Source organism: Bradyrhizobium sp. CCBAU 45389 (assembly GCF_028128625.1).
GTDB lineage: Bacteria > Pseudomonadota > Alphaproteobacteria > Rhizobiales > Xanthobacteraceae > Bradyrhizobium > Bradyrhizobium liaoningense_B.
Genome location: NZ_LBIY01000099.1, coordinates 227,553 through 284,062, shown reverse-complemented (window position 1 = coordinate 284,062; position 56,510 = coordinate 227,553). Strand labels below are relative to the sequence as shown.

Here is a 56,510-nt window from a genome sequence, read left to right as displayed (position 1 = left end):
AATCATTAATTACGTATTTGGTGGTTCACTAAAACCGCCGGCATCGGCCCAAAACCTCGGCGCAATTTGGTTAAGCCTTGGCGCGAATACGGCAGGTTTGGGGTAACAATCGGTAAAAAACCGTGAGTTGGCGCTGTTTGAGGCAGCAACTATGGTTTGCCGTGACTTGGGGATACGGATTCGCACGACGGTCTAGGCCGATCGGTCGGGTCGAGTATAAGTCGCAATGGGTCGTAGTGGGGCGGTTCCTGATGAAATTTAGCCGGCAAACAACGCTTCGTGCGCAAGCCACCGTGGCAGGCGTCGGCGTTCATTCCGGTCTTCCCGTCACCCTTACGCTTGGGCCTGCGCCTATCGACGCGGGTTTTATTTTTGTCCGGACCGGCCTCGAGGGAAGTGACCGCGAAGTTCAGGCGACCGCCGACCAGGTGATCGCGACCGACCTTGCCACCGTCCTCGGCGACCGTAACGGTCCGCTGGTCTCCACCGCCGAGCATGTGCTTGCTGCGCTGCGGGGCATGGGCGTGGACAATGCCACGATCGAGCTCGACGGGCCGGAAGTCCCGATCATGGACGGCAGCGCCGCGGCGTTCATTGCCGCCATCGACCAGGCCGGCATCGTCACCCAGTCTGCGCAGCGCCGCTTCATCCAGGTTTTGAAGCCGATCTCGGTCAAGATCGGCGACTCCTTCGGCGAGATCCGGCCCTATGCCAACGGGTTCCGCGCCGAGGTCGAGATCGACTTCACCAATCCCGTCATCGGCCAGCAGAGCTACGCGCTCGAGCTCAACCCGGAACGTTTCCGCCGCGAAGTCGGCCGCGCCCGGACCTTCGGTCTGATGTGCGACGTCGCCCGGCTCTGGAGCGCGGGTTATGCCCTCGGCGCCTCTTTCGACAACACCGTCGTGTTCGACGAGGAGCGGCTGCTCAACACCGAGGGCCTGCGCTACGCCGACGAATGTGCCCGCCACAAGGTGCTGGACGTGATCGGCGACCTCGCGCTGGCCGGCCTGCCGCTGCTTGGCGCCTACCGTTCGGTCCGCGGCGGCCACAAGCTCAACCACGCCGTCCTGACCGCTCTGCTTGCCGACCGTACCGCCTGGCGCGTGGTCGAGGGCGAGGCGGTGCGTCGCACCACCCGTCCGGTGGGCGAAGTCGGTCGCGGCATTGTCGGCGGCCGGATCGCCGCGGCCTACGGGCCCGACGTCTCCTGAAGGGATCTGCCGCCGCGGGCAGGGCAACCTGCCCCGGGAAACTCCTGGTAACCATGATCGGCTAGCATTGCGGCAGGTTCGCCTTAATCCGGGCGAAATGCCTGCCTATCCGGTTGTTAACGATCGTTTTTGGATACATCGGCGTGGGCGCATGGCAGGCACCACGGCACCATTTCGCGCCCATGACGGGATTCATGGGCTGGCGGGTACTGCATCACAGGGCGTCAGGGCAAAACTCATGTCGGCACAGCGTATGACGCGCGGATCTCTTTCGATTTCGCCAAAGGCCCCGGTTGCGGCCCGTGGGCTGCTCCAGGCTGCCACCCTCTTCTTGCTCGCGCTGCCGCTGGCCGGCTGCGGCACCGGCGATCTCTGGGACAAGTTCACCGCCAAGGACGACACCTTCGTCGAGGAGCCCGCCGACAAGATCTACAATGAGGGCCTGTACCTCATGAACGAGAAGAAGGACATGAAGGCGGCGAACAAGAAGTTCGAGGAAGTCGACCGCCAGCATCCTTATTCCGACTGGGCCCGTAAATCGCTGCTGATGTCGGCCTACGCCTCCTACCAGGGCGGCGACTATGACGGCTGCATCGGCGCTGCCACGCGCTACGTCACGCTGCACCCCGGCAGCCCGGATGCGGCCTATGCGCAGTACCTGATCGCCGCCTCGCATTACGACCAGATCCCGGACATCAGCCGCGACCAGAGCCGCACCGAGAAGGCGATCGCCTCGCTGGAAGAGGTGGTGCGCAAATATCCGACGTCCGAATATGCGACCTCCGCCAAGGCCAAGATCGAGGGCGCCCGCGACCAGCTCGCCGGCAAGGAAATGAACGTCGGCCGCTACTACGCGCAGAAGCGCGACTACACCGCCGCGATCAACCGCTACAAGGCCGTCGTCACCCAGTACCAGACCACGCGCCATGTCGAGGAGGCGCTCTACCGGCTGACCGAAGCCTATATGGCGATCGGCATCGTCGGGGAGGCACAGACCGCGGCCGCCGTGCTCGGGCACAATTTTCCTGACAGCCGCTGGTACAAGGACGCCTATAATCTTGTAAAATCGGGTGGTCTCGAGCCGAGCGAGAATCAGGGGTCCTGGATCAGCAAGACCTTCAAGAAGATGGGCCTCGGCTAGGAAATTTTGGGGTTCCATGCTGGCGCGTCTGTCGATCCGTGACATCGTCCTGATCGAACGGCTCGATATCGAATTCGCCACCGGCCTTGCGGTTTTGACCGGCGAGACCGGGGCGGGCAAATCCATCCTGCTCGATGCCTTTGCGCTGGCGCTCGGCGGCCGCGGCGATGCCGGCCTCGTGCGCCACGGTGCGGAGCAGGGGCAGGTCACCGCCGTCTTCGATGTCCCGAAGAATCACCCCGCGACGAGGATCCTCGCCGAGAACGGGCTGGACGACGCGAGCGTTGCAGATTCTTGCGAGATGATTCTGCGCCGGGTGCAGCTCGCCGATGGCCGCACCCGCGCATTCATCAACGACCAGTCGATCAGCGTGCAGACGCTGAAGGCGGTCGGCGCCGCGCTGGTCGAGATCCATGGCCAGCATGACGAGCGCGCGCTGGTCGATGCCGCCACGCACCGCCGTCTGCTCGACGCCTTCGCCGGTCTGGAGAAGGACGTCGCGGCCGTCGAAGAGCTGTGGGATGCCCGCCGCACCGCCAATACCGCTCTGGAAGAGCATCGCGCCGGCATGGAGCGCGCCGCGCGCGAGGCCGACTATTTGCGCCACGCCTCCGACGAGCTGAAGCGGCTCGCGCCGAAGGAGGGCGAGGAGACGTCGCTGGCCCATCGCCGGACCACGATGATGCAGGGCGAAAAGATCGCCTCCGATCTGCGCGAGGCGCAGGAGGCGGTCGGCGGCAATCATTCGCCGGTTGCGGCACTGTCGGCGGCGGTGCGCCGGCTGGAGCGCCGCGGCGTCAACTCGCCGGCGCTGGTCGAGCCCGCGGTCAAGGCGATCGACGCCGCAATCAATGCGCTGGAGGAAGCCGACCAACATCTGCAGGCCGCGCTGGCCGCAACCGATTTCGATCCGGCTGAGCTCGAACGCATCGAGGAACGCCTGTTCGCCCTGCGCGCCGCCTCGCGCAAATATTCGACCCCGGTCGACCTGCTGGCGGCGCTGGCCGCCCAATACGCCGCCGACGTCGTGCTGATCGATGCCGGCGCCTCGCGCTTGAAGAAGCTGGAGCAGGCCGCGATCGAGGCCGACGCGCTCTATGCCGCTGCCGCCAAGAAGCTGTCGCTGGCGCGACAAAAGTCGGCGGAAAAGCTCAACAAGGCCGTCAATGCCGAACTCGCCCCGCTCAAGCTCGAACGCGCCAAGTTCATGACCCAGGTCGCGACCGACGAGGCCGCGCCGGGTCCGCAAGGGTTCGACCGCGTCGAGTTCTGGGTGCAGACCAATCCGGGCACCAAGCCGGGGCCGATGATGAAGGTCGCCTCCGGCGGCGAGCTGTCGCGCTTCCTGCTGGCGCTCAAGGTCGTGTTGTCCGACCGCGGCTCGGCGCCGACGCTGGTGTTCGACGAGATCGACACCGGTGTTGGCGGCGCGGTTGCGGATGCCATCGGCGGGCGCCTGGCGCGGCTCGCCGGCAAGGTGCAGGTGATGGCCGTGACCCACGCCCCGCAGGTCGCCGCGCGGGCCGATCAGCATCTGCTCATCTCCAAGGACGCCCTCGACAAGGGCAAACGCGTCGCCACCCGCGTCAATGCGCTCGCCGCCGACCACCGCCGCGAGGAGATCGCCCGCATGCTCGCCGGCGCCGAGATCACCGCCGAGGCGAGGGCGGCGGCGGAGCGGCTGCTCAAGGCGGCGACGGCCTAGACTTCCGTGTCCCGGACGCGCGCAGCGCGAGCCGGGACCCAGAATGCCTCGTCACATGGGCCCCGGCTCTGCAGAGCACCACTTCGCGCTGCGCTGCGTCCGGGGCACGAGATTTCCACACGCCTTTACCGTGCTACCCGCTCCGTCGTATCCAAGCACCATGGCAAGAGCAGCAAAATCGAAACCGCTTCGCGACGTCGCCGATCTCACCAAGGCACAGGCCAAGGTCGAGCACATGCGGCTGTCACTCGAGATCGAGGGGCACAACGAGCGCTACTATCAGGAGGACGCGCCCACCGTCACCGACGCCGAGTACGACGCTCTGCGTCAGCGCTTCGACGCGATCGAAAAGCGCTTTCCGGAATTCGTCAGCGCAGAGTCGCCCTCGCAGAAGGTCGGCGCGGCACCGTCAGGGCGATTCAAGAAGGTACGCCACTCCGTGCCCATGCTGTCGCTCGACAACGCCTTCGCCGAAGAAGATGTGCGCGACTTCGTCGGCCGCATCGTGCGTTTCCTGAAGCTCGACGACGACAAGGTCAATTTTTCCGCCGAGCCCAAGATCGACGGCCTCTCGATGTCGCTGCGCTACGAGGGCGGCGAGCTCGTCACCGCGGCGACGCGCGGCGACGGTGCGGAAGGCGAGGACGTCACCGCCAATATCCGCACCCTCGAAGATGTGCCGCAGAAGTTGAAGGGCCGCAACGTCCCCGACATCTGCGAGGTGCGCGGCGAGGTCTATATGACCAAGAAGGCCTTCCTCGCGCTCAACGAGCGGCAGAAGGCTGCCGGCGACACCATCTTCGCAAATCCGCGCAATTCGGCCGCGGGCTCTCTGCGGCAGAAAGATCCGACCATCACCGCCTCGCGCCCGCTCGGCTTCTTCGCCTATGCCTGGGGCCAGATGAGCGCGATGCCGGAAGCAACGCAGAGCGGCATGATCGGCTGGTTCGAGCGCTGCGGCTTCAAGACCAATCCGCTGACCAAGCTGTGCCACTCGGTCGAGGAGCTGATCACATTCCATCAGCGGATCGAGGAAGAACGCGCCGAGCTCGACTACGACATCGACGGCGTCGTCTACAAGGTCGACCGCATCGACTGGCAGGAGCGGCTCGGCTTCGTCTCGCGTACGCCGCGCTGGGGCATCGCGCACAAATTCCCCGCCGAGCGCGCCATGACGGTGCTGCGCGACATCGAGATCCAGGTCGGCCGCACCGGCTCGTTCACGCCGGTCGGCAAGCTCGAGCCGGTCGGTGTCGGCGGCGTGATCGTGCAGAACGTCACGCTGCACAACGAGGACTACATCAAGGGCATCGGCAACAAGGGCGAGGTGCTGCGCGAGGGCCGCGATATCAGAATCGGCGACACCGTCGTGATCCAGCGCGCCGGCGACGTCATCCCGCAGGTGGTCGACGTGGTCCTCGACAAGCGGCCGAAGAGCGCCAAGGAATTCCAGTTTCCGAAGAAGTGCCCGTGCCCGCTGCATACCGACGTCACGCGCGAGGAGACCGCGGCGGGCGAAGAGGGCTCGCGCGCGCGCTGCACCGGCGAGTTCGCCTGCCCCTATCAGAAGATCGAGCATCTCAAGCTGTTCGTCTCGCGCCGCGCCTTCGACATCGACGGTCTTGGCGAGAAGCAGCTCCAGTATTTCTTCGACGAAGAATGGGTCAGGGAGCCCGCCGACATCTTCACGCTGGAGAAGCGCAATTCGAAGCTCAAGCTCGAGGAGATCGAGGGCTACGGCGCGACCTCGGTGCGCAATCTGTTTGGCGCGATCGAGAGCCGGCGCAAGATCGCGCTGGAGCGTTTCGTCTATGCGCTCGGCATGCGCCATGTCGGCGAGACCACGGCGCTGGCGCTGGCACGCGGCTATGGCTCCTGGGACGCCTTCCATGACGCCTGCCTCAAGGTCGCCAAGGGCGATGAGGAGGCGATGGCGGATATGGACGCGCTCGACCAGATCGGCGACACCGTGATCAAGAGCATCGCCGATTATTTCGGCGAGAGCCACAACCGCGGCATTGTCGAGCGCCTGACCAGGGAGGTCGAGATCGTCGACGCCGAGAAGCCAAAGAGCAACTCGCCCGTCGCCGGCAAGACCGTGGTCTTCACGGGCTCGCTGGAGAAGATGACGCGGGATGAAGCCAAGGCGACCGCGGAGCGTTTAGGTGCAAAGGTCTCGGGCTCGGTGTCGAAGAAGACTGATCTCGTCGTCGCCGGCCCCGGCGCGGGCTCGAAGCTCGCGGAAGCCAACAAGCACGGCGTCAAGGTGCTGACCGAGGACGAGTGGCTGAAGCTGATCGGGGAGTGAGAGGGCGCGCTCTACGCCATTTACTCCGCTGTCATCGCCCGGCTTGACCGGGCGATCCAGTATTCCAGAGGCCCGCGTTGGAGATCTCGCTGTTACGACTGACGCCGCGGCGTACTGGATGCCCCGGTCAAGCCGGGGCATGACAGCGAGGTTGGGGACGCGCTGTGCCGCGCCCCTCACATCATCCCCGTCTCTTCCTCTTCCGCCTGCTCGATCAGCGCCTCGCTCACCACGATCTCGCGGCGGGGGACGACGAAGATCATCATGCAGGCGCAGAGCAGGGAGATCGCCAGCACCGCGGAGGTCAGCGGCAGCGTCGTTGTGGAATGGCCGCCGAGATAGGCGCCGAATTGCGACATCAGCGCACCGATGCCCTGCTGGAGGAAGCCCATCGCGCCCGACGCGGTGCCGGCCGCTTCAGGGCGGATGCTGATGGCGCCGGCGGCGGAGTTCGCCATCACGAAGGCATTGCCGACCATCACGATCATCTGCGTGCCGAACAGCCAGCTTGGAGCCTCGTTCCAGCCGGTAAAGCTCCAGAGCAGGTTCAAAAGGCTGCCGCAGAGCTGCAAGGCCAGCCCGAACCAGATCAGTTTCTCCAGCGAGTGCCGCGGGGCGAAGCGCACGCAGAGCAGGTTGCCGACCAGATACGCAAAACCGGTCGTAGCGAACCACGCGCCGTATTCGGCGCTGGTCCGGCCCATCTGCGTCACCACGATATAGGGGCCGCCGCCGGCGAAGGTGAAGATGATCTGCGATGCCAGCACCTGGCACATCACATAGCCGATGAAAGCGCGGCTCTTGATCAGGGTGCCGACGTCGCTGCGAAAGCCGCCGCTGCCGACTGCGCGGTCGCGGCGCGTCTCGGGCAATGCGATCGCGATGCCGACCGCGACCGCGATCGCGCCGATCGTGACCGCGTAGAAGATGGCGCGCCAGCCGAACGCGGTCTCGATCAGACCGCCAGTGAGCGGCGAGACCATCTGGCCGATCATCAGGGCGGCAACCACGAGGCTGATCATGGAGGCGACGCGGTCGCGCTCGTAGATGTCGCGGATGATGGCGCGGCTGATCACCATGCCGGAGGCGCCGCCCAGCGCCTGGAAGAAGCGCGCTGCGATCAGTTGCGGCAGGGTCTCGGCGAAGATGCAGGCGATGCTCGCTGCGACCATCAGCGCGAGGCCTCCAAGCAGCACCGGACGCCGGCCGAACTTGTCCGACAGCGGGCCCATGATGAGCTGGGACATCGCGATGCCGACCATGTAGAGCGACACCGTCATCTGCGCGATCGAGATGTCGCGGCCGAACGTCGTCGCCAGCACGGGCAGTGCCGGGACCAGGATGTAGAGCGAGATCGGCGCGATCCCGGTCATGACGACCAGCAGCAGCAACACCACGCGCGAGGTCGCGATGTTCTTCGTCGCCGCGTGCGGCGGCCTGCTGATCATGCCGTGCATAGATGTCCGTCTTTCGAAATCCGAATCGACTGTAGCGTGCTCACGCAAGACGGATATCGGCGTTTCGGAATGCGGCTATTCGGATTTCGGGACTGTTATAATAACAGTGCGCGGGAAGCCGTCGTTTTACGGAGAAGCTGCACAAGGAGTGTGCCAAGGCCGCCGGGATTGCGGACGAAGTGGCCAAGCGTTGCGCTGGTCGCGTAGCGCCATGCGCGCTACGCCTTCAGCTCCGCCGTCGCCTGATCGAGCCAGGCACCGGTCGCCTCGTCCAGCGCCGGCCGCACCTCGGCCCTCACGCGCTCATGGTAGGCATTGAGCCAGTCGAGCTCGTCCTTGTTCAGCATCGCCACGTCGATCAGCCGGCGGTCGATCGGCGCGAGCGTCAGCGTCTCGAAGGCGTTCATCGGCTTCTCGGCGCCCTTGATGCTGGCTTCGACCACCAGCTCGAGATTCTCGATGCGGATGCCGAAACCGTCGGTCTTGTAATAGCCGGGCTCGTTGGAGAGGATCATGCCGCGCTTCAGCGGCGTGGTGCCGAGCTTCGAGATCCGGGCCGGCCCCTCATGCACCGAGAGATAGCTGCCGACGCCGTGGCCGGTGCCGTGCTCGAAATCCACGCCGGCGGCCCAGAGATATTGCCGCGCCAGCGTATCCAGTTGTGCGCCATTGGTGCCGTCGGGGAAGACCGCGCGCGCGATCGCGATGTGGCCGCGCAGCACGCGGGTAAAGCGGTCGCGCATTTCAGCGGTCGACTCGCCGACCGCCATGGTGCGCGTGACGTCGGTGGTGCCGTCCTCATATTGCGCGCCGGAATCGATCAGCAGGAGATCGCCGGGCGCGATCCGCCGGTTGCTCTTGCGGGTGACGCGGTAGTGCACGATGGCGCCGTTCGGCCCCGTTCCCGAGATGGTCGGGAACGAGACATCCTTCAGCGCGCCGGTGTCGCGCCGGAACGTCTCCAGCGCCTCGACCGCGTCGATCTCGGTGAGCTTGCCGCTTGGTGCCTCGCGATCGATCCACGCCAGGAAGCGCGCCAGCGCCACGGCGTCGCGCACATGGGCCGTCTTCGTGCCCTTGATCTCGGTCGCGTTCTTGACCGCCTTCAGCAATGCAATCGGATCGCTGCCGCGCACCGGCTTGCCGCCGGCGCCCGCGATCAGCCGGCTCAGCGCCTCGGCCGCGGTCGCATTGTCGAGCGCGATCGCCGCGCCGCTTTTGGCGAGCGCCATCAGGGTCGGCGCCATCGCATCGGGCTCGCGCACGTCGGCGGACTGTTCGAGGTGGTCGCGCGAGAGGTTGGAGAGCTTGCGGTGGTCGATGAAGATGGTGGGGCGGCCGTCCTTCGGCACCAGCGCGTAGGACAGCGGCAGCGGCGTGTGCGCGACGTCGGCGCCGCGGATGTTGAAGGTCCAGGCCACCGCGTGGCTGTCCGACAGCACCAGTGCATCGGTGCCGAGCTTGGCGATCTCGGCCCTGATCTGCGTCAGCTTCTCGGCCTCGGTGACGCCGGCATGCTGGAGGCTGTGCACGGCCACGGGGGCAAGCGGCGGCTGCGGCCGGTCCTGCCAGATCGCATCGACCGGATTGCCGTCGACCGCGACGAGCTCGGCGCCGGCCTTGGCGCAGGCGGCGGACAGGCGCTCGGCTGCCGAAAAAGTGTGCAGCCATGGATCAAATCCGAGGCGATCGCCTGCCTTCAGATGTGCCGTCACCCAGCTTTCCGGCGGCGGATCGATCAGCGATTCCACCGCCCAGGCCTTGGCATCGACCTGCTTGGCCGCCTGGAGCGTGTAGCGTCCATCGACGAACAAGGCGGCCTCGCGGGTCAGCACCACCGCGAAGCCCGCCGATCCGGTGAAGCCGGTCAGCCAGGCCAGCCGTTCTTCCGATGGAGGCACATATTCGTTCTGCTGCTGGTCGGCGCGCGGAATGACGAAGCCGGTCAGCTTGCGGCGGGCGAGTTCTTCGCGGAGTGCAGCAAGGCGCGCGGTCAGCGCGACGCCGGCCTCGGGCTCCTCGAATGTCTGGAAGTGCGCTTCGAACATGTGGATCACTCTAGGATCATGGGCATCGGTCCGCAATCTAGACGCATTTTCATCGCATCTGGCATGGACTGTGCTTGAAAATGTTCCATTCGAATTGAGTGGAGTAAAGGATGCGGCAGCTGCGCTTCGTCCGGATAACAGGGAAATTCGAGCAAGTGGTTCATCTCAACGGCGAGGGGACACACGATGCCAGCGTTCACTTTTGAGAAGATCTCGCCGCCGGCGCGCCGCGCCCCGGCCGCAACGGGGCCGAAGAAGCCGCGCGGGCTCATCAGCCAGATGATCGACCGTTTCGCCGAGCGCCGCGCAAGGCGCGTCTTGAAGGGCAAGCGCGTCGTGCACCGGGACGACAAGCCGGCGGAATAGCGCGGCATCGATCATGCCGTAGGGTGGGCAAAGGCGCTCTTGCGCCGTGCCCACCATCGTCCACGATTATCGATCGTTATGGTGGGCACGCTTGCGCTTTGCCCACCCTACGGCACCTCGTTTACCCCACCTTCCTCAACAGCAAACTGCTCCACCCCTCGATCCGCAGATGCCGCAATGGCACGAGACCGCGCGCGCGATAGGCGGCGATCACGGCGGGCGCCTGATGCGTCAACAGGCCGGAGAGGATGACGCGGGCGCCGGGCGCAAGGTGCCGCGCCATCGGGCTCGCCAGCTGCCGCAGCGGGTTGGCGAGGATGTTGGCCAGCACCAGGTCGAACGGCCCGGCCCTGGCAAAATCCGGTGCGGCGAAGCCGGTGGCGCGGATGACCCGCACATGCTGACCGGCTTCATTCAGCGTCGCGTTCTCCGCTGCCACCCGCACCGAGGGCGGATCGATGTCGGAGGCCAGCACCGCGCGATGCAGCGCCTTGGCCGCCGCGATGGCCAGCACGCCGGTTCCGGTGCCGAGGTCGAGCACGTTGCGCGGATGGGAACTCTTCAGGACATGGTCAAGCAGGAGTAAACAGCCGCGCGTGGTGCCGTGATGGCCGGTGCCGAAGGCGAGCGCCGCCTCGATCTCGATTTTGAGCTTGTTCGGCGCCACGCGGTCGCGGTCATGGCTGCCGTGCACGACGAAGCGCCCGGCCGGCACCGGGACCAGATCCTCCAGGCTCGCCTTGACCCAGTCCTTGGCCTCGACGGTGTCGAAGACAAGCGTGTTGGCAATGTCATTTCCTGCTGAAGTTACAATGAATTCGCGCAGCCACGCCTGGTCCGGTGCCTCGGCAAAATGCAGCGTGACGTCCCATTGGCCGTCCGGCCGCTCGAAGGCGGCGACTGCTGCGTCGCCCTCGAAAAACACCTCGGTGAGCACATCGACGACGCGCCTTGCGGCGGTCTCGGTGCCGATCGAGAAGCTGGCGCGATGGGTGGGGGAAGGCTGCATCTTCAGGGTTCCATCCGGTCAATTTTGGAAACTTTTGCGCGCAATTTTCCGCATAAGTTGAATCTCGAGATTAACTGGACCGAAGGTCGCACCCCGTAGATTTGCGGCTGTTGGGGCTGACCAACACAGCTTGTGATTGAAACGGAGGCACGTCTTGAAGCGCATGGTTTTGAAGTTCTGGTCCGACGAATCCGGTGCGACCGCAATCGAATACGGCCTGATCGCGGCCGGTATCGCTCTGGCGATCATCACCGTGGTGAACAGCCTGGGTACCACGATGAACGAGAAGTTCGGTTCGATTAGCAGCTCCTTGAAGTAATTTCCGCCTCCGATTTCCAGCGGGGGCCACTTTCTTCATAGAAGTCCAGACGAGCGCCCGCGCGAGGAATTGCCCTCGGCGGGCGATGTCGTTTAGGGACTGGTTTGATGCCCACCGGCTGTCCGGTAGCGTTCCAAGGGAAGGGCGATGGGGCGCCGGTCTAAAGCACCTAATACATCCGTAGACGTCGATGGACGGCCGTTGTCTTGGTTCAACGCTGAGATAGAGCGTTGTTTGTACGGCTATGAAAGGGGCGGAACCAGCCAAGGCCGCAAAGCCTTTTTCAAGCGCTTGATCTGGACCGAGGCGGAGCGCGAGCGCGTTCACGGCATCCCGGCTCCTAGTCGCCGATTTGGATCATAATTCAAACTGGGACACTTGCCTCCGGCCGACATAGTTGCGTCCACAGTCTGTCCGAGCGTTTCTTCCAACGCTATTCACTGATTTTTCCCAAGGCTGTCCGGTTGTTTTCCACAGCATCTCGATAGGAGAGATGGGAGGATATCAATCCTGCCTACCGAGTAGGTCTCGCCCAGCAGCCGTCCATCTTGCTCTTATGCGCCGCCCTGCCTGAGTATCGGCCTCCATAAGCCCATATCGGACAAGGAGATACATCGCGGCTGCGTTCACTCCGATGGCGCCGCTATCCACTAAGACCTCGCCGGTGTTTTTGGTGTCCCTTCCGCAATAGGCGACAACCAGATCGGCGATGACCTTCAGTTCCTCCTTTGTCATGCCGTTCTCCATGCTTTGCCAACAGGCCTGTCCACAGCCCATCCACAGACCTATCCACGGCTTCCGAACAGCGCGCGATGGTCCCGCAAGATCACGCGGGCGGCGTTGTGGCCGGGGGCGCCGGTAACGCCGCCGCCGGGGTGGGCGCCGGAGCCGCAGTGATAGAGGCCCCTCAGGGGTCCGCGATAATCGGCATGGCCCAGCATCGGCCGCGCCGAGAACAGCTGGTTCAGCGTCAGCGCGCCGTGGAAGATGTCGCCCCCTAACAGGCCGAACTGCCGTTCGAGATCGAGCGGGGAGAGGATCTGGCGGCCGAGCACGCTCGACGCAAAACCCGGCGCGTAAGCATTCACCGTCGCGATCATGAGATCGGCGACCTCGTCGCGGTGGTCGTCCCAGGATTTTCCATCGGGCAGCTCGGGCGCGACGTGCTGGCAGAACAGGCTCGCCACGTGTTTTCCCGCGGGGGCCAGCGTGTCGTCGAGCGTCGAGGGGATCAGCATCTCGACGACAGGCTGTCGGCTCCAGCCCTGCGCCCGCGCATCGAGATAAGCGCGGTCCATATAGGGAAGGCTGGGCGCGAGGATGATGCCGGAGGTGAGGTGATTTCCCTCGCCCGATAGCGCCGTGAAGGAGGGCAGGCGGTCCAGCGCCACGTTCATGCGGAAGGTGCCCGAGCCGTTCTTCCAGTGCCTGATGCGGGCGAGGAACTCCTGCGGCAGCGCGTCGGCCGCGATCAGCCGCGTATACAGCAGCTTTGGATTGACGTTGGCCGCGACATATTTCGCGCGGATCGTCTCGCCGTTCTCCAGCACCACGCCGACCGTGCGGTCGCGCTCGACGATCACCTCGCGGACGCCGGCATCGGTGTCGATCGCAACGCCGCGATCCCTGGCGGCGCGCGCCATCGCCTGCGTGATCGCGCCCATGCCGCCGATGGCATGGCCCCAGACGCCCTTCTTGCCGTTCACCTCGCCGAAGGCGTGATGCAGCATCACATAGGCCGAGCCGGCGGCGTAGGGACTGGCGTAATTGCCGACGATAGCATCGAAGCCGAACAGCGCCTTGACCAGATCATGCTCGAACCGCTCGTCCAGCATCTCGCCGGCCGAGCGGGTGAAGAGATCGAGCAGGCTGCGGCTTTGCTCCAGCGTCAGGCCGCGCAGGATGTTGGCGCTCTGCAATGCGTTCACGGCCTCGCGGATCGCATTCGTGCCGAAACCGTCGAGCAGATTCGGCGGCGCGCGCAGCACGAATTGCCTGAGCACGTCGGCGATGTCTTCCAGTTCGCGCGAGAAGCCGTCGAGCGCCTCCGCATCACGCGCGCTGAGCCGTGCGACTGACGCTTTGGTCCGCCCCTCGCCGGTGAGGAGATAGCTGCCGTCGGGCGCCGGCAAGAAATTCTGTGCACGGCGTTCGACCACGCGCAGGCCGTGCTCGGCAAGCTTGAGGTCACCGATCACCTGAGGATTGAGCAGGCTCACCGTGTAGGCCGCGACCGAATTGCGAAAGCCTGGATGAAACTCCTCCGTCACGGCGGCCCCGCCGACCACCTTGCGCCGCTCGACCACACGCACGCGCAGGCCCGCCATCGCGAGATAGGCCGCGCAGGTGAGGCCGTTATGGCCAGCGCCGATGATGACGACGTCGGTTTCCGTCATGAGAGATTCGAGTTGTTCGGCCCACCGTCATTCCGGGGCGCGCATAGCGCGAACCCGGAATCTCGAGGTTCCGGGTTCGATGCTTCGCATCGCCCCGGAACGACCTCTAATATCAAGCAATCCTCGCTGCAACATCACGACACGCTTTATTGCCCGTTCAGGCGCTGTGTGCTCCATTGCACCCCGTCCGGCGCCCGCCGGGGTTTTGCCGGAGCTTTCATGGATTCGATCGTGCAACCCGCCGCCACGGAGCAGCCTTCGTCGTCGCGCAACCGGCTGCTGCTGACGGTCTACACCGCTGCGATCTTCGTCAGCGCGCTGCTGCTGTTCTCGGTGCAGCCGCTGTTCACGAAGATGGTGCTGCCGCGGCTCGGCGGCTCGCCGGCGGTGTGGTCGGTGGCCATGGTGTTCTTCCAGTCGTTGCTGCTGGCGGGCTATGCCTATGCGCACTTGTTGATGCAGGCGAGGAACCGGATCGTTCCGGTGGCGGTGCATCTGGTGCTGCTGGTCGCGGCCTTCGCCACGCTGCCGCTCGGCATCGCGTCGGCCTATGGCGAGCCGCCGGCCTCGGGCTACGCGTTCTGGCTGCTCGGCCTGTTCGTGGTCTCGATCGGGCTGCCGTTCTTCGCACTGGCCGCCAACAATCCGCTGCTGCAGGCCTGGTTCGTCCGCACCGGCCATCCTGCCGGCCATGATCCCTATTTCCTCTATGCCTCCTCCAACATCGGCAGCTTCCTCGCGCTGCTGTCCTATCCGTTCCTGCTGGAGCCGATGTTCACGCTGCACACGCAGAACCGGTTCTGGACCGGCGGCTATGGCCTGCTGATCTTGCTGATTGCCGCCTGCGGCGTGCTGTTGTTGCGCTCGCCGAAGCTGGCGGTCGCGGATGCGCGAAGCGAGGACGTCAACGCGCCGGCGCCCGGCCTCGTGACACGGCTGCGCTGGATATTCCTCGCCGCGGTGCCGTCCGGCCTGCTCATCGCGGTGACCGCGCACATCTCGACCGACGTCGCGGCGGCGCCGCTGCTCTGGGTGCTGCCGCTGTCGCTGTACCTGCTCACCTGGGTGGTCGTGTTCCAGTCGCGGCCGCTGCTGCCGCACAAATGGATGCTGATGCTCCAGCCGGTCGCAATCGCGGGAGTCGTTGTCCTCTTGGCTTTTGGCGGCGAGCAGAATCTGCTGCTGACGCTCGGCGGTCATCAATTGTGCTTCTTCGTCATCGCCATGGCCTGTCACGGCGAATTGGCGCGGACGAGGCCGGCTGCCAAATATCTCACCGGCTTCTATGTCGCGCTGTCGTTCGGCGGCATGGTTGGCGGCCTCTTTGCGGGCCTGGTCGCGCCCTTCACCTTCTCGTGGATCGCCGAATATCCGATCCTGATCGCGCTCGCCGCGCTGTGCCGACCGTCCGCGAACGAACGCCTCGCCGGCATCGTGAGATGGTACTGGCTGGCGCTCGCCGCGCTCGCGGTGGCGCTGATCGCGCCGTCCACGACCACGGGCGATCTCTCGACCTGGTTCGAGGATCACCGCGTCTGGGTCGCCGGCTCCGTCGGCGTGCTCGCCGCGCTGCTGACACTGGCGCTCAATGCGGGACGCTGGAAGATCTTCGCCACCATCGCGCTGGCGCTGGCCTTGATCCGGATCTATCCGGCGGACGAGGGCCGCGTCACCACGGTGCGCAGCTTCTTCGGCGTGCACAAGATCGTGGAGACGCCCGGCGGCTATTTCCACGTGCTCATGCACGGCACCACCATCCACGGCGCCGAGCGCTTCCGAAACAATGACGGCACGCCGGTCAGCGGCCGGCCCGAGCCGATCACCTACTATCACAAGGACGGCGGCATCGGTCAGGCCGTCACCGCGATCCGCGAACGCAAGGGCGCGCCGCTCAAGGTCGCCGCGATCGGCGTCGGCTCCGGCACGCTCGCCTGCGCCGCCGAACCGGGGGAGGACTGGAAATTCTTCGAGATCGACCAGTCGATGGTGGATGCCGCGCGCGACCCCAAGAATTTCCGCTACATCTCGAGCTGCCTGCCGGACATGAAGCCTGTGATCGGGGACGCGCGCCTTACCTTCGCCAAGGAGCCGGACGGCGCCTACGATCTCATCATCGTCGATGCCTATTCATCCGATGCGATCCCGATCCATCTTGCCACCGAAGAGGCGATGAAGATCTACAAGGACAAGCTCGCGCCGCACGGCGCCGTGGTGATGCACGTCTCCAACCGCCACCTCGATCTCGAGACCGTCGTGGTCGGCATTGCCGACGCCAACGATCTCAAAAGCTGGGTCTTCAACGAGGATTCGGGTCGCGATTCCGATTACATCTTCTCGACCGACGTCGTCATCTCCGCGCGCGAGGAGGAAGATGTCGGCAAGCTCGCCGCCTCCAAATCGTGGGAGCAGACCGAAGCCGATGACAGGGTGCGGGTCTGGACCGACGACTATTCGAACATCCTGGGCGCGCTGTACCGGCGTGTGAGGGACGGGGAGTAGGCCGCTTCGTAGCCCGGATGGAGCGAAGCGCAATCCGGGGCCGTTCTTGCGCGGCGACACTGATCCCGGATTGCGCTGCGCTCCATCCGGGCTACGAGGACAGGCCGAGGCTTACGGCTCCACCGGCGTCCCCGCCGGCAGCGCAATTCCCTTCTCGCCGGCGACCTGCCGCAACAGGACCGGATTGTCCGAGATGATCCCGTCGACGCCGGTCTCGATCATCCGTGCCATGTCCTCGCGCTTGTTGACCGTCCAGACCACCACGCGCAATCCGAGCGCATGGGCCTCTGAAACCAGCGCCGGGGTCACGTCGCCGAAATAGGGTGACCAGATCGCGCCGCCCGCAGCCTTGACGGTTCGCGGCAGCGAGCCGCCGTGATCGGCCGGGCTGAAACCCGCAGTCCAGCTGGTAGCCTTGTCGAGCGCCACCGTCGGAGCCGAGCCGCGCTGGAGTGTCAGGTACACGGTTGGAATCTTCGGCGCCTGCTGCTGGACGAGCTGCAGGGTCCTCCAGTCGAATGACTGGATCATGACGCGATCGGAGAATTTTTCGGCTTCGATCAGTCCGAGCAGCCTGGTGACGAAACCTTGCGGATCGAGGGATTCGTCCGGATGGTTCGGATCGATCTTGGTCTCGATGTTGAAGCGCACGCTGGCGTTGCCGGACTTGCGCACCAGCGCGAACAGCTGCTTCAGCGTGGGGATGCGCGTCCCCGGCAACGCGCGCTGCTCGGGGAATTGCCTGGCATAGGCGCTGTCGGGGCGGATCTGGCCGACGTCATAGGCCCTGAGGTCGTCGAGCCGTAGCTTGACAAAGGGCGTGCCGGGCGCGGCCACATAGGCGCCGCTCGCATCCCGTGCGAGATCGGGATTGAGCCCGCGCTCATGCGAGATGATGACCTCGCCATCGGCGGTCACGCCGACGTCGAGCTCCAGCGTGTCCACGCCCATCGACAGCGCGTTGGCAAAGGCGGGCAGGGTGTTCTCCGGCAGCAGCGCCCGCCCGCCGCGATGCGCCTCGAGATCAAAGGCCATGGCTTTTCCTGCAATGGCTTGTCCCGCGGTGAGAACCGAGAGCACGGTCAGGATGGTCGTGGCACGTGACGGCATGGTGCCTCGACTGTTAAGGGCGCTTGGTGGCGGCCGCGTCAGTTCTGATAGTAATTGCCGCGCGGCTGATAATACTGGCGAGGCTGCTGCTGCTGATAATAGTAGCCCTGCTGGCCATAGCCCTGGTCGTAGGTTGGCTGCGGCAGTTGCTGATAGGCCTGCGTGCCATAGGGGCGCGTGATCGGACGCGGTGCCGGATAGCGTGCGCCGGTGTCGCTGCCATCGGCCGGATAGATGTAATTGTCGTCCTGCGGCATGTAGCGGCGGGCGGGCTGTGCCGGCGGCGTCAGGTTCACGGGATCACCCGTGGTGGCGTACTGCTCCTCTGCCGGCTGCTGGGCGCGGGCCACCGCAGTGTTGGTGCGGCCGCGCGGATTGCGGGCCAGCGCCACCTGCGCCGAGCCGGTCAGCGTCACCGTGGTGTTGAGCACGCCCTGCTGCTGCACCAGCGCATAGAGCGTCGATGCGTTCTGGCGCGACAGGCGCACGCAGCCATGCGACGCCGGCGAGCCGAGCCGGCCGACCGAGTCCGTGCCGTGGATGGCGTGCCCGACCTTGGTGAAGAAGATCGCGTGCGGCATCGGCGCATCGTCGAATTCCTTGGAGTAGTGATCCTCTTCCATGCGGAAGGCGCGGAAGGCGCCGCCCGGCGTCTCGCGCGAAGGGATGCCGGTCGACACCGGCCAGCGGTAGCGCGCGACGCCGTCGACGGCGACGGTCATCTGCTGATTGTCCTTGTCGACGGTGATCTCGACCTTGGCCTGCGCGGTGCCAGCGCTCAAAAGCATCAGGGAGGTGAAAGCGATAAAAAATGAACGCATCTGGAAACGCATTTGAGTTCTGGCCTCCGGCCTGTTTCACGCCAGAGCATGATCCGGAAAAGTGTGTAGCGGTTTTCCGAAAAGATCATGCTCAAACAATAACACCGCGGCTCTCCGTCCCCCGGCATGCAATATGCCTGCAATCCGGCTTCCGTTCCAGCGGCCCGCCGACCCATCGTTAACGTGATGTCTGATGTAAGCAAGGCCGCTTTGTGCCGCGCGGCCAGCGGCGATGCTGACATTTTCGCGAGCGGACATGCGTTCACATCGCCGACAATTCGTCACAAAGGCGCAACCATTTGGCCGCGCGGTGCGTTGATGATGGCCTGCCCAACGGCGGCATTCGCCGCCGTTTACTCTGTACTTCCCTGGGACTGAAGATGAACAAAGCCCGCGTTACCGCCGCCGCCCTGCCGGCCGGCTTGCCCGTCCGCCTGCTGTTCGCGACCGCCGCCATCCTGCTTGCACTGCTCGCATTGCCTCGAGCTGGTCATGCTCAAGGCATCGTGCGCGGCGCCCAGGAAGGGTCCTATGAAGGTCACCGGATCGCCGGTCCCGTCGGAGGCGTGGTCGGTGGTGCGGTCGGCGCCGGTGTCGGCGGCGCCGTGGGTGCAGTGGAGGGCGTGTTCGGCATTCCCCATCGCCACTATCGCCACCGCTGCCACGGGTATTACGATGGCTATCACCGCTTTCATTGCTACCGGTGACGGCTAGTTCTTCAGCCGGTAACCCGTGCGGAAAATCCACCAGATGATGCCGAGGCAGATCACCAGGAACGCCAGCGTCATGCCGATGCTGACGGATACGCTGACGTCGGCGATCTCGTAGAAGCTCCAGCGGAAGCCGGAGATCAGATAGACGACCGGATTGAGCAGCGCGACCGTGCGCCAGCCCGCCGGCAGCATGTCGATGGAGTAGAAGCTGCCGCCGAGGAAGGTCAGCGGCGTCACCACCAGCATCGGGATCATCTGCAGCTTCTCGAAGCCGTCGGCCCAGATGCCGATGATGAAGCCGAACAGGCTGAAGGTCACCGCCGTCAGCACCAGGAAGGCCAGCATCCAGACTGGGTGGTGGATATGCAGCGGCACGAACAGCCCGGCGGTGGCGAGGATGATGAGCCCGAGGATGATCGACTTGGTCGCGGCGGCGCCGACATAGCCGAGTACGATCTCGAGGTATGAAATCGGCGCCGACAGGATCTCGTAGATCGTGCCGGTGAATTTCGGGAAGTAGATGCCGAAGGAGGCGTTGGCGATGCTCTGTGTCAGCACCGAGAGCATGATCAGGCCCGGCACGATGAAGGTGCCGTAGCTGACGCCCTCGACCTGGCTGATGCGCGAGCCGATGGCGGCGCCGAACACCACGAAATAGAGCGAGGTCGAAACCACCGGCGAGACGATGCTTTGCAGCAGCGTGCGCCAGGTGCGCGCCATTTCGAACAGATAGATGGCGCGGATGGCGCGGTGATTCATGACGTCCTCACGAGGTCGACGAAGATGTCCTCGAGCGACGATTGCGTCGTGTCGAGATCGTTGAAGCGGATGCCGGCATTGCGGAGGTCGCTGAGCAGGCTGGTGATGCCGGTGCGCTCGCCCTTGGTGTCGTAGTCGTAGACCAGCGTCGCGCCGTTGTCGCAGAGGTCGAGCTCGTAATGCGCGAGGCTCTCCGGCAACGATGTGACCTTGCCCTGCAAGTGCACCGTCAGTCGCTTCTTGCCGAGCTTCTGCATCAAGGTCGCCTTGTCCTCGACCAGCACGATCTCGCCCTTGTTGATGACGCCGATGCGGTCGGCCATCTCCTCGGCTTCCTCGATGTAATGCGTGGTGAGGATGATAGTGACGCCGGATTGCTGCAGCGTGCGCACGACTTCCCACATGCCCTTGCGCAGCTCGACGTCGACGCCGGCGGTGGGCTCGTCCAGGAACAGGACCTGCGGCTCGTGCGAGAGCGCCTTGGCGATCATCACGCGGCGCTTCATGCCGCCGGAGAGCGTGATGATCTTGTTGTCCTTCTTGTCCCAGAGCGAGAGGTCCTTGAGCACCTTCTCGATGTGATCAGGATTCTTCGGCTTGCCGAACAGCCCGCGGGAGAAGCTCACGGTGGCCCACACGCTCTCGAAGGCGTCGGTGTGCAATTCCTGCGGCACGAGACCGATCAGCGAGCGCGCCTTGCGGTAGGAGGTCTGGATGTTCTCGCCGCCGACCAGAACCTTACCTTCGCTCGGGTTGGCGATGCCGCAGATGATGGAGATGAGCGTGGTCTTGCCGGCGCCGTTCGGGCCGAGCAGCGCAAAAATCTCGCCGCGCTTGATATCGAGATTGACGTTCTTGAGCGCCTTGAAGCCGGACCCATAGGTCTTCGACAGGTTGGCGACGGAGATGATGGAGGACATGATGGCCGTAAGGCTGAAGGGCAAAGGCTGGGGAGGGGGCTGGAACCGGCCCGGAAGGGCGGTCAGCGGAGCCCTGAGATAGGAATGCCCTTGCCCGGCCGCAATCGGCTGGAGAAAAATGGTCTCAAAACAGGCCCTTTGGTGGCAGGTTCCGGGCTAGTGTTGCGCAACCGCCACGGGCTGCGGCTAAGATTGTCGCTCACGCGGCTCTTTGTTGCGTCTGCGAGCGGGCCGTGGCTACGATTCCGGCCAATCGCGAAGCGTATTGTCCCCAGGGAAAACATCGATGAGACCGAACGGCCGTCACACCGCCGGCGCCAGCCAATTGCCCGCCCTCCGTGTGTGGGCGATTTGCCTGCTTCTGCTGTCAGTTGTTGCCATCAGCCCGACCACCGCGAGGGCGGCGCCGAGCCAGGCCCAGGTCGCGACCACGCATGTCTACCTGCTCCGCGGCGTGCTCAACATCTTCTCGCTCGGGCTCGACACGATCGGCTCCCGCCTCCAGGCGCAGGGCATCCCGGTGACCGTCGCGAACTTCGTCTCCTGGTCCTCGCTCGCCGATGAAGCCGCGACCGCCTACAGGGCCGGCCGCATCAAGACCATCATCCTGGTCGGCCATTCCTCCGGCGCGACCGCGCTGCCGGACATGATCGCCAAGCTCAACCAGCTCGGCGTGCCCGTGAAGCTCGCGATCGGCCTCGATTCCGTGTTCAAGACCAAGCTCTCGACTGGCGCCGAGCGCTACATCAACATCTATATCGGCGACGGCCCCGGCGAGCCGGTGCGGGCTGCGGCGGGCCTGCGCGGCAAGCTCGACAATGTCGACGTGCGCGGCACCGGCGTCGGCCATATCTCGATCGACAAGAACGAGGCGATCCAGCGCCGCGTCATCGCCGAGATCGACGCCGCGATCATGCGCTCGCGCGCCCCGGCTCCCGTCGCCGAACCCGGCGCATCGCGGCCCGCTCGCGCCGCGGCGGCAACGGCTCCGGCGAGGAACTGAGCACATCGCTGGCGCCCGGATCGTGTGATGCCGCCTAAGCGGCCGTCACACGCACCGGCATGCTCTCCAGCCCGCGCAGCGAATTGTTGAGCCTGCGTTTCGGCTCGGTCGCGAGCTCGATCGTCTTCACGCGCCGTGCGAGCTCGCCGAAGATCAATTCGCCTTCCAGACGCGCGATCATCTGGCCGACACAGGCGTGGATGCCGGCGCCGAAGCCGACATGGCCGGTCGCGACCCGCTCGACCTCGAAGCGATCGGGCCTGTCCCACCGCGCGGGATCGCGATTGGCCGAGGCCATGAACAGGAGCACCTTGCGGTGGGCGGGGATCACGCCGCCTGCGATCTCGACCTCGCGTGAGGTGGTGCGAAAGAACGTCTGCACCGGTGAATCGTAGCGCAGGCCTTCCTCGAACGCGTTGCGCGCCAGCTCCGGCTTGTGATGCAGCTTGCGGTATTCGTCCGGATGCGTGGCGAGCGCGAGCAGGGTGTTGCCGATGCCGTTGACGGTGGTGTCGATCCCGGCGGTGAGGAACGGCCGCACCAGATGCGTTGCCTCGTGCTCGGTGATCTCGCCCTCGTCGGCCGCCTGGTAGATCATCATGCCGAGGCTGTCGGGCCGCAGCGCATCCCGCGCGCAGCATTCCATGATCCAGCTCTGCGCCGCGAGTCCTTCCTTCCGTGAAGCCGCGGCTATCTCGTTCTCGGGACCGAAGCTGTTGAACACGAACGTGCTCCAGGCCAAGAGCTTCTCGCGGCCGTCGGGCCGGATGCCGATCGCGTCCGGAAACACCTTCATCGGAAAGGCCTCCGCAAGATCCGTCACGGCATCGAACGTGCCCTTGTCGATCAGCTCCGTGACCTTCTTCTCGGCCTCCCGCTGGAACGTCTCGCGCAGCTTCCTTGCGACGCCCGGCGACAGCGTGCGGCCGAGGACGCGTCGGCCCTTGTCGTGGTCGGGCGGATCGATCTGGAGCGTCAGCGGTTTTGGCAGCGCCGGATTCATGCCGTGGAGTCCGACGCCTTCGCCGCTGATGAAGGTCTTCCAGTCCTTCAGCGCCGGCTCGACCTCGGCATAACCGGCCATCGCCCACACGCCGTAACGCTCCAATTCGAACACAGGCCCGAGCGCGCGCAGCGCCTGATAGGCGGGATAGGGGTCCATCAGGAAGTCAGGCGCAAACGGGTCGGCCTGGCTGGATGCAATGCCGCTCATGGTCAGATCCCGCTATTGCTTGGTCAGCGGGCACTGGCCTTCGCTCTCGGCGCGGAACGCGTCCTCACCCTTGATCGTGGCGACGACCTTCAGCAGATCCCAGGCTGACTTCGATTCCTCCGGCGCCTTGACCTGGAGCAGGTAGAGCGGATGGATCTTGCGTCCGTCCTTGCGGATATAGCCCTTGCCGAACAGCGGATCGTCGGTCGGCATCTCCTTCATCGCGGCGACGGCGGCCTTGCCGTCCTTGGCGCTGCCGATCTTGTCGACCGCCTTGAGGTAGTGGATGACCGAGGCATAGACGCCGGCCTGCATGTCGTTCGGATAGGCCTTCGAGGGAATGCGCTCGGCGAAGCGTTTGGCGAACGCCCGCGTGCCGTCGTTGAGATCCCAGTAGAACGGATTCATGATCTGCGCGCCTTGCGCAAATTTCAGGCCCAGCGCGGGAAGGCCGTTCATGCCAAGGATCAATCCAACCAGCTTGTGGTCCCGGGTCAGGCCGAACTCGGCGGCCTGCTTCATCGAGGTGATGGTGTCGTCACCGGCATTGGCGAAGCCGACGACATTCGCGCCCGATGCCTGGGCCTGGAGCAGGAAGGAGGCGTAGTCGGCCGTTCCCAGCGGATGCCGCACGCTGCCGAGCACCTCGCCGCCGGACGCTTTCACGGCTTCCGCGGCCTGCTTCTCCAGATCATGACCGAAGGCGTAGTCGGCGGTGATGAAGAACCACTTCTTGCCGCCCTGCTGCACGATCGCCTTGCCGAGACCGCGGCCATAGGCATAGGTGTCGTAGGTCCAGTGCACCGTGTTCGGCGTGCACTTCTCGCCGGTCAGCAGCACCGTGCCGGCGCCCGATCCGACAAACACCTTGTTCTTCTCGGCGCTCATGCCGGCCACCGCGAGCGCGATCGACGAGTTCGGGATGTCGAAGATCGCATCGACGCTCTCGTTCTCGTACCAGCGCCGGGCGATGCCGATCCCGATATCGGTCTTGTTCTGATGGTCGGCCGCGACGACCTCGACCGGCTTGCCGGCGGCCTTCCCGCCGTAATCCTCGACCGCCATCTTGGCGGCGACGACCGAGCCGATGCCCTGATAGCTCGCGAACGGACCGGATTGGTCGTTGAGGATGCCGATCTTCACCGCGTCCTGGGCGAACGCCGGCGCCGCGGTCAGCATTGCGGCCAACATGCACAATTTGTGCAGGAATTTGCTGTTCATTGTGTCCCTCTCCCATGGGCGGTCTTGGTGCCGCTGAATAATAGTTATATTTTATAGCTATTTTTGAGAGTGTCAATTCGGCCCGCCCAGGGATTGCAAATCATGAGCCCGAAGACCCCGAAATCCGGAGCTAAATCTGCCGAGCAGCAGGAGAAATCGCTGGATCTGAATGCGCTTCAGCGCACGCCCGGCTTCATGCTGCGCCTCGCGCAGCTGAAATTCTTCGAGGGCTTCTACGAGGAGTTCGCCGCCCTGGGTCTGACGCCCGCGACCTACGCGATCTTCGCCGTGATCCGCGACAATCCCGGTGTGCCGCCGAGCAGTCTCGCCAGCCTGCTGCGGCTGCGCCTGCCGAACCTGATCAAGATCCTGAACGAGCTCGAATCGTCCGGCTTCATCAAGCGCAACCGCTCCAAGGCCGACCGCCGTGCGGTCGAACTCATGCTCACGCCAAAGGGCGCAAAGCTGATTGCCGAGGGGGCAAGGCTGACGGAGCCCTATAATCGGAAGATGCTGGCTCCGCTGAGCGAGGTCGAGCAGCGCACGCTGCTCGACCTCTTGAACCGGATGCTGCCGCTTTAGGCTGGCGCGCGCTGTGGCAATCGACGATCGCCACAGCTCACGTCACTTCAGGAACGCGCGAATGCTCTCCGCGATCTCGCGCGCATGCGTCTCCAGTGCGAAATGGCCGGTGTCGAAGAACTGCACGACCGCATTGGGATTGTCGCGCCTGAACGCTTCGGCGCCGGGCGGAATGAAGAACGGATCGTTCTTGCCCCAGACCGCGAGGAACGGCGGCTTGTGCGTGCGGAAATACTCCTGGAATGACGGATAGAGCGCGACGTTGCTCTTGTAGTCGCCGAACAGGTCGAGCTGCACGTCGTCCGAGCCCGGGCGCGCCAGATAGAAATTGTCGAGGTTCTGTCCGTCTGGCGACACGGTCGCCTGATCGGGAACGCCATGGGTGTATTGCCAGCGCGTCGCCTCCGGCGTGAGGAAGGCCCGCAGCGCCTCGCGGTTCGCGGGCGAGGGATCCTGCCAATAGGCCTTGATCGGAGACCATCCGTCGCTGAGCCCGTCCTCATAGGCGTTGCCGTTCTGCGAGATGATCGCGGTGATCCGCTCGGGGTGACGCAGCGCGAGCCGGAAGCCGGTCGGCGCGCCGTAGTCGAAGACGTAGATCGCGAAGCGATCGAAGCCGATCACTTCGGTGAAGCGCTCGATCACCTGTGCGAAATTGTCGAAGGTGTAGCGGAAGCTTTCGCGCGAAGGCATGTCGGACTGGCCGAAGCCGGGAAGGTCCGGCGCGACGATGTGGAATTTGTCGGCAAGCAACGGGATCAGGTCACGGAACATGTGGCCGGCGCTGGGGAAGCCATGGAGCAGCAGCAGCTTCGGCGCTCCTCTGGGGCCGGCCTCGCGATAGAACACCTTGAAGCCATCGACGTCGGCGGTGCGGTACGTGGTCGGGGTCATGCCCGTCTCCATTGCTGATAGTAACCTGTCTAAAGCCTATAATTAGGTTACGTCTCCCCTGAGTAACTTGTCAATAGGCTCTTTAGTGGTTACTAAGGTAACGTTGCTTCGACGGCCAAGGACCGTTCATGGACAGACCGCTCGCCATGTTCATCGCCGACTCGCTCGGCCTCGATTTCCTCAACTCGGTCGCAACGCCAGTCGATATGCCTGTCGACTGGATCGACGATGGCGATGGCCTGATCGACTGGCTGTCGCAGGCGAAATTGGTGCCCGCGGAGGAGCTGAACGCGTTGAGGGCGCAGGCAAAGCCCGGCGAGCTCGACAAGGTCGCCGGTAAGGCCCGCGCGTTGCGCGAGTGGTTCAGGGGCTTTGTTCTGGAGCATGCGGGCCGACCGCTTGGCCCGAGCGCTCTGGAGGAGCTCGGTCCGCTGAACAGCATTTTGCAACAAGACGTAATGTTCAGACATATCGAAGCGCGGCAGGACGACAGCGATCGTGGCCTCGCGTTGCGGATGAAACGGCGCTGGCGATCACCGGAGTCCCTGCTGCTGCCCGTCGGCGAAGCCATGGCGAAGTTCGTCTGCGAGGAAGACTTCACCGATGTGAAGGCGTGCGAAGGCCATAACTGCACGATGCTGTTCGCCGACCATACCCGCAGGCGCGCACGGCGGTGGTGCATCATGGCGGTCTGCGGCAATCGCGCCAAGCAGGCCGCACATCGCAGCCGGCTCAAGGGCAGGCAATGATGGGCCGGGAGCGTGCTCATCCGGCAGGTCACGAGGCTTTGATGCGCGCGGCGGTGCGTCGCGCCCCGGTTCCCGTGCCCCAAAAACCACCCAATCGGTCGTCACTAAGCCGGTTTGGGAGAGGCTCTTGCCTCCCGTGGTGGGACTGCTGGACTGATGATTGATTTGAGGCGGCTAGTCGTGCTGGCAGCGGTGGCGCTGCTCGCCTTGGGCAACGGCATGGCTGTGGCCTCACCGGCCAAGTCGAAGCGCCCGGCCGTGACCGCCACAGCGCCGCCTCCCGCGCCGCCCGCCGAGCCGCTGCCGCCGCCGAAAATCTACCTGTTCCGCGGTGCCATGGGGCCGATCTTCTCGACCGGCATGGACCGGCTCAGCGAGAAACTGACGCAGGCCGGCTTCTCGGCCGACGTTTATGAATTCACGATCTGCCGGCTGATCGGTAACCGCGCCATCGCCAGCTACAAGGAGAGTCCGGCGCCCATCGTGCTGATCGGCCATTCGATGGGCGGGCTGTGCTCGGTCGTCATCTCCGAGATGGCGGCCAAGGAGAACATCCCGATCAGCCTGGTGATCGCCATCGATCCCGCGCACGCGACCGGCGACGTGCCGCTCAATGTCGAGCGCTTCATCAACATCTTCCTGTCCGACAGCGTGCTCGGCGGCGGCGACGTCGTGGCGGTGCCCGGCTATCGCGGCCATTACGCGAGCTACGACCTGAAGGAAAACAGCCGTGTCTCGCACATCAATATCGAGAAGTCCGACGACATCCATCGTCAGATCGTCGAGATGGTGACGCAGCTGCCGCGCATTCCGCCGCAGACCCAGGCCGATGCCGTGCCGCTGCGCTATCTCGTGCCTGCGGATACGCTGGTCGAATTGTGGGACAGCGGCGTGCGGGTGCCGGTGCGCCGCGGCGACACCATGGAGAGCATCGCCACAGCCAATCGCGTGCCGCTGTGGACGCTCGCGCAGAGCAACTCGCTTGCGGAGAACGCGCAACTCACCCCAGGACAGACCATCATCGTCCCGCGCCATCTGGCGCCGCCGGAGCCTGCCGCCGCGATGGCGACACCGCCGCACTCCGGGCGGAAGTAGAGCAAGAGCGGTCTCAGCAGATCGAGCTCACACCAGGAGATCGTGCTGCCCATGAGACCCGCCTGAGCCGCCCATGCCGTGAGCGACATCATCCAGCTGCGGGACCTCGCCCGCTGCCGTGGCGCCACCATGTCCGTAGGCATGTGCCACGCCTTCATGATGATCGGGCGGCGTCGGGAGATCGTCCACAAATGCGATGCTCGACTTCTCGATCGCCGGATTCACGAAGTTGAAGGAATCGCCCGGTCCTGACGAATGGCCCTGCGCGTTTCCGTGTGGACCGTGCGTGTCGTCTGCCGCAGAATGAGGTTGGCCATTGGACTTGTCGGGCGTCTCCATCGAAGCATGACTGTGTTTGCTGTCTTGAGATTGATTCGAATGAGGGTTGCCGCCGTTCCCGAGGCCTTTCTGGGAGGCGATATCGAGAAGAGCACTGGCGGTATCGGCAAGGCTTGCATGGCCATGAGCCTCGGCAGCCTTGCCGTTGTCTGGATGCTGGTCGATGGCAACGAGCGCATCCGTCATGCTGAAAGCGACGACATGATTTTGCTCCGTCGTACCGGTTGTGGCGATTCCGTTTGCATGGATGCTGTCGTCGGTCCGGGGCGGTTCGAAGACAAATTTGACGGGCTCCATCGATAGCGAATGGATTTTCGGTTCCGAGAGGCCGGAGAGTGTTGCAGTCTCGTCCGTGGCGGAAGCAGTGATCTCGTGGCTCCACGCGCTGTGATCCCGCTCGATATCGAAGGGATAGCTCACATCGATTGCGGTCGAGCTTCCGTCCAACGAAACAGAGCCGCTATTATACGTCGCCTCGGTGGAGGCGTCGGAGGTGCTTGATGTCATGATCGTCGCGTCGCCTTGCGTGGCGGCGGCCGGATCGATTGTGTCGCTCACCGCCTGGACCGGTGCCGCGGCTTGATCCACGATGAAGTCTGAGGAATCGATGGTCGCGACGCCCTGGAGATGAACTTCCAGCAGGCTGGAATCGCCGATCTGGAGGATTTGATCGGTCGGATTGACATACACGATGGTTTCGTTGGCCGAGCTGTCGTAGATCCAGGCGATGGTGTGCGGCGGCACGGACGAGTTTGTCGAGCTCAATGCCAGGATCACGAATCCGAGCGCGCCGATCGCCGTCAAATCGATCTTGTCGCTTCCCGATCTGAAATCGGTGATCGTATCGAACTGGCCGGCCCTAGAATCGACCGCCGACAGATAGACGAAGACGTCATCGCCGTTGCTGCCCGTGAGCTTGTCCGCTCCGAAGCCGCCGATGATGGTGTCGTTCTCGTTGCTGCCGTCGATGGTGTCTTGCCCGGAGCCGCCGTAGATGACGTCGGCCCCGTTGTTGCCCTTGATCGTATCGTTGCCGGATCCGCCGAAGATGGTGTCGTTCACGCCGGTTCCGTTCAGGGTGTCGTCGCCAGCACCGCCATAGACGATCTGGGAAACGCTGCCGCCGCCGGCGACGCTGTCGTGTCCAGGCGTGCCGTAGACGAACGGGGGATCGGAGACGACGGTTGATCCCGTCGCCAGATTGTCGAAGTCGTTGGGGTCGGCGTCGCTGGCGCCATGGATGGCGATCGTTACCTCTTGCGTGGTGCCGTCGATCGACGTCACCGTGAAATGATCGGTGAGCGTGTCGCCGACATCCAGCGCGTCGACCACGGCGTTGTTGTTGTCGAGCGTATAGGTCCACAGCCCGGACGCGGTCATCGTGAAAGTGCCGTAGCCGCCGTCGCTGGCCCTCGGCGAGGTCACCGCGGTGAACGTGTTGGCCGGATTGTCGAGGTCGGTATCGGTGAGCCTGCCGGTCGCGACCGGCGTGCCGGCGGCGATGCCGCCGGCTTCGAGCACCGAACCCGCCGTCGTTCCGGAAATCAGAGCGGCGTCATTGGTGCCGTTGATCGTGATCGACACCAGTTGCGGCGTGCCGTCGACCGTGGTCACGGTGAACTGATCGTGCAGCGTATCGCCGACATTGAGCGCCTGTACTGTGCTGTTGCTGTTGTCGAGCGTGTAGGTCCACGCGCCCAGCGCCGCCATCGTGAAGGTGCCGAAGCCGCCCTCGCTTGTCCTAGGCGTGGTGACCGGGGTGAAGGTGTTGGACGCATTGTCGGGATCGAGATCGGTCAGCGTGCCGGTCGCGGTCGGCGTACCGGGCGTACCATTGGCGACACCGCCGGCCTCGATCACGGAGCCGCTCGTCGTTCCGGAAATGACCGCCCCATCGTTGCTGCCGTTGATGGTGATCGTCACTGTCTGTGCGGTGCCGTCGGCCGAGGTCACCGTGAAGCTGTCTGTCAGCGTGGCGCCATTGTTGAGCGCCTGCACTGCGGTACTGTTATTGTCCAGCGTGTAGGTCCACACGCCCGCCGTGGTGATGGTGAAGCTGCCATAGCTGTGCGCGCTTGCCGTCGGCGTATTGACCGCCGCGAACGTGTTGGCGGGGTTGTCGACATCCGCTGCGAGAAGCGTGCCCGTCGCGACCGGCGTGCCGGGCGAAGTGCCGCCCGCCTCGACGACTGAACCGGTCGCAGTCCCCGAGATGATTGCGGCGTCGTTCGTGCCGTTGATCGTGATCGTCACCAGCTGCGGGGTACCGTCGATCGTGGTCACGGTGAACCGATCGATCAGCGTATCGCCGGCATTCAGCGACTGCACTGTACCGCTGCTGTCGTCGAGCGTGTAGGTCCAAACGCCGCCGGTTGTCATCGTGAACGTGCCGTAGCCGCCCGCGCTCCTGGTCGGCGAGCTGACCGTCGTGAAGGTGTTGGGCGGATTGTCGACGTCGGCGTCTGTCAGCGTTCCGGTTGCACTCGGCGTGCCCGGCGCCGAATTGGCGACGCCGCCGGCCTCCACCACTGCGCCGGCGGCGTTGCCGGAGATGATGGCGGTGTCGTTGACGCCGTGGATGTTGACGACGAAGGTTCGGCTCGTCGAGAACTCGCCGTCCGAGACCGTGATGATGAAGCCCATGGTCGTCGGCGACGACAGGGCATTGATTGCATCCGCGTTCGGAACAAAAGTGTAGGCGCCGGATGCGCTGTTGAGATAGAGGGTGCCATACGCACCGGTCTGCGAGAGATCGTAGGTCTGTCCGTCCAGGACCGTGGTGCCCGCCGTCCCGCCGCTGAGACCGTAGGTGAGGGGGGAATTGAGCGGGCTGCTGGCGGTGAAAGTGCCGGTTGTCGCGGTGAACGTGTCGTCGAATGCGATCGTGTCGATTTCGGTGGGCCCGCCCGGCACGTTCAGTGACGGCGGCGGACGTACGATCAAGGGTATGTCGGCCGGCGACAGTGCCGGAAGCAGGTTCAGCGGCGCCGGCGCGTTATCCGAGTTGAAGTTGATGTGCTGCAGCGAGGGGGCGATGACGCCAGGTGGCGTACTGGATCCCGTCGGGCCGCGCGTGAGATTGGCGAGCACGTCCTGTTGGGCTGCGTGCAGCTCCTCCATGCGAGCAGCGCTGTTGGTAACCTGATTCACGCTGACCGAGGAGCCGATCCTGTTCAGGACGACGGTTTCGCCTGGATCATCGACGATGATGTGCCGCGGTACGCGCTCCTTGGTGATGAGCTCGAAGGCGCCGTGTTGAAGGTCCTTGTAAGTGAGCGTATCGCTGTCGAGAAACGTGGCGTCGGGGTCCGAGCCTTGTGCTTCTTTCACCATCGAGAAAGTCAGCGCCGCCATCGTCAGGATGCCGAAGCCGGTCGCATGCGAGCGGCCGCGAACGCTGCCGAGGGGCGTGTCGACCGTCAGGGTGCCGCTGTTTGCCAGCCGACCGGCCGCGAACGCAAAGCTTCCGCTGGTGACCGCGACGATCGTCGAACGCGAGACGCAGTCGGAGTCGCAAGCGAACTCGCGCAGTTCGACGCGAGCTCCGCTGGCGACATTGAAGATGGTGTCGTCGAGCAGCCGGATCCCGATCTGCGCATCCGCAGCCGTTTCGATTACGTCATGGCGGCAGACAAGGTCGCCAATGCTGACCTGTGTGGGCGGGCCGTCATCGCGCGCGAGGGTTATGTATCCCAACGTGCTTTGAACGATGCCGATGATCTGGAGGGGAAAAGTCTTGGTGACCCCGTTCTGGGATCCAACGCCAAACGCAACTGACATAGCCGTGGCCTCGCGCGCCGAACAATTCCGGCTCGGCGCGGTGCCGCGGTCTTCTTGTCGGTATTGCTACGCCGCGGGCGCAATTTTTGGCGTTAGCAACCCCAGGCCTGCACGCCGAAAACGTCTGGTATGAAATGCGAACTTTATAGGTATAGCCAAGGTGGTGGCAGGTTCAGCGGAGATGCCTCTCCGCGCTTACAATTTGCGCTCTCAAGAAGTTGACGGTCGAGCTATGCAACATCTAGCTCACTTTCGCTGGCCAGGCAAACGGCTTGGGCCTAAGATCAAGCACGGCAGAATTGCTTTTTCTGGATGACGGGTCCGTTAGGGCCGATCCAGGTTGTAGATATTAACAATGCACGCGAGCTTGGTCGAAGCTCACATAGCTCCCATCAAGCGCCACGCAGATCTTCTCGGAAAGGGCGGGTCATGTGCAAGCATACGATTGCGGTTTTGGTGACTGGCTTCATTTGGGCATCGGCGAGCGTTCTCGCTGCGCTGGCGCAGGCTCAAGTCAATCCCGCGACACGCGGCCCTGAGGACGTTGTGCCGAAACCCATCGGCAAGGTCGTCGCCGTTACAGGTTCGGTCTCGATCGAGCATGCAGGTGCGGTCGTCGTCCAGGCGAAGCTCGGCGATCCGGCCGCGCAAACCAAGGTCGGCGATACCGTCTATCTGCGCGACGTGGTGCGAACCGGGGCGGACAGCCGGGTCAGCATCAATTTCAGCGATGGCTCGTCGTTCAATCTGTCGAGCAACGCGCGCATGGCCCTCGACGAGTACGTGTACGAGCCGGACGGCAAGTCCAACGCAACGTTCTTCAATCTGGCCAAGGGAACGGCGACTTTTGTCGCCGGCCAGATCGCGAAGAGCGGCGATATGAAAGTCGATACGCCCGTTGCAACGATGGGAATCCGGGGCACCACGCCGCATATCGAAATTGCGGATGACGGCGCGGTCAGGTTCTCGACCCTCATCGAAGAGGGCAAGAGCAAATTGATGAAGAAACGCATCACTGCTGCGGCGCCCGAGCAGGGGAGTGGTCCCAGGCCGAACATCTGCAGAGGATGCTGAAGCGGCACGGACATGACGATCAGGGCCGCCATCATCGACAGTGTCGCGCCCGTTCTTGTGCTGCTGTCGCTCGGTTCGCTGGCGGTCGCGCAGCAGCCGCAGAAGAAAAGTCATCTCCAGAGCATCGAGCAGTGCAACGGCACGGACCGTCTTCCGGCCCAAACCCGGATCGCCGGCTGTACGGCGCTGATCAATTCCGGTGATGCCAAGCCGGAGTCGCTGGCTGTGGCTTACAACAATCGCGGCAACGCCTATGCCGCCGCGGCGGAGTACGACCGCGCGATCAGCGACTTCAATCGGGCAAGCGAGCTCGCCACAGGCTATGCCAAGCCGGTCAACAATCGCGGCGTCGCCTATTTGAGGAAGGGGGCGTATGAGGACGCGGTCAAGGCCTTCGACGAGGCAATCAGGCTCAATCCGGACTATGCCAGCGCCTTCGCCAACCGCGCCGAAGCCCACCTGAAGCTGAATCAATATGAGCGGGCGGCGCGGGATTTCGATGAGGCCATCCGCCTCGATCCGAATTTGACGTGGGCATGGAGCGGACGCTGCTGGACCCGGGCGATCATCGGCGACCTGCAGGCCGGGCTCGACGACTGCGACAAGGTGATTCAGTCGGGATCGAACGATGCCGCGACATACGATTCACGCGCACTGATCCACCTGAAGATGGGCCAATTCGCCGCGGCCATCGACGACTACAACTCGGCGCTGCGCCTGGCGCCGAACCTGGCAAGCGCGCTCTATGGACGCGGACTTGCCAGGCTCAGGCAGGGCGACAACGCCGGCGGCGGTCGCGACGTCTCGGCAGCGAAGCTCATCGACCTCAAGATCGCCGACGCGTTCGCCCGCTACGGCGTGCAGTGACGTCGGGATTGAACCGACTGAAACTAGACGTTCGAGCCGTGGATCGCGTCGATCACGGCGTCGGTCACGTCCTTCGTCGTCGCCTTGCCGCCGACGTCGGGGGTCAGCACGCCGGCCGCGCAGACGCGCTCCACCGCCGCCATCAATCTTGCAGCCGCATCCTTCTCGCCGAGATGCTCGAGCATCTGCGCGCCGGTCCAGAACGTCGCGACCGGGTTGGCGATGCCCTTGCCGGTGATGTCGAAGGCCGAGCCGTGGATCGGCTCGAACATCGAGGGGAAGCGGCGCTGCGGGTCGATGTTGCCGGTCGGGGCGACGCCGAGGCTGCCGGCCAGCGCACCGGCGAGATCCGAGAGGATGTCGGCGTGGAGGTTGGTCGCGACGATGGTATCGAGGCTCTTCGGATGCAGCGTCATGCGCACCGTCATGGCGTCGACCAGCATCTTGTCCCAGGTCACGTCGGGGAATTCGGTCGCAACTTCAGCTGCGATCTCGTCCCACATCACCATGCCGTGGCGCTGCGCGTTCGACTTGGTCACGACGGTGAGGAATTTGCGCGGACGCGACTGCGCGAGCTGGAAGGCATAGCGCATGATCCGCGTCACGCCGACGCGGGTGAACACCGCGACTTCCGTGCCGACCTCTTCCGGCAAGCCCTTGTGGGCGCGGCCGCCCATGCCGGCATATTCGCCTTCCGAATTCTCGCGCACGATCACCCAGTCGAGATCGCCGACGCCGACATTGCGCAGCGGCGAGGCGACGCCCGGCAGGATCTTTGTCGGCCGTACGTTGGCGTATTGGTCAAAGCCCTGACAGATCGGCAGGCGCAGGCCCCACAGCGTGATGTGGTCGGGCACATCGGGGGCGCCGACCGCGCCGAAATAGATCGCGTCGAACTTCTTCAATTCGCTGAGGCCGTCCGCCGGCATCATCACGCCGTGCTTCTTGTAATAGTCCGAGCCCCAGTCGAACGTCCTCACGTTGAAGGCGAGGTCGCCGCTGCGTTGTGCGAGAGCCTCCAGCACGCGGACGCCGGCCGAGATGACCTCGGGGCCGATGCCGTCGGCGGGAATGGCTGCGATCGAATGGGTGCGCATGGGAAGGCTCCGTTTGAGAGATCAGTGGGATTGCGGGACGGGTTCGACGGGCGCGGTTTTCGCGCGCGACAATAGCAGGGTGAGGGCGGCCGAGAGAACGAGCAGGCCGCTGACGAAATAGAGTCCGCCGACGAAGCTGCCGGTCTGGTCCTTGATCCAGCCGATCATAGCGGGTCCGACGAAGCCGCCGAGATTGCCGATCGAGTTGATCGTGGCGATGCCGGCCGCGGCCGCAGGGCCGGACAGGAACAGCGTCGGCATGCTCCACAGCGGCGGCTTTGCTGAGGAGATGCCGATATTGACCAGCGTCAGCGCGACCAGCACGGCGACGACACTGGCCGCGAGCCCGGCATAGGCGAGCCCGGCTGCGGCGATCAGGCAGGCCCAGACGACATGCCAGGTGCGCTCGCCGGTGCGGTCCGAATGCCGCGCCCACAGGATCATGGCGACGACGGCCGCGGTTGCCGGCAATGCATTGAGGAAGCCGACCTGGAGCGAGGACAGGCCGAACTGCTTGATGATCTGCGGCGCCCAGACGCCGAGCGTGTAGAGGCCGGCCGAGGTGCCGAAATAGATCAGCGACAGCGCCAGCACGCGCGGATCGGCGAGGCCGCGCCAGATGCTGTGGCTCGCGGTCGCGGCCTTGCTGGTGGTCTCGACGTTCATGGTCTCGACCAGCCAGCGCCGCTCGTCATCGGCGAGCCACTTTGCTTTTTCCGGGCGATCGGTGAGGAAGCCGAGCACGACGAAGCCGAGCAGCACGGCCGGCAGCGCCTCCAGCACGAACAGCCATTGCCAACCCCTAAAGCCGAGCAGGCCGTCCATCTCCAGCAGCGCGCCCGAGATCGGCGAGCCCAGCACGGTCGAGAGCGGCGCGGCGGCCATGAACAGCGCGGTCACGGCAGCCCGCTGGCGTGCCGGGAACCAGTAGGAGAGATAGAGGATGATGCCGGGAAAGAAGCCGGCCTCGGCAACGCCGAGCAGGAAGCGCAGGATGTAGAAGCTGGTCGGCCCTTGCACGAAGGCCATCGCGGCCGAGACGAGACCCCAGGTGATCATCACCCGCGCGATCCAGATCCGCGCGCCGATCTTGTGCAGGATGATGTTGGAGGGCACCTCGAACAGGAAATAGCCCCAGAAGAAGATGCCGGCGCCGAAGCCGTAGACCGCGGGCGACAGGCCGATGTCCTTGTTCATCGTCAGCGAGGCAAAGCCGATATTGACGCGGTCGATGAAGGCGACGAAGTACAGCAACATGATGAAGGGAACGATGCGCCAGGTGATCTTGCGCAGCACGCGCGTCTGAATCTCGCTCGCCACCCTGGCCTCCTCGGTTCCGGCTTGTTGTTGTAAGGCGGACCTGGAGGTCTACGCCGGCAGCGAACCTAGGCGGGGGCAGGCGGCATACTCAATTGGCGCTGGTTTATACAAAAAAATGATATAATCCTCACGAGCAGAGACGAGAAGGATCCGAATGGAATTGCATCAGCTTCGATGCTTCGTGGCGGCGGCCGAGCAGCTGCATTTCGGCCATGCGGCGCAGCAACTCCAGATGCTGCCCTCCGCACTCGGCCGGCAGATCAGGCTGCTGGAGGAGGATCTGGGAACGCGGCTGTTCGCGCGAACCACGCGCGCGGTGTCGCTCACCGAGGACGGCACGACGCTGCTGCGTGATGCCCGCGCCATCCTCGCCAAGGTCGAGGCGGTCGAGAGCAACCTTCGCAATCGCTCGCGCGCGGGGGCCGCACGGCGGCTGCGGGTCGGCGCCATCGACAGTGCCGCGGCGGGATTGCTGCCGCCGCTCTTGCGCGACTTTCGCGACAAGCATCCCGACGTCGCCGTGCAGCTGCTCGAGGACAAGACCGTCCGGCTGCTGCCGAAGATTTTGACCGGCGCGCTCGATCTCGCCTTCGTCCGTCCGCCTGATAGCGCGGACAAGCGCCTGGAATTCCGCGACCTGCTCCAGGAGAGCGCCATCGTGGCGTTCCCGCAGCGGCACGCGCTCGCTGCACGCAAGTCGGTCACGCTGGCGCAGATCGCCGACGAGGCGATGCTGGTGCCGGACCGCCGCTCGCGGCCGCACAGCCACGACCTCACCATAAAACTGTTCGAGCAGGCCGGCCTCGCGCCGCGGATCGTGCAGGTGGCCGACGAGAAGCAGACCATCATCAATCTGGTGGCGACGAAGCTCGGGGTCGCGATCGTTCCGCGCTGGACCACGCGGATGGCGGTCCCGGGGGTGCGCTTCGTGCCGCTCCGGCCGAAGCAGAGCGGGCCGGTCGGCCGGCTGCCGCTCGCCGCCGCCTGGTTGCGCGGTTCGCGCGATCCGGCACGCGATGCGATGCTGGCGGTGCTGGAGGCACGCCTGCGCAGCTATGCGCGGGAGGCGTGAGCGGCTATGACATTGGCTTGGACAAACGGTGGGAACGATGACTGAACGGAAAGCTTCGGGCGAGTTGAAGGTTGCCCTCGCGGGCCTGGGCTCGATCGGCACCAAGGTCGCCAGCGCGCTCGATCAGGGCATCGAGGGGTTGGCGCTGTCGGCTGTGGCCGTGCGCGATCCTGCGAAGCATCAGGCCTTCATCAGCGGCCTGCGCCGTCCGCCGAAAATCCTGCCGATCGACCAGCTCGGCGATGCCGCCGACATCGTGGTCGAATGCGCGCCGAGCAGCCAGCTGCGTGCGATCGTCGAGCCCGCGGTGAAGCGCGGCAAGGCCGCGGTCGTCGTTAGCGTCGGCGGATTGCTCGACAATTTCGATCTCGTCGATCTCGCCCGCGCCAATGGCGGCCGCATCATCGTGCCGACCGGCGCGCTGATCGGCCTCGATGCCGTCAACGCCGCCGCGGTCGGCACCATCCATTCGGTGAAGATGGTCACGCGCAAGCCGATCGATGGGCTCAAGGGCGCGCCCTTCATCGTCCAGAACAACATCGACATCGATAATCTGCGCGAGCCGCTCAAACTGTTCGAGGGCAGCGCGCGCGAGGCGGCGAAGGGCTTTCCGGCCAACGTCAATGTCGCCGTTGCGCTGTCGCTGGCGGGCATCGGGCCCGATCGCACCCAGATGCAGGTTTGGGCCGACCCGACCGTGACGCGCAACGTTCATCGCGTCGAGGTCGAGGCGGATTCGGCGCGCTTCTCGATGTCCATCGAGAACATCCCGTCCGAGAATCCCAAGACCGGCCTGATCACCGCACTGTCCGTGATCGCGCTGCTGCGCAAGCAGCGCGCCACGCTGTGTGTGGGGACCTAGAGCATGATCCGGAAAAGTGTGAAGCGGTTTTCCGGAAGGATCATGCTCAAACAATAGAGCCTTTACGCCCCCGTGACGCGCCAGATCACGTTGCCGACGTCGTCGGCCATCAGCAGCGACTTCTTGTCGGGGCCGATCACGACGCCGACCGGGCGGCCGTAGGATTCCTTCTCGTCCGGGGACAGGAAGCCCGACAGGATGTCGCGGCCGGGACCGGAGGGCTTTCCGTTCTCGAACGGGATGAACACCAGCTTGTAGCCGGACAGCTTGCTGCGATTCCACGAGCCGTGCTGGCCGATCACCATGCCGTCTCCGAAGCCGGGCAGGGTGCCGGCGGGCATCCAGCACAGGCCGAGCGAGGCGGTGTGGCCGCCCAGTGCGTAGTCCGGTTGCAGCGCCTTGGCGACCATCGCCGGATCCTGCGGCACGCGATCGTCGACCGTCTTGCCCCAATAGCAATAGGGCCAGCCGTAGAAGCCGCCGTCGCGCACCGAGGTCAGATAGTCCGGCGGCGTCTCGTCGCCGAGCCCGTCGCGCTCGTTGACGACGGTCCAGAGCACGCCGGTCGTCGGCTCCCAGGCGAGGCCGACCGGATTGCGCAGGCCGGCGCCGAAGATGCGATGCGTGCCGGCGACGAGATCGAGCTCGTAGACCGCGGCGCGGCCCTGCTCGACCTCCATGCCCATCTCGGCGATGTTGCTGAGCGAACCGACGCCGGCATAGAGCTTCTTGCCGTCGGGGCTTGCGAGCAGACTGCGCGTCCAGTGCCCGGCCGGCTTGAAGGTGGTCAGCCGCTTGCCCGGCGCGGTGATGCGGTCGGCATTGGCGACGTAAGGGAACGCCATCACGCCGTCGGTGTTGCCGACGTAGAAGGTGTCGCCGACCAGCGCCATGCCGAACGGCTGGTTGAGATTCTCCATGAAGGCGCCGCGCACTTCGGCGACGCCGTCGCCGTCCTTGTCGCGCAAGAGCGTGATGCGGTTGGCGGACACGCCGAGCGCGGCGGCGCGCCGCATCGTCGCCTGCATCGCGTAGTGAAACACGCTGCGCGGGGCGCCTGCGACCTGCGTCGCCTCCGCGATCAGCACGTCGCCATTGGGCAGCACCTCGATCCAGCGCGGATGATCGAGGCCGGTGGCGAACGCATTGACCTTGAGCCCGGGCGCGACGGTCGGCTTATGGCCCTCGCGCCAGCCGCGCGCGGTCGGCATCTTCAGCGTCGGGATCGCGCCCTGCGGCTTGGCTTCGGGAATGGCGGGCGTCTGGCCCCAGGCAGGCGGCGGCTCGGTGCCCGTCATCTTGCGCCATTGCAGCGCGATGCCGCCGATGAACGCGACGAACTGCGCGAAGATACTGGAAAAGGTCATGAGAAGCCCCTGTCGAACCCTGAAGGCACAGTCCAACGCCGGATCGCCAAAAACCCCGCGCGGGCTCAGGCCTGATCGTCGACCTCTCCAGATCCACGATAGAATGTCGTCGTGCCTCGTTGCGCGCGCATCCAACTGGCTGGCGGTAAAAAGGTCAACCGTCGCGGAACTGGACGGACATCTATTCTCGCGGAATGGCAGATGACCAAATTTGCATGGACAGAGATCAGCGGCCGATCTGCCGCTCCAGCCGCCGGGCCGCGCGAAAATCATCGAGATGATGGACGTTCGGCGTCAGCGCCGCTTCTTTGGATAGCAGGTGATAGACCCGCGCCACGGTGCGCTGCTTCTGCTTCGGCCGCCCCGGCGGCATCGCCCGCGCCTTGCGGGCGGCGGCGATCGCGTGCGCGCGAAAATAATCGTAGGCGTCCGACATGGCTCGATGCTCTGCGGGGTGGTGCAGATGTCGAGGGACAACGGGTGTGGGGAGGGGCTGGTTCCTTGCGGGGCGCGTTGCCTCCACAACGTCGTCCTGGCGAAAGCCAGGACCCATACCGCGGAATCTCTCGGTGTGGCGCGGTGGGCGTACCGAGCGACGAGTCTTCACCAAACTCCTGTCTGGGGTAATGGGTCCTGGCTTTCGCCAGGACGACAGCGGAGGAGATGGCCGCGTCTTGCTACCTCACCGCGGCGAGGTGAACGGGATGATCATCGGCACGCGGCGGCAGTATGCGCCGTAGGCGTCCTCGCCGAGCTCCTTGGACAGAAACACCTCTTCCATCCGGCCCTTCTGCCACATGCCGAGCGAGATCAGGATCGCGCCGAGGATCGTCGTTACGAGGCCGATTGCGATGCCGGTGACGAGCATGCCGAAGATCAAACCGGTGTAGATCGGGTGACGCACGATGCCGTAGGGGCCGGTGTCGATGACCCGGTGGTCTTCCTTGTGGGTGATGGTGTTGGACCAGAATTTTCCGAGATGCAGCCGGCCCCACCAGGCAAAGGCGATGCCGGCGGCCGAGAGGACCGCGGCGATGGTGATGCCGGTGTTGCCGAGCACCCAGAGCGGCTTCCAGCCCAGGATCTGTGCAACCCACGGCGTGTACAGGATGCCGCCGACCAAGATCGGAAGGCGATAGCGCTGCGACTCCAGCGTCATGACCTGCTTCTTGGTCCGCCCCTGCCAGAACGAGGCGCCGACCCAGCTGGCGAGAAAGGCGAGCCAGATCAGGGCCAGGAGTTCGGTCGGCCAGGCCGTGGTCCAGCCACCCCAGGCGACAGAGAGAAGCTTGCTGAAATCGAAGGACATGAAGGTTCTTTGCGTTAGGCGGCGGCTTCAGCTCGCGCGCGAGGACAGCGCGTGATGCTCGATGGCGCCGGAGGGCTGCTGGCCGTTGCGGGCGAGCAGATGGGTGATGGTTTCGCGCAGGACCGGCTCGATCGGGCGCGGCGAATAGCCGAGCTCGGTACGGGCCTTGCCGATCGAGAGGTCGCTCGCGGCAAGCGCGATGCGCACGCCCTCGGCGGTGCCGTTGGGCGGCCGGCGCGTGAAGTTGTCGGCCAGATATTCGAGCATGATGCCGGAGAGCTCGGCGATCTTGCCGGGCACGACGATCGGGAACTGGCGGCGGCCGCTCATCGCCGACATCATCCGCAGGATCCGCCCGAGCGGGACGCAGTCGCCGCCGAGGATGTAGCGCTGGCCGACGCGGCCGCGCTCCATGGTCAGCACGAGGCCCATGGCGACGTCACGGACGTCGACGAGATTGACCAGGAAGTTGAGATGCGGCTGCACCTTCTTCTGCAGGAAGTACCAGAGCATTGCGGTCGGCGGCGTCAGATTGTGGTCGGCGGCGCCGATCGGCATGGTCGGCGTGCCGATCACCAGCGGAAAGCCCTCGGCCGCGGCCTTGGCGGCATGATGCTCGGCGAGCGACTTCGACCGCGTATAGGCGCCCGGCATCGCGTCGGCCGGCTGCAACGCCTCTTCGGCGGGAACGCCGTTGAGGTCGGAATAGGGGAACAGGATCGATTCCGTCGAGCAGTGCAGGAAGCGCGACACGCCGCGCTTCATCGCAGCCGCCAGCACCACCTCGGTGCCGCGGCAATTCACGTCGTGAAAGTCCTGCTTGTTGGCGACCCACATGCCGGGCAGGCCTGCGAGGTGATAGACTTGGTCGACGCCGGACAGCGCGGTATCGACCGCGGCGCTATCCAGCACGGAGCCATGAACGTAGTCGACGTCGGCGTTGGCGGCGGCCGCCGGCTGGACATCGAGAACACGCACCCGCTGCCCACGGGCGCGGAGCGCTTCTACGAGATGATGTCCGATGAAACCGCTGCCACCGGTAACCAGTACGAGAGCCATGAAGAAGGTTTGCTGTTTCGCTTCTGGAGCTATCGGGTTGAAAGGGAATTGGTCGGAAGAGGCGCCAGAATCGCGGCAAGGTCGCGACGGAAGCCCAGTGCAATGAATAATTTTGCCATGACAAACATCGGTCCCAGCAAAAGATGCGAGGGAAACGTGAACAACGAGGCCTCGCGGCCCTCAAAAACCTTGTGGCCGATGGTCTGCGCGGCGAAGCCGAGCGCGACCAGGACGGCAAAAATCGCCCACATCGTCACGGTGCTGACCTGCGCCGCAATGGTCGACGCGATCGAGAACAGCACGATGGAGACGGCCAGAATGCCGGCCCCGAGCGCCAGATCGAGCAGCAGCCAGTAGATCAGCACCGGCAAGGCCAGGATCACCGCCAGGCTGACCTCGGACCCGAACAGCGCGACCTTCACCAGCGTCAGCGGCATCACCGCGCCGGTGAACAGCAGAAGGATGCCCACCACATGCATCGCCGTGTTCCGGGGATCACGATGGTACTCGACATAAACGGCAAGTTGGCGTTGAAAAAAGCCACCCATCTTGGTCTCATGCAGAACGGGGTCGGGGAAGGACGAACAGAGGCTATAGCACCGGATAGAGCAGTGCACAAACCGGCACTATTGTCGCGCAAGACCATACCGTCGCGCTGTGGGACAGGTCACAAAACGATCAGGACTTCAAAGGGTTCCGTCGGGCGCTTGGGAGCGTCTGCTTACCGCTTCTTGGCGGGCTTTTTCGCCGCAGGCGCAGTTGCCGCAGCCGGATGCGCGGGCGCGTCCTCGGGCAGCTTGGCGTACGTCAGGATCTGCAATTGGCCGTTGACGGCCGAGGTCGGTTTGGCCCGGTCGAGAAACTGCTCCTCACCGAGGCCGATCGGATGCAGCCGCTTGGTCGAGATCTTGAACGTGTTCACCAGCACGTCGCGGATCGCATCTGCCCTGCGCTGGCTCAGGATCGCATTGGCCTCGCGCGTCTTCGAATTGGATTCGACATGGCCGACGATCAGGAAGGTGTAGGGCAGCAGCGAGAAATGAACCAGCGCGTCGGCGATGCGGCCGACGGCCTGGTAGGACGCCGGCTGGATGATCGGCGTGTCGGCGTCGAACTGGATCTGCGCGTTGAAGGCGGGCAGCTTGGCGAGGTCGGGCGCGATCAGCGGCCGGTTCACCGGACCCGGATCGTTCTTGATCCTGGCCTTGGCGCGCTCCATCACCTGCTGCTTGAGCGCGGGGAGGTCGACCTCGCCGGCTTCTTCGAAGTGGTTCAGCTTGCCGACGATGTCGTCGCGGGTCGGCGCCGCCGTCTGTGCGCGTGCGGCGCCCGCAAGCACGGCGAGACCGAGCGCGACGCATAGTCCTGCGGCGGAGAGTCTATTCGCGCGCATCAGCGATACCCCGCGTCGTCAACGGCCTTCAGGCAGTTGTTGCTGATGCCCTTGGGCGTCGAGACCAGGCAGGGGATCGACTTGCTGGTCTCCTTGGTCGAGCCGCCGCAGACCTTGACGATCTCGCGCTGGCAGGCATTCGCCACCGTGACGCGTGCGGCGACGCGCTTCTGGATGGCGTCGAAGACGCCAAGATAGTCGCTCTGGCACTGCGGCGAGAGCACGTCGCGGTTGCGCGACAGGCACTCCTTCAGCCGGGTCGAGTCCGGATTGACGCCGCGGCAATTGGCGACGATTTCCGCGCCGCAGCTCGCCGCCAGCTTCCCGATCGAATCGCCAAAGCTCATGGTCTCGGCCGCCGCAAGCGACGGCATAACCAATGCAAGCACGATCAATGTGATGGAGCCCCGGACCATGGGTTTATCTGATACGGGGAAGTTCGCGGTGGTCAAGGGCTGTTCGGGGGAGAACTGTCGAGAGTCCGGCGAGTGCGGCGAACAGTCCTCACTCCGTGGCCTCAGTGAGGGGAGGCCATTCGATCAGGACGGCCGTGTGGTTCCTGAGGTCCTCGGCAAATTCCGGGTCGGCCTCAAGCTCGGCCAGCGTCCTCGGCGGGGGAAGCCGGCCGCCATCCTCTGTCAACTCCTGAGCATAGAACGCGAGCGCTTCGGGCGCGTTCTCCAGGGCCTCGTCAACGTCGTCGCCGCCTGAAATGCAGCCCGGCAGGTCGGGAAACCACAGGCTAACGGCGTCCGGATCTGCGTCCTCGATGATGGCAACGTACTGAGCCACGTCAGGCCTCACGCCCGCTGCACAAAACTGTCCACGACCTTCTTCTCGCCGGCCTTGTCGAAGGCGATGGTGAGCTTGTTGCCGTCGATCTTGGTGACGCGGCCGTAGCCGAATTTCTGGTGGAAGACGCGGTCGGAAATCGCGAATTCCGAGGTGGTGCCGGTGGATTTGGCGACCAGCTCGCCCTCGATCGTCAGGGGACCGCGGCGGCGCGAGGAGAAGCTGCCGAAATCCGGGCCCGACGACGAGGAGGACGAGAACGTCGCGGCCTCTTCCTCGAAGCCGCCGCTTCGGCCACCGCTATTGCGGCCGCCGCCACGATTGCGGTTGGCCTGGGCGCGCTGCCAGCCCGGCGTCGTGTAGCTGGAGCCGAACGCCTCCATGTCGTCGAAGCGCGAGGCGCCGTAGCCGCCGGTGCCGCCCCAGGCCGAGCCGCCCTTGGATTCCGTGATCTCGACATTGGCTGCGGGCAATTCGTCGAGGAAGCGCGAGGGGATCGTGGTCGACCAGGTGCCATGGATGCGCCGGTTGGTCGCGAAATAGATCATGGCGCGGCGGCGGGCGCGGGTCAGGCCGACATGACCGAGCCGGCGCTCTTCTTCCAGGCCGGCGCGGCCCTGTTCGTCCAGCGTGCGCTGGCTCGGGAACAGGCCTTCCTCCCAGCCCGGCAGGAACACGTTGTCGAATTCGAGACCCTTGGCCGAATGCAGCGTCATCAGCGACACCGCATCCTCCTCGGCGCCGCCGTCGCGGTCCATCACCAGCGAGATGTGCTCCAAAAACCCTTGCAGGTTCTCGAACTCCTCCATCGAGCGCACGAGCTCTTTCAGGTTCTCCAGCCGGCCCGCAGCGTCCGCCGAGCGGTCCTTCTGCCACATCTCGGTGTAGCCGCTCTCGTCGAGCACGATCTGGGCCAGATCAGTGTGCGCGGTGACCTCGCGCTGGGCGCGCCAGCGGTCGAACTGCGCGACGAGGTCGCGAAGTGACCCACGCGCCTTCGGCTTCAGCTCGTCGGTCTCGACCACCGCGCGCGCCGCCTCGAACAGCGGAATGCGGCGCTTGCGGGCGTGGTCGTGCAGCATCTGCACGGTGGCATCGCCGAGGCCGCGCTTCGGTGTATTGACGATGCGCTCGAAGGCGAGATCGTCGGCCGGCGAATTGATCACGCGCAGATAAGCCAGTGCGTCGCGGATTTCGGCGCGCTCGTAGAAGCGCGGGCCGCCGATGACGCGATAGGGCAGGCCGAGCGTGACGAAACGGTCTTCGAATTCGCGCATCTGGTAGGAGGCGCGCACGAGAATCGCGATCTCGTTGAGCTTCTCGCCCTGGCGCTGGATCTGCTCGATCTCCTCGCCGATGCCGCGCGCTTCCTCTTCCGAATCCCAGGAGCCCGTGACCGTGACCTTCTCGCCGTCCTGGTCCTCGGTGCGCAGCGTCTTGCCGAGCCGGCCCTCATTGTGCGCGATCAGATGCGAGGCGGCGGCGAGGATGTGGCCGGTGGAGCGGTAGTTGCGCTCGAGGCGGATCACCTTAGCGCCCGGGAAATCGTGCTCGAAACGCAGGATGTTGTCGACCTCGGCGCCGCGCCAGCCATAGATCGACTGGTCGTCGTCGCCGACGCAGCAGATGTTTTTGGTCTTCTCCTTCTCCCCGCTTGCGGGGAGAAGGTCGGGATGAGGGGGAGTCTCCACGAGTTCGGTGCTCGGAGAGTCCCCCTCACCCGCCGCACTGCGTGCGTCGGCCTCTCCCCGCAAGCGGGGAGAGGCGAAGGAAGCAGACGACGGCGCCTGCGACAGCAGCCGCAGCCACAGATATTGCGCGACGTTCGTATCCTGGTACTCGTCGACCAGGATGAACTTGAAGCGCTGCTGGTACTGCCTGAGGATATCCGGGTGCTCGCGGAAGATGCGGATGTTCTCCAGCAAGAGATCGCCGAAATCGGCCGCGTTCAGGATCTTCAGCCGCTCCTGATAGCTCGTGTAGAGCTTGCCGCCCTTGCCGTTGGCGAACATCGCGGCCTCGCCCGAGGGCACCTGCGACGGCATCAGGCCGCGGTTCTTCCAGCCGTCGATCAGGCCGGCCAGCATGCGTGCGGGCCAGCGCTTGTCGTCGATGTTCTCGGCCTGCAATAGCTGCTTGAGCAGCCGCACCTGGTCATCGACGTCGAGCACGGTGAAATTCGATTTGAGCTGCGCCAGCTCGGCATGGAAACGCAGGATGCGGCCGCCGATGGAATGGAAGGTGCCGAGCCACGGCATGCCCTCCACGGCGTGGCCGAGCATCTGGCCGAGCCGGTGCTTCATCTCGCGCGCGGCCTTGTTGGTGAAGGTCACCGACAGGATCTCGGCGGGGCGGGCGCGGCCCTGGCTCAGGATATGGGCGATGCGCGTCGTCAGCACACGCGTCTTGCCGGTGCCGGCGCCGGCCAGCACCAGGACCGGACCGTCCAGCGTCTCCACCGCGTCGCGCTGCTCCGGATTGAGCCCGGACAAATATTTCGGGCCCACCGAGGCGCGCGCACGCGCGGCGATGCCGCCGGCTGCGGGCTGGTGGTCGGGTACGCTGTTGATCTTGCTCGGCTCGGTCATGCGAATCATTTGGCCCCACGATGGCACCGCGGGGTGACGGGAGGGAGCCTTCTTAACAGGGATTGGTCCCTATATGGGGCGGCGATGCCAGGTTTTCCACGTACGTGGCGGGCCGATTTGTTCCTGCGGCAGGGGTGAATTTCGCCGTTATACGTCTCGGAACCATCGTTCCCGCGTCGAGATTGTCTGGGCAGGTGGCGCGGCCAGCCGTGCCGAGAGACATCAAGACGAGGGTTTGACCATGCTAGGCTGGGTTGTGACGTTTCTGGTTATCGCACTGATCGCCGGCATCCTGGGCTTCGGCGGCATCGCCGGCGCCTCGATCGAGATCGCCAAGATCATCTTCTTCATCGCGGTCGTGCTGTTCCTGGTCTCGGCCGTGATCGGCTTGGCACGCGGCCGAACCAGGATATAGCGGTGTTATCCTCATGGTGAGGAGCGCGGAACGCGCGTCTCGAACCGTGCAGGCCCGACTGTGGCCTTGCATCCTTCGAGACGCCCGCTTCGCGGGCTCCTCAGGATGAGGGGCTAGAGAGGTCTGCTTAGCTACCGCTTCGAGGGCATCGCCACGCTGCGGCCGATGCCCTCGGGGCGCGACAGGGCGCAATGGGCCCTGGCAATGCCTGCGATGCGCTGCTGGATGTCGGGCGGAAACGACGCAACGCGCCGCGCCTTCATGTCCATGTGCAGCGACATGTTTTCCGATGTGGCTGACAGCCAGCCCTCGGTGCCGTGCCTCATCTCCTCGAATGTGTGCAGCCGCTTGTCGTCGGCTGCCAGCAGCCACACCAGGATCTGCACGGGATCGCCGAGATGGATCTCGCGCAAATAGCGCACATGGCATTCGGCGGTGAAGGTCGAGCCGTGGCGCTCTTTCTTGTAGACCGGGCCAATCCCGAGCTCGAGCCAGAACTCGTCGATCGCCCGGTCGAACATCACGTTGTAATAGGCCATGTTGAGATGGCCGTTGTAGTCGATCCATTGCGGCTCGATCTGCATGATCGAGGAGCGGAACGGCTCCGCGTCGGGCGCTGTGGCGGCGGTCTCCGGCATGTGTCCTTCCCAAGCTATGCGTCCGGTCCCTTGACTTGACCGGTTATATGTCCTTTGCCACGGTTGTTCTGTCGGAGGAATTTCCGTGGGTACGACCATCACCAATAATCCGCCGCGGCCGGAGCCGAAAGCCCTCGCGAGCGCGCTGGAACAGCTTGCCGCACGCTTCGGCAACCGCCTCGTCACCTCGCAGGCCGTCCGCGAGCAGCACGGCCATACCACCACGTGGATCGTCAACCAGCCGCCGGACGGCGTGGTGATGGCGCAGGAGACCGCCGACATCCAGGACGTGGTGCGGATCTGTGCGAAGAACCGCGTGCCCGTGATCGCCTTCGGTACCGGCACCTCGCTCGAGGGCCAGGTCAACGCGCCCGCCGGCGGCATCTCGATCGACCTGCGCGACATGAACAAGGTGCTCGCGGTGCATGCCGAGGACCTCGACTGCGTGATCCAGCCCGGCGTCACCCGCAAGGCGCTGAACGAGCACCTGCGCGACCAGGGCCTGTTCTTCCCGATCGATCCCGGCGCGGATGCGTCCCTCGGCGGCATGGCCTCGACGCGCGCCTCCGGCACCAATGCGGTGCGCTACGGCACCATGCGCGACAGCGTGCTGGCGCTGAAGGTGGTGCGCGGCGACGGCGAGATCATCACCACGGGCACGCGCGCGAAGAAATCGTCCGCAGGCTACGACCTGACGCATCTGTTCGTCGGCGCCGAAGGCACGCTCGGCATCATCTCGGAACTGACGATCCGCCTGCGTGGCATCCCCGAGACGATCGCAGCCGGCGCGGTGTCATTTGAGTCCGTGCACGGGGCGTGTCAGGCGGTGATCCTGGCGATCCAGACCGGCATTCCCGTGGCGCGCATCGAGCTGCTCAACGCTGCGCAGGTGAAGGCCTGCAACGCCTATTCGAAGCTGACGCTGCCGGAGACGCCGCTGCTCTTGATGGAATTCCACGGCAGCGAGATCGAGGTCGCCGAGCAGTCCAAGGCGTTCGGCGAGATCGCAAAGGACTGCGGCGGCGGCGAATTCTCCTGGACCACCAAGCCCGAGGATCGCACCAAGCTGTGGCAGGCCCGGCATGACGCCTATTGGTCGGTGAAGGCGCTGCGCCCCGGCGACAGCATCGGCGTGGTCGCGACCGATGTCTGCGTGCCGATCTCGCGGCTTGCCGACTGTGTCAGCGAGACCGAGGAAGATCTCAAGCGCCTCAATTTGTTGTCGCCGATCGTCGGCCATGTCGGCGACGGCAATTTCCACTGCTCGCTGGTCTGCGACACCAACGACGCCGCCGAGATGGCGCGCGGCGAGGAGTTCATGCACCGCCTGGTCGAGCGCGCGCAGTCGATGGACGGCACCTGCACCGGCGAGCACGGCATCGGCCAGGGCAAGCAGAAATATCTCAAGGCCGAGCTCGGCCCCGAGGCGCTGGACGCGATGCGGGCGCTGAAAAAGGCGCTCGATCCGCTCAATATCTTCAATCCCGGCAAGATCGTGCCGGAGGTGTAACGCAGTCCGGGAACTTTCGGCAGCCGGAGCGGTTCCAATTCCCGACAATTTCCGATGCCTCAATGGCGCGGCTTTGCGGGAGGATGCGATGTTGCGACCGGTCATTGGAATTGCCGTGATGGCGCTTGCCTGCCTGCTGGCGGGAACGGCTCTGGGGAAGGGCGGTGGCGGTCACGGTGGGGGACATGGTGGCGGCCATGGCGGTGGTCACGGCGGCGGGCATGGCGGTGGCCATCACGGCGGCGGGCATGGCCATCATGGCGGCGGCCATTTCCGTGGCCACGGCTTCGGGCATGCGCATGGGGGCGGTCATCATCGCGCGATGCGGTTTGCGACGGGCGGCCGACACGGTTCGAATTTCGGTCAGATCCGCAATGCGTCCGTGCGCCCCGCGAATTTCCGCAACGCTCTCAACCTGCATTCCAGCGCTTTCCGCAACGGTCGTCTGATCAGCAACCCGGCAGCGCGCGCCCAGATCACGGCGGCGGCCGCGCTCGCCGGCTGGCATGGCGCAAGCAGCGGATGGTGGCAGCATCCGGGCGGCGGTTATGGCTGGGTCGGACCGCTGTTCTGGCCGTTCGCCTATAACGACCTCTACGACTACACGATCTGGGGCGACGGTCTCGGCTTCTGGGGCTACGGCTATCCGGACATCTATGCCGGCCTCTTCGGACCCTACGGCTATGATGGCCTGTCGGCCTATCTGCCGCAGCGACCGCAGGGACGGCGGCAAGCGCGAGGCGTTGCGCTGGATCAGCTGTGCGGCAGCGACCGGCGCGCGATTGTCGGTCTTCCGGTCGACCAGATCGCCGCGGCGGTGCAGCCGACCGAGGCGCAAGGCGCCAGTCTCGATGCGCTCGGCAATGCCTCGATCGACGCTGCAGCGCTGATCCGCACGTCCTGTCCGACGCAGGTCGCAGCGACGGCACCCGGCCGGCTGGCGGCGATGCAGCAGCGTATCGAGGCAATGGTGAAAGCCGTCGATCTCGTTCAGCCCGCGCTCGACAGCTTCTATGGCTCGCTCACCGACGAGCAGAAGGCACGGTTCAACGCGCTGGCGGAAGATCAGCGTCGCACGACGGCGTCCAACGGCAGCGGGGGATCGCTGGTTCAGACCTGCGGTGCGCCTGCTGGGCTCGATTGGCCCGGCACCGATATCGAGGCCCGGCTTCATCCCAACGACACTCAGCGCGCCGCGCTGCAGGTGCTCCAGGACACCAGTGCCAAGGTCAGCGCATCGCTCAAGGCGGCCTGCCAGCCGAGCGAGGTGATGACGCCGCCGGCGCGAATGGCCGCGGTCGGCAAGCGGCTCGACATGATGCTCGACGGCGTCAAATCGGTGCGCGCGGCGCTGGAGGATTTCTACGCCACGCTGAATGACGAGCAGAAGGCGCAGTTCGAGGCCATCGGACCACGTCGGACGTCCTGAATGCGCATCGAGATGGAGTGTGACGGAAAAATCGCCTCGCCGATCTCGGTGGGCCTCCCTATGCTCGAGGGAGGCTGAAGCGGCAAGATGACGGCTCGGAGATCGCGGATGGTGGTGCGATGACGTGGTTCGCGCGCGAGACGCGACAGGACATCTGGGACGAAGCCATCGAGGGGCCGCTCGGCGACATCGAGGCCGCCGCGCGCATTCGTGCGATCTGCGAGGCGGCGGCCGCGAGCGCGGCGGGGTCGGCGCGCAACGACAAGCGCGAAAGCGCGCGCTACGAGCGCGCGGCCAAGGTCGCGATGGAGATCGCGATGAAGATCTCGGACGGACTGATGCGCGATGATGCGGTCCATCGCATCGTCGATCTCTGCATGGCGGCGGGCGATCTCAAGACCGCGCAGATCCTGTTTCGCGCGATCCATGCCAGCTGGATCCGCGAGACGGTGCAGCGGGATCATCCCGTGCTGGCACAGTAGAGACGACTATTTCGCCAGCTTGCGCACCGCTTCCTCCACGCTGTGGAAGACGCGCTCGCGGGGCAGGGCGTCGTACAATCTGAAGCGCTCGAACGCGTCCTGCGCGCGCACCGATTCCAGGCGTGCCAGCGCGACGGTGACGCCCTGCTCGTTGCAGGCCTTGAAGATGTCCAGCAGGATCTGCGCGGCGGTGAAGTCGATCTCGACCATGCCGCTCGCTTCCAGCACCAGGAGTTGCGGCGTCGCGGTGCCGAGCACCTTCGCCACGTCGCTGCGGAAACCCGGTGCGTTGAGGAACGAGAGCGGCGCCTGCAGCCCGATCACGGCAACGCCCTCGATGCGCTCGCCGCTGATGTGCGGATGGGTTGGCCACCAGATCGTGGTGCCCGGCACGCGCTCGAACTCGACCAGCCGTGCCCGCGTCGTGCTCCAGATGCCGTGCAGCAGCGACAGCACGATGCCGAGGAATGCGCCCTGCTGGATCGGAAGCACGATGATCAGCGCCGCGGTCGCGACGATGAGCAGGAATTCGCTTCGAGATTGGCGGTAGATCGTGGCGATCTGCTTCGTGCGGATGATGCGCAGCGCGACGAACAGCAGGATGCCGCCGAGCGCTGCGTCCGGAACGTGCTGCAGCAGTCCCGTGCCGAATACGAGCAGCGCCAGCACGATTGCCGCGGCCGCAAGCCCCGCGAGCTGCGATTGTCCGCCGGTCTCGGCGACGATCCCCGTGCGCGGCGGGCTGGCATTGACCGGAAACGCACCGAACAGGCCGGCCAGCACGCTGCCGGCGCCGGCGCCGAGGAAGTCGCGGTCGACGTCGGCAGGCTTGTCGGGATCGGACGGAAACGAGCGCGTGGTCGCGGCGGTCTGCACCATCACCACGACCGTGATGACGAAGGCGAGCGACACAAGATGCACCCAATGCTCCGGCGCAAGCTCGGGCAGGGTGAGCCGCGGCAGCGTGCCCGGCACGCTGCCGACCACGCTGACACCCTTGCTTTCGAGTCCGAGCGCGATCACGGCCAGCGTCGCGGCGACGAGCCCGATCAGCGCGCCCGGAATTTTCGCGCTGATCTTCTCGGAGATGAAGACCGTTGCGAGCACACCGAGGCCGATGCACAGGGTGAAGGGATTGCTGCGGTTAAGCTCGCCGGCAAGCACGCCGATGCGATCGAGCGTCGGCCCGCTCGGCGACTTCAGTCCCAGCACGCCGGGCAATTGCGACACGATGATGTGGACGGAGATGCCGGCGAGAAAGCCGACCATGACCGGCACCGACAGGAGGTTGGCGATGCCGCCAAGGCGGAAGGCGCCGCCGGCGAGCATCATCGCGCCGACCATCAGCGCCAGCGCGACCGCGTACCCCTGATAGTCCGGCGAGCCGACTGCGGCGAGCGCGGCAAGCCCGCCGGCGAAGATCGGCGTGATCGTGGAATCCGCGCCGCAGGAGAGGAAGCGGTTGCCGCCGAGCAGTGCGAAGCCGAGCGAGCCGGCCATGAACGCGAAGAAGCCGATCTGCGGCTCAAAGCCGCCGAGCCGCGCCGTGGCCATCTGCTCGGGGATCGCAATAGCCGCCAGCGTCAGCCCCGCCATCAGGTCGCCCGGCAGGGAATAGGATGCGAGCGAGCGGAACAGCGGCCATGCGTGCTCTGTTGAGCTCTTGGCGTCGGCGTCGTGCGGCATTGATCTGGAATCCCGGAAAGGCTGGCGTTGGCCGATCAGACTACAGCATTTTCGGAAGGGGCAGATGGCGGATGTCCGCTGCGCCCGTGTCCCGGACGCGGCGCAGCGCGTAGCGGTGCGACGCAGAGCCGGGACCCAGGAGGCGGTATCACGCGATGTTAGATGGGCCCCGGCTCTGCAGCGCACCGCTGAAGAGCGCTGCGCTGCGTCCGGGGCACTAGAGTCGCATAGGCAGCCTCAGTACCGGCCGCGGTCGTTGTGATAATCGCCGCCGCGGCCGCCGCCACCCATGCCCATGCCGAGGCCAATTCCGATGCCGATGCCTTGCATCACGGCGGCGGGCGGCGGGCCGCGATCCGGCGGCGGTGCGCGCTCGTAGACCACTACTTCAGGCGGTGGCCGGCGCGGCTTCGGCGGCGTCTCGACCACCTTGCGCTTCGGCGGGGTCTCGTCGACGCGCTTCTTGATGATTGGCGCCACGGCCGGGTTGACCGGGCTCGCCGGAGGCGTCGGCGTCGAGCACGGGCAGGTCGGCGCCATCGCGACGGCGACCGGAGCAGGCGTGGCCGCCGCGGCAACCGGCAAGGCGTAGTTGCGGTTCTGCACGCGGAGCAGCAGCCTGCGCGCGGTTGCCGCGAGATCGCTATTGTCCCAGTTCGTCAGATACGCCTCGAACGAGGCGCGGGTGTTGATCGCGACCGCGCGCTCCCAGGCCAGCATCTGGCGCCGGCGCTCCACCACCGTGCGCAGGCGCGGCGTGCGGGCGTCCTGCGCGTAGAGCTCGATATAGGCCTGATACGCCTCCACGGTGTCGTCTGCGATCACGAGCTCATAGGCGGCCTTCGGCTCCTTGCCCTGCAAATCCCGGCGCCAGTCCGCGACGCTGCGCGAACCGCTGGCGAGTGCCATCGCGGACGCACCCGGAAGAGCAGGCGCGCCGCTGCTCTCGCCGCCGAAGAACTTGAAGTCGGTTGTCAGCGACGAGCTTTCCCAGGGGATCTGCCGTCCGTCGGTCGATTGCGCCACCGCGACGCGGATACGCTTGAACACTTCCTCGATCGGCAGATTGGGCTGCTTGGCGATGGTCAGCGCGGCCGTGGTGTAGGGGCTGTCGATGCCGTTGCCGTCCTCGGCTTCGGCGCCGGGCGAGGTCGAGTAGGAAATGAACGAGCCGGGTGCGCCGGCCTTGGTGTCGACGATCGCAAGCCCGTGGCCGGCGCTGCTGAGCGCGGGGAACGGGTTGTTGCGGCAGGCATCGAGCATGAAGATGCGCGCCCGTGTTGGCAGCGCGCCGAGTGTGTTGAGCATGTCGTTCAGCCGCACGCCCTGGAGCGGAATGTCGGCCTCGCGCTTGGGATCGAGGTCGACGGGGACCAGATAGTTCTCGCCGTCGATCTGCAGGCCGTGGCCGGCATAGAACACCAGCGCGACGGTGTCGGCGCCGCTGGCGCTGACCTTGCCGGCGAAGTCGGAGATCGCCGCGCGCATCTCGCTCTGGCCGAGATTGGCTGCCGACGTGACGGTGAAGCCGGCGTTGCCGAGCAGCTCGGTCATCCCCTTGGCATCGTTGGCGGCATTGGGCAGTTCCGGCACGGTGCGATAGGCGGACTGGCCGATCACCAGCGCAAGCCGCGCTTCGGCCGCGGCATCTGTCGGCATCGTCAATTGTGTGAGTGCGAGAAGGCCGGACGCAAGCAGCAAATTGGAAAGGAGTGGACGGCGCATGATGTCACCTCCATCGGCAATGCGCGCGATGATGTCACCTTTTCTACGTCCCGGCCATGACACTGTCTGTGCGCTGGCTCACGTTCGAGCGTGCGACAAATCGGGCAGGATGTCTGCCCGGCCGGCGCGTCCGGCCGTGCGCCGTCACGGCAATCCGCGATCCCAGGGCGTCACAGGCGCAAAGCGCGCGGCGAGAAAGTCGATGAAAGCGCGCACCTTGGCCGGCGGACGGCGATCGGGCAGGTAGACCGCATGGACCGCCGACGTCTGGATCTCCGGCTGGTCGAGCGGGAGCGCGACGAGCGCGCCAGAGCGCAGATCGTCGGCGATGATGAAGGTGGGTTGTCGCGAGAGGCCAAGGCCGGCCAGCGTCGCCGCGCGCAACGCATCGCCGTTGTTGGCGCGCAAGGTGCCGCTGACCTGGACGCGGATCTCGCCCTCTGCGCCGAACAGCCATTCCGCTGCGCTCGCCTGCTGCGAGAGCGTGTAGCCGAGGCAATTGTGCCGGGCGAGGTCGGCGACGGTGCGCGGCGTGCCGTGCCTGGCCAGATATGAAGGTGCGGCACAGACCACGAGGCGGTTCGGCGCGAGCTTTCGCGCCACCATGCTGGAGTCGCGCAAGCTGCCGATGCGGATCGCGAGGTCCCAGCCTTCCTCGGCGAGGTCGACGAGGCGATCGTTGAGACCGAGCTCGACGGTGACCTCGGGATGGGCGGCCGAAAACTCGGCGATCGCAGGCGCAATCTGCCTTGTGCCGAACACGACGGGGACGTTGACGCGCAGCAGCCCGCGCGGCTCGACGCGTTCGCGTGCGATCGCGGCGTCGGCGGTCTCCATGTCGGCGAGGATGCGCTCGGCGGATTCCAGATAGCTCCGTCCGGCCTCGGTGATGGAGAGCCGCCGCGTGGTGCGGTGGAACAGTTTTGTGCCGAGCCGCGCCTCCAGCGAGGCAACATGCTTGGTCACCATGGTCTGCGACAGGCCCATGGTCCGGGCCGCACCGGAGAGACTGCCGGCCGCGGCGACCTTCGCGAAGACTTCCAGGCTGGTCAGACGGTCGAGCAAAACCTATCTCACTCTATTGGTGTGAAGTATATTTCAAAAATAGCAGATTATCACCGAATCGAGAATAGATCATGTTGCGCCGCAAAGGAGACCGCCATGATCGATTCCCGTACCGCCCCTTACGCCGCACTGGTGCTGCGCGTGACCCTGGGCGCGCTGTTCCTGGCCCATGCCAGCCTGAAGCTGTTCGTGTTCACCCCGGCCGGCACCGCAAAGTTCTTTGGCAGCCTCGGCTTCCCGCCCGAGCTCGCTTATCTCATCATGACCGTGGAAGTGCTCAGCGGCGTCGCCCTGATCCTCGGCGTCTGGACCCGCTATGCGGCGCTGGCCGGCATTCCGATCCTGCTCGGCGCGATCTTCACGGTGCACGGCGCGGCCGGCTTCTTCTTCACCAATCCGAAGGGCGGCTGGGAATTCCCCGCCTTCTGGGCGATCGCGCTCGTGGCGCAGGCCCTGCTCGGCGACGGCGCCTACGCGCTGCGTCCCTCGCGTGATGTCCAGGCTGCGGGCGGCCAGCTCAGCGGCGCGCATTCGCGCTGACGTCACCGCATTCGCTCCAATGTTGCGAGCCGCGGGATCACGATCCCGCGGCTTTCGTTTGTCTGCTTCGTACAATCCAATCGATATGCGTTCGGCATTGATCCATACCTGAATTGGATCGATCCCTCTCAATCCTGCATGCAGGCCTCGTCGCTGCCATGCGGCATGCGCGAAAACACCAATAAACAAAGGCGTTCCGTCGCGGTTTTCTGCAGCGCGCCTGTCGCTCGCGCCGTCGCGGCGCCGCCGGCCGCATCCCTTGCCTGTGTCGTCGCTTTGGCCATACAGTCGAGCCAACACGCCGCGACAACGATTGCGGCTGCAAAAAGAATAATTGGGGAGAGACCGCACCATGACCATCGTGCCCGTGAACCGTCGCGCGTTCATCAAGTCATCGGCGGCGGTCACCGCCGGCCTCGTGCTCTCTCCAGGGATCATCGGCCGTGCCGAAGCTGCGACGCTGAAGCTGAAATGCTCCTCCTCGCTGCCGAACGATCCCAAATACGCCAATGGCCGCGTCTACTACGACAACCTCGTCAAGAATTTGAAGGGCAACGGG

The 56,510-nt window shown here is 65.1% G+C and carries 51 protein-coding genes (1 of these 51 only partly in view); 22 read left to right on the top strand and 29 right to left on the bottom strand.

Translation table 11 applies throughout. The features are described from left to right. Positions 1–251: 251 nt before the first annotated feature. The 4 genes from lpxC to ligA all read left to right on the top strand — a co-directional run bounded on the left by lpxC (position 252) and on the right by ligA (position 6,368). Complete coding sequence (gene lpxC / locus XH79_RS40505) at positions 252–1,214, top strand: UDP-3-O-acyl-N-acetylglucosamine deacetylase (protein WP_212339656.1); 963 nt, start codon at positions 252–254, stop codon at positions 1,212–1,214. 238 nt (positions 1,215–1,452) lie between these two features. Next, positions 1,453–2,355, top strand: coding sequence for an outer membrane protein assembly factor BamD (locus XH79_RS40500; RefSeq protein WP_271585328.1), 903 nt, complete (start codon positions 1,453–1,455; stop codon positions 2,353–2,355). A 16-nt stretch (positions 2,356–2,371) separates the two neighbouring features. Beyond that, positions 2,372–4,060, top strand: a complete 1,689-nt coding sequence (gene recN, locus XH79_RS40495) for a DNA repair protein RecN (RefSeq protein ID WP_271585327.1) — start codon at positions 2,372–2,374, stop codon at positions 4,058–4,060. A gap of 160 nt (positions 4,061–4,220) precedes the next feature. Continuing rightward, complete coding sequence (ligA, locus tag XH79_RS40490; protein ID WP_271585326.1) at positions 4,221–6,368, top strand: NAD-dependent DNA ligase LigA; 2,148 nt, start codon at positions 4,221–4,223, stop codon at positions 6,366–6,368. Between the two features lie 176 nt (positions 6,369–6,544). On the opposite strand, the gene XH79_RS40485 is transcribed toward ligA, so the two are convergent. Together XH79_RS40485 and XH79_RS40480 are read right to left on the bottom strand one after the other, a co-directional pair. Then, positions 6,545–7,825, bottom strand: a complete 1,281-nt coding sequence (locus tag XH79_RS40485) for a multidrug effflux MFS transporter (protein WP_271585325.1) — start codon at positions 7,823–7,825, stop codon at positions 6,545–6,547. Positions 7,826–8,043: 218 nt separating this feature from the next. Further along, on the bottom strand, positions 8,044–9,873 hold the full coding sequence (locus XH79_RS40480) for an aminopeptidase P family protein (RefSeq protein ID WP_271585324.1): 1,830 nt from the start codon (positions 9,871–9,873) through the stop codon (positions 8,044–8,046). A gap of 186 nt (positions 9,874–10,059) precedes the next feature. Here XH79_RS40480 and XH79_RS40475 point away from each other — a divergent pair, with 186 nt between their 5' ends. Further along, the gene (locus tag XH79_RS40475; RefSeq protein WP_271585323.1) at positions 10,060–10,239 is read left to right on the top strand and encodes a hypothetical protein; all 180 of its coding nucleotides are present in this window, start codon (positions 10,060–10,062) and stop codon (positions 10,237–10,239) included. Between the two features lie 121 nt (positions 10,240–10,360). Here the strand turns inward: XH79_RS40475 and XH79_RS40470 are convergent, their stop codons facing one another. Then, entirely contained in the window at positions 10,361–11,248 is an 888-nt protein-coding gene (locus XH79_RS40470) for a 50S ribosomal protein L11 methyltransferase (RefSeq protein ID WP_271585322.1), read from the bottom strand. A 163-nt stretch (positions 11,249–11,411) separates the two neighbouring features. On the opposite strand from XH79_RS40470, the gene XH79_RS40465 reads away from it, so the two are divergent. Further along, positions 11,412–11,567 carry a Flp family type IVb pilin gene (locus XH79_RS40465; protein ID WP_144441701.1) on the top strand — a complete coding sequence of 52 codons (156 nt, stop codon included), beginning with the start codon at positions 11,412–11,414 and terminating at the stop codon, positions 11,565–11,567. 504 nt (positions 11,568–12,071) lie between these two features. Here XH79_RS40465 and XH79_RS40460 read toward each other — a convergent pair. Both XH79_RS40460 and XH79_RS40455 read right to left on the bottom strand, forming a co-directional pair. Then, complete coding sequence (locus XH79_RS40460) at positions 12,072–12,302, bottom strand: hypothetical protein (RefSeq protein ID WP_271585321.1); 231 nt, start codon at positions 12,300–12,302, stop codon at positions 12,072–12,074. Positions 12,303–12,352: 50 nt separating this feature from the next. Further along, positions 12,353–13,963, bottom strand: a complete 1,611-nt coding sequence (locus XH79_RS40455; protein WP_271585320.1) for a phytoene desaturase family protein — start codon at positions 13,961–13,963, stop codon at positions 12,353–12,355. Between the two features lie 219 nt (positions 13,964–14,182). Here XH79_RS40455 and XH79_RS40450 point away from each other — a divergent pair, with 219 nt between their 5' ends. Continuing rightward, entirely contained in the window at positions 14,183–16,462 is a 2,280-nt protein-coding gene (locus tag XH79_RS40450; protein WP_271585319.1) for a fused MFS/spermidine synthase, read from the top strand. A 111-nt stretch (positions 16,463–16,573) separates the two neighbouring features. On the opposite strand, the gene XH79_RS40445 is transcribed toward XH79_RS40450, so the two are convergent. Next, entirely contained in the window at positions 16,574–17,572 is a 999-nt protein-coding gene (locus tag XH79_RS40445) for a glycerophosphodiester phosphodiesterase (RefSeq protein ID WP_271585318.1), read from the bottom strand. 38 nt (positions 17,573–17,610) lie between these two features. Beyond that, entirely contained in the window at positions 17,611–18,393 is a 783-nt protein-coding gene (locus XH79_RS40440) for a L,D-transpeptidase (protein ID WP_271585317.1), read from the bottom strand. 380 nt (positions 18,394–18,773) lie between these two features. Here XH79_RS40440 and XH79_RS40435 point away from each other — a divergent pair, with 380 nt between their 5' ends. Next, a complete protein-coding gene (locus tag XH79_RS40435; protein ID WP_271585316.1) occupies positions 18,774–19,100 on the top strand; it encodes a hypothetical protein in 327 nt (108 codons plus the stop codon). A gap of 3 nt (positions 19,101–19,103) precedes the next feature. On the opposite strand, the gene XH79_RS40430 is transcribed toward XH79_RS40435, so the two are convergent. Continuing rightward, a complete protein-coding gene (locus XH79_RS40430; protein ID WP_271585315.1) occupies positions 19,104–19,865 on the bottom strand; it encodes an ABC transporter permease in 762 nt (253 codons plus the stop codon). Next, on the bottom strand, positions 19,862–20,785 hold the full coding sequence (locus tag XH79_RS40425; protein ID WP_271585314.1) for an ABC transporter ATP-binding protein: 924 nt from the start codon (positions 20,783–20,785) through the stop codon (positions 19,862–19,864). The genes XH79_RS40430 and XH79_RS40425 overlap by 4 nt, the downstream gene beginning before the upstream one ends. Before the next feature lie 286 nt (positions 20,786–21,071). Here XH79_RS40425 and XH79_RS40420 point away from each other — a divergent pair, with 286 nt between their 5' ends. Next, entirely contained in the window at positions 21,072–21,788 is a 717-nt protein-coding gene (locus XH79_RS40420; protein WP_271585313.1) for a hypothetical protein, read from the top strand. Between the two features lie 34 nt (positions 21,789–21,822). On the opposite strand, the gene XH79_RS40415 is transcribed toward XH79_RS40420, so the two are convergent. Both XH79_RS40415 and XH79_RS40410 read right to left on the bottom strand, forming a co-directional pair. Continuing rightward, positions 21,823–23,001 (bottom strand): cytochrome P450, encoded by a 1,179-nt coding sequence (locus XH79_RS40415; protein WP_271585312.1) that lies wholly within the window; start codon positions 22,999–23,001, stop codon positions 21,823–21,825. Between the two features lie 12 nt (positions 23,002–23,013). After that, positions 23,014–24,222, bottom strand: a complete 1,209-nt coding sequence (locus XH79_RS40410) for an ABC transporter substrate-binding protein (protein WP_271585311.1) — start codon at positions 24,220–24,222, stop codon at positions 23,014–23,016. Between the two features lie 102 nt (positions 24,223–24,324). On the opposite strand from XH79_RS40410, the gene XH79_RS40405 reads away from it, so the two are divergent. Then, the gene (locus tag XH79_RS40405; protein ID WP_271585310.1) at positions 24,325–24,804 is read left to right on the top strand and encodes a MarR family winged helix-turn-helix transcriptional regulator; all 480 of its coding nucleotides are present in this window, start codon (positions 24,325–24,327) and stop codon (positions 24,802–24,804) included. 42 nt (positions 24,805–24,846) lie between these two features. Here XH79_RS40405 and XH79_RS40400 read toward each other — a convergent pair whose 3' ends face one another. Beyond that, positions 24,847–25,698: an alpha/beta fold hydrolase gene (locus tag XH79_RS40400; RefSeq protein WP_271585309.1), complete on the bottom strand. Its 852-nt coding sequence runs from the start codon at positions 25,696–25,698 to the stop codon at positions 24,847–24,849. Between the two features lie 128 nt (positions 25,699–25,826). Here XH79_RS40400 and XH79_RS40395 point away from each other — a divergent pair, with 128 nt between their 5' ends. Continuing rightward, positions 25,827–26,447 carry a CGNR zinc finger domain-containing protein gene (locus tag XH79_RS40395; RefSeq protein ID WP_271585308.1) on the top strand — a complete coding sequence of 207 codons (621 nt, stop codon included), beginning with the start codon at positions 25,827–25,829 and terminating at the stop codon, positions 26,445–26,447. 156 nt (positions 26,448–26,603) lie between these two features. Continuing rightward, positions 26,604–27,542 carry a LysM peptidoglycan-binding domain-containing protein gene (locus XH79_RS40390; protein ID WP_271585307.1) on the top strand — a complete coding sequence of 313 codons (939 nt, stop codon included), beginning with the start codon at positions 26,604–26,606 and terminating at the stop codon, positions 27,540–27,542. Between the two features lie 27 nt (positions 27,543–27,569). Here XH79_RS40390 and XH79_RS40385 read toward each other — a convergent pair whose 3' ends face one another. Further along, positions 27,570–31,661, bottom strand: coding sequence for a VCBS domain-containing protein (locus tag XH79_RS40385; protein ID WP_271585306.1), 4,092 nt, complete (start codon positions 31,659–31,661; stop codon positions 27,570–27,572). A 429-nt stretch (positions 31,662–32,090) separates the two neighbouring features. Here XH79_RS40385 and XH79_RS40380 point away from each other — a divergent pair, with 429 nt between their 5' ends. Both XH79_RS40380 and XH79_RS40375 read left to right on the top strand, forming a co-directional pair. Further along, positions 32,091–32,735 carry a FecR family protein gene (locus XH79_RS40380; protein WP_271585305.1) on the top strand — a complete coding sequence of 215 codons (645 nt, stop codon included), beginning with the start codon at positions 32,091–32,093 and terminating at the stop codon, positions 32,733–32,735. Positions 32,736–32,747: 12 nt separating this feature from the next. Next, on the top strand, positions 32,748–33,602 hold the full coding sequence (locus XH79_RS40375) for a tetratricopeptide repeat protein (protein ID WP_271585304.1): 855 nt from the start codon (positions 32,748–32,750) through the stop codon (positions 33,600–33,602). Positions 33,603–33,625: 23 nt separating this feature from the next. Here the strand turns inward: XH79_RS40375 and XH79_RS40370 are convergent, their stop codons facing one another. Then, complete coding sequence (locus tag XH79_RS40370; RefSeq protein WP_271585303.1) at positions 33,626–34,699, bottom strand: tartrate dehydrogenase; 1,074 nt, start codon at positions 34,697–34,699, stop codon at positions 33,626–33,628. A 21-nt stretch (positions 34,700–34,720) separates the two neighbouring features. Continuing rightward, on the bottom strand, positions 34,721–36,019 hold the full coding sequence (locus XH79_RS40365; RefSeq protein WP_271585302.1) for an MFS transporter: 1,299 nt from the start codon (positions 36,017–36,019) through the stop codon (positions 34,721–34,723). Positions 36,020–36,173: 154 nt separating this feature from the next. Between XH79_RS40365 and XH79_RS40360 the strand changes: the two genes are divergently transcribed. Continuing rightward, complete coding sequence (locus tag XH79_RS40360) at positions 36,174–37,091, top strand: LysR family transcriptional regulator (protein WP_271585301.1); 918 nt, start codon at positions 36,174–36,176, stop codon at positions 37,089–37,091. Between the two features lie 37 nt (positions 37,092–37,128). After that, positions 37,129–37,953 carry an aspartate dehydrogenase gene (locus tag XH79_RS40355; protein ID WP_271585300.1) on the top strand — a complete coding sequence of 275 codons (825 nt, stop codon included), beginning with the start codon at positions 37,129–37,131 and terminating at the stop codon, positions 37,951–37,953. A gap of 62 nt (positions 37,954–38,015) precedes the next feature. Here XH79_RS40355 and XH79_RS40350 read toward each other — a convergent pair whose 3' ends face one another. The 9 genes from XH79_RS40350 to XH79_RS40310 form a co-directional block, all read right to left on the bottom strand. After that, the gene (locus XH79_RS40350; RefSeq protein ID WP_212339628.1) at positions 38,016–39,320 is read right to left on the bottom strand and encodes a PQQ-dependent sugar dehydrogenase; all 1,305 of its coding nucleotides are present in this window, start codon (positions 39,318–39,320) and stop codon (positions 38,016–38,018) included. 226 nt (positions 39,321–39,546) lie between these two features. Further along, positions 39,547–39,756, bottom strand: coding sequence for a hypothetical protein (locus XH79_RS40345; RefSeq protein ID WP_212339627.1), 210 nt, complete (start codon positions 39,754–39,756; stop codon positions 39,547–39,549). A gap of 246 nt (positions 39,757–40,002) precedes the next feature. Beyond that, positions 40,003–40,629: a methyltransferase family protein gene (locus XH79_RS40340; protein ID WP_212339626.1), complete on the bottom strand. Its 627-nt coding sequence runs from the start codon at positions 40,627–40,629 to the stop codon at positions 40,003–40,005. 27 nt (positions 40,630–40,656) lie between these two features. Continuing rightward, a complete protein-coding gene (locus XH79_RS40335) occupies positions 40,657–41,688 on the bottom strand; it encodes an NAD-dependent epimerase/dehydratase family protein (RefSeq protein ID WP_271585299.1) in 1,032 nt (343 codons plus the stop codon). Positions 41,689–41,717: 29 nt separating this feature from the next. Continuing rightward, positions 41,718–42,236 carry an Mpo1 family 2-hydroxy fatty acid dioxygenase gene (locus XH79_RS40330; protein WP_212339624.1) on the bottom strand — a complete coding sequence of 173 codons (519 nt, stop codon included), beginning with the start codon at positions 42,234–42,236 and terminating at the stop codon, positions 41,718–41,720. Positions 42,237–42,409: 173 nt separating this feature from the next. After that, positions 42,410–43,081: an OmpA family protein gene (locus tag XH79_RS40325; protein WP_271585298.1), complete on the bottom strand. Its 672-nt coding sequence runs from the start codon at positions 43,079–43,081 to the stop codon at positions 42,410–42,412. After that, a complete protein-coding gene (locus XH79_RS40320) occupies positions 43,081–43,497 on the bottom strand; it encodes a hypothetical protein (RefSeq protein ID WP_018640896.1) in 417 nt (138 codons plus the stop codon). The genes XH79_RS40325 and XH79_RS40320 overlap by 1 nt, the downstream gene beginning before the upstream one ends. Positions 43,498–43,585: 88 nt before the next feature. Next, a complete protein-coding gene (locus tag XH79_RS40315; protein ID WP_212339622.1) occupies positions 43,586–43,873 on the bottom strand; it encodes a type II toxin-antitoxin system HicB family antitoxin in 288 nt (95 codons plus the stop codon). Positions 43,874–43,881: 8 nt separating this feature from the next. Beyond that, complete coding sequence (locus tag XH79_RS40310) at positions 43,882–46,470, bottom strand: ATP-dependent helicase (protein ID WP_271585297.1); 2,589 nt, start codon at positions 46,468–46,470, stop codon at positions 43,882–43,884. A 232-nt stretch (positions 46,471–46,702) separates the two neighbouring features. Here XH79_RS40310 and XH79_RS40305 point away from each other — a divergent pair, with 232 nt between their 5' ends. After that, a complete protein-coding gene (locus XH79_RS40305; RefSeq protein ID WP_212339620.1) occupies positions 46,703–46,876 on the top strand; it encodes a DUF1328 domain-containing protein in 174 nt (57 codons plus the stop codon). Between the two features lie 131 nt (positions 46,877–47,007). On the opposite strand, the gene XH79_RS40300 is transcribed toward XH79_RS40305, so the two are convergent. Further along, positions 47,008–47,514 carry a thioesterase family protein gene (locus tag XH79_RS40300; protein ID WP_271585296.1) on the bottom strand — a complete coding sequence of 169 codons (507 nt, stop codon included), beginning with the start codon at positions 47,512–47,514 and terminating at the stop codon, positions 47,008–47,010. A gap of 85 nt (positions 47,515–47,599) precedes the next feature. Between XH79_RS40300 and XH79_RS40295 the strand changes: the two genes are divergently transcribed. The 3 genes from XH79_RS40295 to XH79_RS40285 all read left to right on the top strand — a co-directional run bounded on the left by XH79_RS40295 (position 47,600) and on the right by XH79_RS40285 (position 50,935). Next, positions 47,600–49,024, top strand: a complete 1,425-nt coding sequence (locus XH79_RS40295; protein ID WP_271585295.1) for an FAD-binding oxidoreductase — start codon at positions 47,600–47,602, stop codon at positions 49,022–49,024. 88 nt (positions 49,025–49,112) lie between these two features. Continuing rightward, positions 49,113–50,453 carry a Spy/CpxP family protein refolding chaperone gene (locus XH79_RS40290; RefSeq protein ID WP_271585294.1) on the top strand — a complete coding sequence of 447 codons (1,341 nt, stop codon included), beginning with the start codon at positions 49,113–49,115 and terminating at the stop codon, positions 50,451–50,453. Between the two features lie 119 nt (positions 50,454–50,572). Further along, positions 50,573–50,935 carry a hypothetical protein gene (locus tag XH79_RS40285; RefSeq protein ID WP_271585293.1) on the top strand — a complete coding sequence of 121 codons (363 nt, stop codon included), beginning with the start codon at positions 50,573–50,575 and terminating at the stop codon, positions 50,933–50,935. A 6-nt stretch (positions 50,936–50,941) separates the two neighbouring features. On the opposite strand, the gene XH79_RS40280 is transcribed toward XH79_RS40285, so the two are convergent. The 3 genes from XH79_RS40280 to XH79_RS40270 form a co-directional block, all read right to left on the bottom strand. After that, entirely contained in the window at positions 50,942–52,621 is a 1,680-nt protein-coding gene (locus XH79_RS40280; protein ID WP_271585292.1) for a SulP family inorganic anion transporter, read from the bottom strand. 237 nt (positions 52,622–52,858) lie between these two features. After that, the gene (locus XH79_RS40275) at positions 52,859–54,346 is read right to left on the bottom strand and encodes a caspase family protein (RefSeq protein WP_271585291.1); all 1,488 of its coding nucleotides are present in this window, start codon (positions 54,344–54,346) and stop codon (positions 52,859–52,861) included. Positions 54,347–54,490: 144 nt separating this feature from the next. Beyond that, on the bottom strand, positions 54,491–55,411 hold the full coding sequence (locus XH79_RS40270) for a LysR family transcriptional regulator (protein WP_271585290.1): 921 nt from the start codon (positions 55,409–55,411) through the stop codon (positions 54,491–54,493). A gap of 96 nt (positions 55,412–55,507) precedes the next feature. Between XH79_RS40270 and XH79_RS40265 the strand changes: the two genes are divergently transcribed. After that, a complete protein-coding gene (locus XH79_RS40265; RefSeq protein ID WP_212339612.1) occupies positions 55,508–55,951 on the top strand; it encodes a DoxX family protein in 444 nt (147 codons plus the stop codon). A 128-nt stretch (positions 55,952–56,079) separates the two neighbouring features. On the opposite strand, the gene XH79_RS40260 is transcribed toward XH79_RS40265, so the two are convergent. Next, positions 56,080–56,235, bottom strand: coding sequence for a hypothetical protein (locus XH79_RS40260; RefSeq protein WP_271585289.1), 156 nt, complete (start codon positions 56,233–56,235; stop codon positions 56,080–56,082). A gap of 68 nt (positions 56,236–56,303) precedes the next feature. On the opposite strand from XH79_RS40260, the gene XH79_RS40255 reads away from it, so the two are divergent. Then, a protein-coding gene (locus XH79_RS40255) for a TRAP transporter substrate-binding protein (protein ID WP_271585288.1) crosses the window boundary here: on the top strand, positions 56,304–56,510 show its 5' portion. Its footprint extends 825 nt past the window's final position; only the first 207 of its 1,032 coding nucleotides appear in the window; it begins with the start codon at positions 56,304–56,306; its stop codon lies off the right edge, out of view.

Bases quoted from the DNA above. Each gene is read 5' to 3' on its own strand.
- XH79_RS40360 (WP_271585301.1), top strand. From the start codon at position 36,174: ATGGAATTGCATCAGCTTCGATGCTTCGTGGCGGCGGCCGAGCAGCTG.
- XH79_RS40305 (WP_212339620.1), top strand. From the start codon at position 46,703: ATGCTAGGCTGGGTTGTGACGTTTCTGGTTATCGCACTGATCGCCGGC.
- XH79_RS40280 (WP_271585292.1), bottom strand. From the start codon at position 52,621: ATGCCGCACGACGCCGACGCCAAGAGCTCAACAGAGCACGCATGGCCG.
- XH79_RS40340 (WP_212339626.1), bottom strand. From the start codon at position 40,629: ATGTCCTTCGATTTCAGCAAGCTTCTCTCTGTCGCCTGGGGTGGCTGG.
- XH79_RS40435 (WP_271585316.1), top strand. From the start codon at position 18,774: ATGAACAAAGCCCGCGTTACCGCCGCCGCCCTGCCGGCCGGCTTGCCC.
- XH79_RS40440 (WP_271585317.1), bottom strand. From the start codon at position 18,393: ATGCGTTCATTTTTTATCGCTTTCACCTCCCTGATGCTTTTGAGCGCT.
- XH79_RS40480 (WP_271585324.1), bottom strand. From the start codon at position 9,873: ATGTTCGAAGCGCACTTCCAGACATTCGAGGAGCCCGAGGCCGGCGTC.
- XH79_RS40335 (WP_271585299.1), bottom strand. From the start codon at position 41,688: ATGGCTCTCGTACTGGTTACCGGTGGCAGCGGTTTCATCGGACATCAT.
- XH79_RS40310 (WP_271585297.1), bottom strand. From the start codon at position 46,470: ATGATTCGCATGACCGAGCCGAGCAAGATCAACAGCGTACCCGACCAC.
- XH79_RS40455 (WP_271585320.1), bottom strand. From the start codon at position 13,963: ATGACGGAAACCGACGTCGTCATCATCGGCGCTGGCCATAACGGCCTC.
- XH79_RS40395 (WP_271585308.1), top strand. From the start codon at position 25,827: ATGGACAGACCGCTCGCCATGTTCATCGCCGACTCGCTCGGCCTCGAT.
- recN (WP_271585327.1), top strand. From the start codon at position 2,372: ATGCTGGCGCGTCTGTCGATCCGTGACATCGTCCTGATCGAACGGCTC.
- XH79_RS40425 (WP_271585314.1), bottom strand. From the start codon at position 20,785: ATGTCCTCCATCATCTCCGTCGCCAACCTGTCGAAGACCTATGGGTCC.
- XH79_RS40320 (WP_018640896.1), bottom strand. From the start codon at position 43,497: ATGGTCCGGGGCTCCATCACATTGATCGTGCTTGCATTGGTTATGCCG.
- XH79_RS40405 (WP_271585310.1), top strand. From the start codon at position 24,325: ATGAGCCCGAAGACCCCGAAATCCGGAGCTAAATCTGCCGAGCAGCAG.
- XH79_RS40325 (WP_271585298.1), bottom strand. From the start codon at position 43,081: ATGCGCGCGAATAGACTCTCCGCCGCAGGACTATGCGTCGCGCTCGGT.
- XH79_RS40260 (WP_271585289.1), bottom strand. From the start codon at position 56,235: ATGGCCAAAGCGACGACACAGGCAAGGGATGCGGCCGGCGGCGCCGCG.
- XH79_RS40415 (WP_271585312.1), bottom strand. From the start codon at position 23,001: ATGAGCGGCATTGCATCCAGCCAGGCCGACCCGTTTGCGCCTGACTTC.
- XH79_RS40475 (WP_271585323.1), top strand. From the start codon at position 10,060: ATGCCAGCGTTCACTTTTGAGAAGATCTCGCCGCCGGCGCGCCGCGCC.
- XH79_RS40265 (WP_212339612.1), top strand. From the start codon at position 55,508: ATGATCGATTCCCGTACCGCCCCTTACGCCGCACTGGTGCTGCGCGTG.
- XH79_RS40445 (WP_271585318.1), bottom strand. From the start codon at position 17,572: ATGCCGTCACGTGCCACGACCATCCTGACCGTGCTCTCGGTTCTCACC.
- XH79_RS40485 (WP_271585325.1), bottom strand. From the start codon at position 7,825: ATGCACGGCATGATCAGCAGGCCGCCGCACGCGGCGACGAAGAACATC.
- XH79_RS40470 (WP_271585322.1), bottom strand. From the start codon at position 11,248: ATGCAGCCTTCCCCCACCCATCGCGCCAGCTTCTCGATCGGCACCGAG.
- XH79_RS40290 (WP_271585294.1), top strand. From the start codon at position 49,113: ATGTTGCGACCGGTCATTGGAATTGCCGTGATGGCGCTTGCCTGCCTG.
- XH79_RS40275 (WP_271585291.1), bottom strand. From the start codon at position 54,346: ATGCGCCGTCCACTCCTTTCCAATTTGCTGCTTGCGTCCGGCCTTCTC.
- XH79_RS40300 (WP_271585296.1), bottom strand. From the start codon at position 47,514: ATGCCGGAGACCGCCGCCACAGCGCCCGACGCGGAGCCGTTCCGCTCC.
- XH79_RS40350 (WP_212339628.1), bottom strand. From the start codon at position 39,320: ATGACCTTTTCCAGTATCTTCGCGCAGTTCGTCGCGTTCATCGGCGGC.
- XH79_RS40465 (WP_144441701.1), top strand. From the start codon at position 11,412: ATGGTTTTGAAGTTCTGGTCCGACGAATCCGGTGCGACCGCAATCGAA.
- XH79_RS40370 (WP_271585303.1), bottom strand. From the start codon at position 34,699: ATGCGCACCCATTCGATCGCAGCCATTCCCGCCGACGGCATCGGCCCC.
- XH79_RS40385 (WP_271585306.1), bottom strand. From the start codon at position 31,661: ATGTCAGTTGCGTTTGGCGTTGGATCCCAGAACGGGGTCACCAAGACT.
- XH79_RS40330 (WP_212339624.1), bottom strand. From the start codon at position 42,236: ATGGGTGGCTTTTTTCAACGCCAACTTGCCGTTTATGTCGAGTACCAT.
- XH79_RS40380 (WP_271585305.1), top strand. From the start codon at position 32,091: ATGTGCAAGCATACGATTGCGGTTTTGGTGACTGGCTTCATTTGGGCA.
- XH79_RS40410 (WP_271585311.1), bottom strand. From the start codon at position 24,222: ATGAACAGCAAATTCCTGCACAAATTGTGCATGTTGGCCGCAATGCTG.
- ligA (WP_271585326.1), top strand. From the start codon at position 4,221: ATGGCAAGAGCAGCAAAATCGAAACCGCTTCGCGACGTCGCCGATCTC.
- XH79_RS40285 (WP_271585293.1), top strand. From the start codon at position 50,573: ATGACGTGGTTCGCGCGCGAGACGCGACAGGACATCTGGGACGAAGCC.
- XH79_RS40390 (WP_271585307.1), top strand. From the start codon at position 26,604: ATGATTGATTTGAGGCGGCTAGTCGTGCTGGCAGCGGTGGCGCTGCTC.
- XH79_RS40450 (WP_271585319.1), top strand. From the start codon at position 14,183: ATGGATTCGATCGTGCAACCCGCCGCCACGGAGCAGCCTTCGTCGTCG.
- XH79_RS40400 (WP_271585309.1), bottom strand. From the start codon at position 25,698: ATGACCCCGACCACGTACCGCACCGCCGACGTCGATGGCTTCAAGGTG.
- XH79_RS40375 (WP_271585304.1), top strand. From the start codon at position 32,748: ATGACGATCAGGGCCGCCATCATCGACAGTGTCGCGCCCGTTCTTGTG.
- XH79_RS40430 (WP_271585315.1), bottom strand. From the start codon at position 19,865: ATGAATCACCGCGCCATCCGCGCCATCTATCTGTTCGAAATGGCGCGC.
- XH79_RS40460 (WP_271585321.1), bottom strand. From the start codon at position 12,302: ATGACAAAGGAGGAACTGAAGGTCATCGCCGATCTGGTTGTCGCCTAT.
- XH79_RS40355 (WP_271585300.1), top strand. From the start codon at position 37,129: ATGACTGAACGGAAAGCTTCGGGCGAGTTGAAGGTTGCCCTCGCGGGC.
- XH79_RS40345 (WP_212339627.1), bottom strand. From the start codon at position 39,756: ATGTCGGACGCCTACGATTATTTTCGCGCGCACGCGATCGCCGCCGCC.
- XH79_RS40500 (WP_271585328.1), top strand. From the start codon at position 1,453: ATGTCGGCACAGCGTATGACGCGCGGATCTCTTTCGATTTCGCCAAAG.
- lpxC (WP_212339656.1), top strand. From the start codon at position 252: ATGAAATTTAGCCGGCAAACAACGCTTCGTGCGCAAGCCACCGTGGCA.
- XH79_RS40420 (WP_271585313.1), top strand. From the start codon at position 21,072: ATGAGACCGAACGGCCGTCACACCGCCGGCGCCAGCCAATTGCCCGCC.